Source organism: Streptomyces sp. NPDC048416 (assembly GCF_043200435.1).
In the GTDB taxonomy this organism is placed as follows: domain Bacteria; phylum Actinomycetota; class Actinomycetes; order Streptomycetales; family Streptomycetaceae; genus Streptomyces.
This window is the reverse complement of record NZ_JBICXU010000014.1, coordinates 54892-110545: the sequence shown is the minus strand read 5'-3', so window position 1 is coordinate 110545 and position 55654 is coordinate 54892. Positions and strand designations below refer to the sequence as shown.

Below are 55654 nucleotides of genomic sequence, written 5' to 3'. Positions count from 1 at the left end.
CCGCCGTGGCCACCAGGGCGCTCCATGTGGCCGCGTCGAAGAAGGGAGCGCCCTACCAGTACGGCGCGTCGGGCCCGCACCGCTTCGACTGCTCGGGGCTCACGCTGTACTCGTTCGAGCAGGCGGGCCGCAGGCTGCCTCGCTCGGCGCAGCAGCAGTACAACAGCTCCCGGCATGTGTCGGCCACCTCGCGCAGGGCCGGCGACCTGGTGTTCTTCCATTCCGGTGGCAGCGTGTACCACGTGGGGATCTACGCCGGTGGCGGCAGGATCTGGCACTCCCCCAAGACCGGCACGGTGGTACGCCTGGAGCGGATCTGGAGCCACAGCGTCTGGTACGGGCGGGTCGGCTGACGGGTGGGCAGGCTTACAGGTGGGTGAGCGACGGGTGGGTGGGCTGACGGGTTTCCGGGACGGCGCGTTTCCCGGACGGCGCGTTGCCGGCAGGGAGGACCGGGCGGTTAGGGGGTGTCTGGTGGATCAGGGTCGGTCAGGGTGCGGCGCCTGGTGCGGTGCATCGCAAGGCGCCGGAACGTCGTGATAGCGGAGCTATCGGGGCGTTTCGGCAACGCCGCGAGGTGCCGTGCCAGGCGCCGCACCCCCGGCCATGATCCACCAGACACCCCCTAACCGCTCTGGACCGCCGCCGTCCACGGCAGGGCGATCCAGACCGTCTTGCCGCCGTCGGCGGTGGGCGCGACCGACAGTTTGCCGCCGGATTCGGCCGCGAGCCAGCGGATGATGACCATGCCTCGTCCGTTGTCCTGCTGGACGGCCGCGGGCAATCGTTTCGGCCAGCGCGGATGACTGTCGGTCACCCCGATCCTCAGCACCTCCTCGCGCTCCAGGTGGAGGTCGACCGTGAAGGTGGGCGACTGGCCGAAGGTGTGCTGCACGGCATTGGTGGCGAGCTCGGAGACGATGAGCCGCACCGTGTCGACCGTGTCCGCGTCGGGCGGCAGTCCCCAGTCGGTGAGGATTCCCGCGACATAGCGCCGTGCGGTGGCGACCGAGGCGGGATCGCTCGGCAGAGTGACTGTTGCTTCGAGATGGTCTGCCATGGCGACGCTGTCCCTTTCCCACCCGGACCGGCTTGAGGACTCCTCGCGGATGAACGCTCGCAAAGACGCCGTCGGCCTCGGACTGTGCTTCGCGCCAGAGTGCCACTCATCGTGCCGGTCTCGGGTGCCATCCACCAAGATGTGCATATATCTGTCGCTCAAAGCGGTGAACTCTACGGCGGCGGATCGTATTTGGGCCCACACTTACCCATCGCCGGACGCTGGGGAGCGAAGGAGGCCGGCATGGGGCACGGATTGGCGGTGCGCAGACGCAAGCTCGGCGGGGAACTGCGCCGGCTGCGCGATCGAACGGGTCTCACCAGCGGGGAGGCGGCGGCTCTGGTGGGCTGGCACCAGTCGAAGGTGAGCCGGATCGAGACCGGGCGCAGCGGGGTGAAGCCGGCGGACGTGGCCCGGCTGCTCGATGCGTACGGAGTCCATGATCGCCAACTGCGGGCGGTGCTGGAGGCGTTGGCCGATTCGGCGGGTGGCGGCGGGGCGGACTGGGCGCGCGCGTACCGGGGTCTGCTGCCGCCGCAGTACCGCGACTTCATCAGTCTGGAGTCGCAGGCGCGTTCGGCCCGCACCCTGGAGACCTCGGTGGTTCCCGGTCTGTTGCAGACGCCCGCGTACGCGCGCGCGGTGACCCGGGCCGCGATCCAAGGCCTCGCCCCGGACGAGCTGGACTCGTTGGTGGAGGTGCGGATCGCCCGTCAGGAGGTGCTGCGGGCCGATCCGCCGCTGGCGCTCAGCGCGGTGCTCGACGAGGCGGTGTTGCGGCGCCGGGTGGGCGGTTCGGCCGCCATGCGGGAGCAGTTGCGGCATCTCCTGGCGATCGCCGCGCTGCCGCACGTCCGGCTCCAGATCATCCCTTTCCGATACGGCGGTTATGTCGGGCTCACCGGCCCTTTCACGCTGTTTTCGTTTCCGGCCATTTCGGATCTGGATGTGGTCGTTGTCGACCACTTGACGAGTAGCCTCTACCTCGAACGGAGAGAAGACCTTGAGGCGTACAGTGCCGCGTTCCAGACCGTCCAGGCACTCGCGCTTTCCTCCGAGGACTCGTTGGATCTCATCGCCCTGATGGCCCGGGAAGGCCCGGGTCACTTCATGGCGAGTGGGGAGGCTTGATGTCCGCACACCCCGCGCACGTTCCTTCCAGTACATCCCTCACCCATGCGGCGTGGCGACGATCCAGTCGCAGCGTCGGCATGAACAACTGCGTCGAAACGGCCCGGCTCAAGGGCGAGCTGCTGGCCGTGCGCGACTCCCAAAGGACCCGAGGACCCGCGCTGCTGTTCGGCGCCGCAGCCTGGCAGCGCTTCATCTGCCTGGTGTCAGAGGCGCATTGACGTCACGTCAGGCGGCGGGGGCGGTCCGCAGGATCGTGCCCACCGCCTGGTCGATCTGCTGTTCCGTCAGGTCCGCGCGTGCGGTGAGCCGGATCCGCGAAACGCCGTCCGGCACCGACGGCGGCCGGAAGCAGCCGACCACGAGCCCGGCCGCACGGCAGTTGGCCGCCCAGGCCAGCGCGGCCTCCGGCGACGGCGCCCGCACGGAGACCACGGCGGCGTCGGGGCGCACCGCGGCATGACCGGCGGCGGTGAGCCGGCCGTGCAGTTCGGCGGCGACGGAGCGGGCCCGGCCCGCGAGCCCGGGCTCCGCGCGCAGCAGCCGCAGCGCGGCGAGCGCGCCGCCGGCCGCCGCCGGGGCGAGCCCGGTGTCGAAGATGAAGGTGCGCGCCGCGTTCACCAGATGCCGGATGACCCGCGCCGGCCCGAGGACCGCGCCGCCCTGGCTGCCGAGCGACTTGGACAGGGTGACGGTGGCGACCACGTCGTCCGCGCCGGCGAGACCTGCGCCGTGCAGCGCCCCACGGCCGCCCTCGCCGAGCACCCCGAGCCCGTGCGCGTCGTCCACGACGAGGGCCGCCGTGAACTCCCGGCAGGTTTCGGCCAGTTGAGCGAGTGGCGCCGCGTCACCGTCCACCGAGAACACCGAGTCCGACACCACCAGCGCGGACCCGCCGTGGGCGTCGAGCGCCTTGCGGACCGCCTCGGGGTCGGTGTGCGGCACGACCTCGGTGCGCGCGCGGGCCAGCCGGCAGCCGTCGACGATGGAGGCGTGGTTGCCCGCGTCGGAGACGATCAGCGAGCCGTGCGGGCCGAGCGCGGTGAGCGCGGCCAGGTTCGCCGCGTACCCGGAGGAGAAGACGAGGGCGGCCTCGAAACCGCAGAACGCGGCCAGCTCGCGTTCCAGTTCGGCGTGCAGGGCGGTGGTGCCGGTGACCAGCCGTGAGCCGGTGGCGCCCGCGCCCCAGCGGTGGGCCGCCTCGGCCGCGGCAGCCGTGACCGCGGGGTGCCGGGTGAGCCCCAGGTAGTCGTTGCTCGCCAGGTCCAGGAGGTCCTGGTCGGCGTCGCGCGGCCGGAGCGTGCGGACCAGTCCGGCGCTCTCGCGGCGCTCGGCTTCCCTGTCGATCCAGTCGAATGGCGCTCGCAACATGGTGGCGTCCCTTTTTGTAGGCTGCCGACAGACCCTAGCCGGTGGCCCGGCGGGACACGGTGTGGCGATACACACACCTCAAACCACCTGTGTTGTGGGATACCTACCTTGGCCGCGGACGGTGCGGTACGCGAAGATCGGCGCCATGGACCTGCTGAACACGCTGGTGGACAAGGGGCTGCGGCGCGAACTGCCGACCCGCGAAGAGGCGCTCGCCGTACTGGCGACCTCCGACGACGAACTGCTCGATGTGGTGGCCGCGGCCGGCCGGGTGCGCCGCCAGTGGTTCGGACGCCGGGTGAAGCTGAACTATCTGGTCAACCTGAAGTCGGGCCTGTGCCCCGAGGACTGTTCGTACTGCTCCCAGCGGCTCGGCTCCAAGGCCGACATCCTGAAGTACACCTGGCTCAAGCCGGACGAGGCCTCCAAGGCCGCCGCCGCGGGTGTCGCGGGCGGCGCGAAGCGGGTCTGTCTGGTGGCCAGCGGCCGCGGCCCGACGGACCGCGACATCGCCCGGGTGTCCGAGACGATCGAGACGATCAAGGAGCAGAACGAGGGCGTCGAGGTCTGCGCCTGCCTCGGGCTGCTCTCCGACGGCCAGGCCGAGCGGCTGCGGGCGGCCGGCGCGGACGCGTACAACCACAACCTGAACACCTCCGAGGCGACGTACGGCGACATCACGTCCACGCACACCTACCAAGACCGTGTGGACACGGTGACCAAGGCGCACGACGCGGGTCTTTCGGCCTGCTCGGGGCTGATCGCCGGCATGGGCGAGTCCGACGAGGACCTGGTGGACGTGGTCTTTTCGCTGCGTGAGCTGGACCCGGACTCGGTGCCGGTGAACTTCCTCATCCCGTTCGAGGGCACCCCGCTCGGCAAGGAGTGGAACCTCACCCCGCAGCGCTGCCTGCGCATCCTCGCGATGACCCGGTTCGTGTGCCCGGACGTCGAGGTGCGGCTCGCCGGCGGCCGCGAGGTGCACCTGCGCACCATGCAGCCGCTCGCGCTGCACCTGGTCAACTCGATCTTCCTCGGCGACTACCTCACCAGTGAGGGTCAGGCCGGTCAGGCCGACCTCGACATGATCGCGGACGCCGGGTTCGAGGTGGAGGGCGCGGGCACCACGACCCTTCCCCGGCACCGCGCCGACGCGCTTGCCGCCGCGGGCTGCGGTACAGGTGCGGGTGCGTGCGGTGCGGACGAGGAGAGCGGCTGCGGCTCCCACGAGGGCGGCGGCTGCGGTCCCTGTGGTGGCCACGGCGCCCCCGAGGCCACCCCCGAGCAGGCGCCCGCGGACCAGGCGCGCACCGATCTGGTGGCCGTGCGGCGCCGGGGTGCGGGGACGGATCTCGCGCCCAATGCCTGAGCACTCCCCCGCGGACCTGCTCGGCCTGGACCGCCGGCACGTCTGGCACCCGTACGGCCCGATGCCGAACCGGCAGGAACAGCTCCTGGTCGAGTCGGCGTCGGGCGTACGGCTCCGGCTCGCCGAACCGGCGTACGGGCAGCGCGAGTTGATCGACGGCATGGCGTCCTGGTGGTCGGCCGTGCACGGCTACAACCACCCCGTGCTCAACGAGGCGGTGCGCGGCCAGCTGGACCGGATGAGCCATGTCATGTTCGGCGGGCTCACCCATGAGCCCGCCATCAGGCTGGCCGCGCGCCTGGTGGAGATCACGCCAGGACCGCTCCAGCACGTCTTCCTCAGCGACTCCGGTTCGGTCGCCGTCGAGGTCGCCGTGAAGATGTGCCTGCAGTACTGGCGCTCGGTCGGGCAGCCCCGCAAGCAGCGGCTGCTCACCTGGCGCGGAGGCTACCACGGCGACACCTGGCAGCCGATGTCGGTGTGCGACCCCGAGGGCGGGATGCACGAGCTGTGGCAGGGCACGCTGCCCCGCCAGGTGTTCGTGGGCGCCCCGCCCGCGGAGTTCGACGAGACGTACGCGCAGGAGCTGCGCGAGGCGATCGCGCGGCACGCCGACGAGCTGGCCGCGGTGATCGTGGAGCCGGTGGTGCAGGGCGCGGGCGGCATGCGCTTCCACGCACCCGCGTACCTGCGGGTGCTGCGCGAGGCCTGCGACGCATACGGTGTCCTGCTCGTCCTCGACGAGATCGCCAGCGGCTTCGGCCGCACCGGCGAGCTGTTCGCGGCCCAGCACGCCGCGATCTCGCCCGATGTGATGTGCCTCGGCAAGGCGCTGACCGGCGGCTACATGTCGATGGCGGCGACGCTCTGCACGAGTCGCGTCGCCGACGGCATCTCATCGGGCGACGTCCCGGTGCTCGCCCACGGCCCGACGTTCATGGGCAATCCGCTGGCCGCGTCGGTGGCGCTCGCCTCGATCGACCTGTTGCTCGGCCAGGACTGGCGGGGCGAGGTGAAGCGGATCGAGGCGGGGCTCCGTGACGGGCTCGGCGCGGCCCGTTCGATCGAGGGCGTACGGGACGTACGGGTGCTCGGCGCCATCGGCGTGGTCCAGCTGGATCACGACGTGAACATGGCGGCGGCGACCGCGGCCGCGGTGCGCGAGGGCGTGTGGCTGCGGCCGTTCCGGGACTTGATCTACACGATGCCGCCCTATGTGACGGGCGACGACGATCTGGCGCGCATCTGCCGTGCGGTGTGCGCGGCTGCGCGGGAGGGCTGAGATGGCGATTCTGGTCGTGAGCGGTACCGGCACCGAGATCGGCAAGACGATCACCACGGCGGCCGTCGCCGCGGTGGCGCTCGCCGCCGGCCGGTCGGTGGCCGTCCTGAAACCGGCCCAGACGGGGGTCGCGCCGGGCGAGCCCGGTGACGTGTCCGAGGTGCGCCGGCTCGCGGGAGACGCGGTGACCGGGGCCGAACTGGCCCGGTTCCCCGAGCCGTTGGCGCCGAACACCGCGGCCCGCCGGGCCGGCATGCGGCCCGTCGGACCCGAGGACGTGGCGGAGGCCGCCGCGAAGCTCGCCACCGAGCACGACCTGGTCCTCGTCGAGGGCGCGGGCGGGCTCCTGGTCCGCTTCGACGACCGGGGTGGCACCCTCGCGGACGCGGCCCGCCTCCTGGACGCCCCCGTCGTGGTGGTGACGCCCGCCGGACTGGGCACACTCAACTCGACGGCCCTGACCGGCGAGGCCCTGCGGGCCCGGGACCTCGACTTCGCCGGCGTCGTCGTGGGCAGCTGGCCCGCCGAGCCGGATCTGGCCTCGCGGTGCAATCTCGTGGACCTGCCGGAGTCGGCCGGTGCCCCCTTGCTCGGCACCGTGCCCGAGGGCGCCGGACGGCTGGCGCCCACCGACTTCCGTACCCGGGCTCCCGGCTGGCTCGCCCCGGCGCTCGGCGGCGTTTGGAGTATCTGATGGCTGTGTTACGGGCCCGCATCGGGCAGCTCGTCGTGGACTGCGCCGACCCGGGGCGGCTCGCCCGGTTCTGGGCGGCGCTGCTCGGCGGGCGCCCGGTGGTGCGGGACCCCTCATGGGCGTACGTCGAGCCTCCCGGGGCGCCGCGTCTGGCCTTCCAGCGCGTACCGGAGGCGAAGGCGGCCAAGAACCGGCTGCACCTGGACCTCACGGTCGAGGACGTACGCCGGGCCCGGGCGGCGGCCGTGCGGCGCGGGGCAAGCCCGGTGGGCGCGACGGTCACCGACGCGCGGGGCGACTTCCAGGTGATGCGGGACCCGGAGGGCAACGAGTTCTGCTTCGTTGAGCCGACGGGCGGGTGAGCGGGCCCGGTGGGGGGGTGAGCGGGCCCGGTGGGGGGACAATGCTGGGGGAACCCCCGGGGGAAGACGATCCGCCGGGTCGCCGGACGGCGAGTCCACCGCGCCGCGCCTCGACGGCGGCCGAGTCCGCCGGACGGCCCCGGCCGGCTGCCGCAGGCTCAGGAGGTCCGCCATGGCACAGCGCACCGAGTTCGCACCGGATGCCGTGCACCACCCCGTGTTCGCCCGCTTCTACGCGCGCTACAGCGAGGCGGTGGATCTGAGGGCCGGGATCGCCGGGCACCGCGCGGAACTCCTCCACGGCCTCTCCGGGCGCGTCATCGAGATCGGGGCCGGCAACGGGCTCAACTTCGGGCACTACCCTGCGACCGTTTCCGAGGTGGTCGCGCTCGAACCGGAGCGCACACTGCGGCAGTTGGCGGTGCGGGCGGCGCTCAAGGCCGATGTGCCGGTGGATGTCGTGCCGGGCGCGGCGGAGGCACTGCCCGTCAGGAGCGAGGCGTTCGACGCGGCGGTGGCCTCGCTCGTTCTGTGTTCGGTACGGGACCTGCCGCGGGCACTCGCCGAGATCCGGCGCGTGCTGCGACCGGGCGGTGAGCTGCGGTTCTTCGAGCACGGCAGGGCGCAGGGGCGGGTGTTGTCGGCCGTGCAGTTCGGCTTGGACCACACGGTGTGGCCGAAGCTGTTCGGCGGCTGCCACACGGCCCGCGATCCGCTGGGTGCGATCAGGGCCGCGGGCTTCGAGATCGTCCGCTGCCGCCGCCTGCGGGTGCCCGACAAGGGCTTCGTCGCGCCGTCCTCGCCGTGCGTGCTCGGGGTGGCGCGGCGCCCGCCGCTCGTCCCTGACGAATAAGTCCTTGCCCGGGCAGGGGATGCCGCCGGCTGTGCAGTGGCCCGGGCCCGGTCGGACCGGGGGCTCCATCGGACGCGGTCGGACCCTGCCGGCGCGCGGCGGGCCGGGGCGTCGCGTCCACATGCCAGAACGGGTCGCCGCGCAACGGGGCCCGATGGTGGGATGCCGCCATGAACGAGCTGCGTATACGGGCCGCCGGGCCCGAGGACCTGGACGCCGTGCCGGCCTTCTGGAAGACGGCCGCCGAGGGCACCAGCATCAGCGACGACCGCGCGGGCGTGGAGGCCCTGGTCGCCCGTGACCCCGAGGCGCTGATCCTCGCGGAGGACGGCGGCGCCCTGGTCGGCACGGTGATCGCGGGGTTCGACGGCTGGCGCTGTCACCTGTACCGTCTCGCCGTCCACCCGGACCGTCGCCGCAAGGGCATCGGCGGGGCGCTGCTGGCCGCGGCCGAGGACCGTTTCGTGGCGCTCGGCGGGCGCCGGGCGGACGCCATGGTGCTGACGCGCAACGCGCTTGCCCAGCATGCCTGGCAGGCCGCGGGGTACGGGCCACAGGAGCAGTGGCGGCGATGGGTGAAGCCATTGGGCTGAGCGGCCTCACCACGCTCGCTTTGCCAATGCTTTACCATGGGTGGACCTTCACCCACCGACTGAAAGGTGTGAGCGTCCGCCCATGGGCGAGCCTCCCAGTACCAGCACCGCCGCGGATCGCCGCGCGTCCCGCCTCCCCCTGGCCGATCATGGGACGGAGGTGACCCGATGACCGAAGTGCTCCTGCTCCTGGCGGCCGTCCTGCTCTCGCTGGTCTGCGCGGTCTTCGTGGCCGCCGAGTTCTCCTTGACCACGGCCGAGCGCAGCGACCTGGAGCGTGCCGTCGAGCGTGGCGAACGCGGCGCCGCCGGCGCCCTCAAGGCCGTACGGAGCCTCACGTTCCAGCTGTCCGGCGCCCAGCTCGGCATCACCGCCACCGGACTTGTCATCGGCATGATCGCCAAGCCGTCGATCGCGAAGCTCCTCACCGGCCCGCTGGAATCGCTCGGCCTGTCCGCCTCGGCCGCAAGCTCGGTCGCGCTCGTGCTCGGCATGGTGCTCTCCACCGTCTTCCTGATGGTCGTCGGCGAGCTGGTCCCCAAGAACTGGGCCATCTCCTCGCCACTGGCCGTCGCCAAGGTCGTGTCGACCCCGCAGCGCGCGTTCAGCGCCGCCTTCCGGCCACTGATCAGCCACCTCAACACCTCGGCCAACCATCTGGTGCGGCGCTTCGGTCTTGAGCCCGCCGAGGAGCTGGCCTCCGCCCGCAGCCCGCAGGAGCTGGTGGCCCTGGCCCGGCACTCGGCCAAGCAGGGTGCGCTCGAAGCGGACACCGCCGAGCTGTTCGTCCGCACGCTGGGCCTCGCAGGGCTCAACGCCGAGAACGTGATGACGCCCCGCGTGCAGGTGACCGCGCTCGACGTGCAGGCCACCGCCGAGGACGTGGCCAACGCGACCCGCGCCACCGGCCTGTCCCGCTTCCCCGTCTACCGGGGCAGCCTCGACTCGGTCGTCGGCATAGCGCACATCAAGGACGTCCTCGCCGTACCGGCCGAGCGCCGGCGCCTGCATCCGGTGACCGCGCTGCTGCGCGAGCCACTGCTCGTACCCGAGACGCTGACCGTGGACCGGCTCCTGGACCAGCTGTACGGGAAGCGGACCATGGCCGTCGTCATCGACGAGTACGGCGGCACCGCGGGCGTCGTCACGCTTGAGGACATCGTGGAGGAGGTCGTCGGCGAGGTGCGCGACGAGCACGATCCGCACGAGACCCCCGATCTCGCCGCCGCCGGCCAGGACGCCGACGGCCGCACGCTGTACTCCGCGGACGGCGCCGCCCGCGACGACCAGCTCGCCGCCATCGGACTGCGGGTACCCGACGGCCCCTACGAGACCCTGGCCGGCCTGGTGGCGACCGAGCTCGGGCGCATTCCGAGAACCGGTGACCGGGTGGACCTGTCCGGCTGGCGCATGGACGTGGTCGACGCGAGCGGACGGCGCGCGGCGCGCGTCCTGCTGCATGCCCCGCTGGACACCGCGGACGACAAGGAGGCCGGCCGGTGATCGCGATCCAGATTCTCATCGGCCTGGCCACCCTGGTCGTCAACGCGTTCTTCGTGGGCGCCGAATTCGCCCTGATCTCGGTGCGCCGCAGTCAGATCGAACCGCTCGCCGAGGACGGCAACCGCCGCGCCCGCAGCGTCATTTGGGGCCTGGAACACGTCTCCGCCCTCATGGCCGCGGCGCAGCTCGGCATCACGCTGTGCACCCTGGTGCTCGGTGTGGTCGCCGAACCGGCCATCGCCCACCTGGTGGCACCGGTCTTCGACGCGGTGGGCGTGCCGGACGGGCTCATCCACCCGGTCTCCTTCGTGCTGGCCCTCGCGGTCGCGACGTACCTGCACATGCTGCTCGGCGAGATGGTGCCGAAGAACGTCGCCCTCGCCGAGCCCGCGCGCACCGCGCTGCTGCTCGGCCCGCCGCTGGTGACGCTGGCCAGGGCGCTGCGCCCGGTCATCTTCGCGATCAACGCCTTCGCCAACACCATCCTGAAGCTCCTCAGGGTGGACGCCAAAAGCGAGGTCGCGGCGACCTTCTCCGACGACGAGCTGGCCCGCCTGGTGACCGACGCGGGTGCTGCCGGGCTCCTCGACGACCGCGCTGCCGAGCGTCTGCGCGACGCCCTGGAGCTGGGGCGCCGTCCGGTGCGGGACGTGGTGGTGCCGCTGGACAAGGTGGTGCGGGCCGCGGTCGGCACCACCCCGGAGGAGCTGGAGCGGCTGTCCGCGAGCTCCGGGTTCTCCCGCTTTCCCGTCGTCGACGACGACCGCCGCATCCTGGGCTATCTGCACGTCAAGGACGCCCTCGACGCGTCACCGCGCGACGTGGCCTTCCCGGTCGCCGCGCTGCGGCCGATCGCCCGGGTGCGCACCGCGACCCCGCTGGACGACGTGCTCACCGCGATGCGCCGCAGCCGTACGCATCTGGCGGCGGCGCTCGGCGAGGACGGCAAGCTGGCGGGCCTCGTCACGATGGAGGACGTACTCCGCGAACTCGTGGGCCCCCCGACGGCCGCGGCCTAGCGTCGGGCCGGGGCAGCCGGATCTCACCTTGGCTCTGCTGGACGCTTTCGCCCTGCTGGACGCCTTCGTCCTGCTGGTCGCCTTCGTCCTGCTGGACAGCTTCGCCGCCCGGGCGACCCGCGCGTAGGGCGGGCCCGGCCGATCACGCGTGGCCGGCCGGGCGGCCCGGGTTCGTGGTCTCGGTGAGGCCGGGGCCCGACGCGCCGAGCCCCGCCGACCCGACCGCCATCAGCACAGCGAGCACCGCGGCCATCCCCGCGGTCGCGAACGCGGCGGTCCAGTGGACGTCGAGCAGACTGGTCGCCCCGGCCGTCAGGACGGCGGCGAGTGCCTGGGCGAACGTGCGGATCGCACGCTCGGCGGTGGCCTTCCAGAAGGCCGTCGTGAACAACATGGCACGCTCGCTCTCTCGCGCGGCCGTCACGGCCGTCGCGGCCGGGATCCGAAGAGTCCGAAGAGGTGGCCCCCAAAAAGTTGAGGTGTACCCGGCATACCGCGGAACGGCCCCCACGGACAGGGGCCCGGAGCCGCACAGGATCTGGGCCGCCCCCGGACCTACCGCGCGGTACGATCGCAGCGCCATGGAGATGAATGCCTCATACACCAGCTTTGTCGCGCTCGGGGACTCCTTCACGGAGGGCATGTCCGACCGCCTCCCCGACGGGTCCTACCGGGGCTGGGCCGATCTGCTCGCCACCCGCCTCGCGGCCCGCACGCCCGGTTTTCGCTATGCCAACCTCGCGGTGCGCGGCAAGCTCATCGGGCAGATCGTCGAGGAGCAGGTCCCCGCTGCGGCGGCGCTGCGCCCGGACGTCATCACGCTGGTCGGCGGCCTGAACGACACCCTGCGCCCCAAGTGCGACATGGGCCGGGTACGCGCCCTGCTGACGGAGGCGGTCGAACAGCTCGCGCCCTCCTGCAAGCACCTGGTGCTGATGCGCAGCCCGGGACGCAACGGCCCCGTGATGGAACGCTTCCGGCCGCGCATGGAGGAATTGTTCTCCCACATCGACCAACTGGCCGACCAGCACGGCGCGTTGGTCGTCGACCTGTACGGCGCGCCGGTGCTCGGCGATCCCCGCCTGTGGGACGTGGACCGGCTGCACCTGACCGCCGCCGGGCACCGCAGGGTGGCCGAAGCGGTGTGGCAGACGCTGGGCCTGGATCCCGAGGACGACTGGCGCTCCCCCCTGCCGCCGGCGGTCCGGCCGCGTTGGGCCACGAGCCGCACCGCCGACCTGCGCTTCGCCCGGCAGCATCTGGTGCCGTGGATAGGGCGCCGGCTCACCGGGCGTTCCTCGGGCGACGGGCGCAGCGGTGCCCATTACAGTGCCGATCGGGGCCGGGCGTTCTGGGTCACGCCGCCGCAAGGAGCATCCCCGGGCGCCGTGTCGGACTGGGCCGAGGCCGAGAACGACCACTGAACCCGGCGGGGCCCCTTACGCGGCCCCGTGCTCCGGCACCCGTACGCCGACGAAGCGGGTCGTGCGACGGAGCCGGAAACCGAGCGATTCGTACAGGGCGATCGCGCCGGTGTTGGCGGCGGCGGTGTGCAGGAACGGTGTCTCGCCCCGTTCCTTGATCCCCGCGGCGACCGCCCGGATCAGCCGGGTGCCGAGGCCCTGGCCGCGGTGGGCGGCGTCGGTGCAGACCGCGCTGATCTCCGTCCAGCCCGGCGGGTGCAGGCGCTCGCCGGCCATCGCGATCAGTTCGCCTCCGCGGCGGATTCCCAGGTAGGTGCCGAGTTCGACGGTACGCGGCCGGAAGGGGCCGGGCCGGGTGCGCGAGACGAGGGCCAGCATGTCGGGCACGTCGTCCGCGCCGAGTAGTACCGCTTCCGCGTCGGGGCGTGCCTCAACGGCCTCGTCGACCAGCTGCACGCCCGCCACGTCGAACGTCACCTCCCAGCCGGCGGGCAGCGCGCACCGCACTCCGGGCAGTTCCACGTCCTGGCCCGGACCCGCGAGCGCGGCCAGATCGGACCAGTAGGCGGCGTCCGGGGCGTCGGGCACGGCGAGCCAGGGCGACACGTCGGGCTGGTAGCGCAGCACCTGGCCCCGCGCCTCGGCGAAGCGGGCGTGCGGCCCGGTCAGCGCGCTGTACGCGGGGTTGTCCAGCGGGTGCGCGGGCGTCCCGGTGCGGACGGACACGTGGGGCATGGTCTCCCTGTCTTCCTGGTTCGGCCGGGGGAACCGCGTCCTCGCCGGAACTGCTTCATCACGTCCCTGAGAACAAGGGCGCATGCGGGTCCCCGCATTCCCGGACCGATGCGGACCAGCCGCCCCTGGTGGCCGGACCCGCGGCCCCACCGCGTGATCGTTCTTGGCATGCTGTGCACATGGCATCCCTCCAGCTCATCGACCTCGTCGACCAACTCCTCTCCCACACCGGCCCGTTGCCGATCGTTTCGGCCGGCGACCCCGTACTGCGGCGGCCCGCCGAGCCGGTGGGCGACCGTCTCGACCGGCGAAGGCTCGGCCGGCTGATCGAGGCGATGCGCGCGACGATGCACGCCGCTCCCGGCGTCGGCCTGGCCGCGCCGCAGGTGGGACTGCCGCTGCGGCTCGCGGTCATCGAGGACACGGCGGACGTGTCCGAGGACATCAGGCGGGCGCGCGGCCGTGTCCCGCAGCCGTTCCGGGTCCTGGTCGATCCGTCGTACGACGCGGTCGGAGCCGGCCGGGCCGCGTTCTTCGAGGGCTGCCTGAGCGTGCCCGGCTGGGGAGCGGTGGTCGCCCGGCACGAGTCCGTACGGCTGCGCGCGCTGGACGAGCACGGCCGCCCGGTGGACGAGGTGTTCACCGGCTGGCCCGCCCGGATCGTCCAGCACGAGACCGACCACCTCGACGGCACGCTGTATCTGGACCGCGCGGAGCTGCGCTCGCTGTCCTCGCGGGAGGCGATGGCCGAGCGCTGGGCCCAGCCCACGCCGGCCGCGGCGGCCGAGGCCCTGGGCTTCGAGCTGAGCGACCCCACGGAGGCATGAGCAGGAGGCACCGCTGCCGCTCTGCACTGCCTCACTGGGGGTGAGGGACGTCTCGTAGCAAGCCACAAACCGGGGTGGGGCGCTGGCCTGCAGAAATCGCCAGTAGAATCTCGACACGTGACTGCTGTGTCTGCGAAGCCTCGCATCCCGAATGTTCTGGCCGGCCGCTACGCCTCCGCGGAGCTCGCCGTCCTCTGGTCCCCCGAGCAGAAGGTCAAGCTGGAGCGCCGGCTGTGGCTCGCCGTGCTGCGCGCCCAGAAGGACCTGGGGATCGAGGTGCCCGATGCAGCGCTCGCCGACTACGAGCGCGTCGTCGACCAGGTCGACCTCGCCTCCATCGCCGAGCGCGAGAAGGTCACCCGGCACGATGTGAAGGCCCGCATCGAGGAGTTCAACGCGCTCGCCGGGCACGAGCAGGTCCACAAGGGCATGACCTCGCGCGACCTGACCGAGAACGTCGAGCAGCTCCAGATCCGGCTGTCCCTCGAACTGATGCGGGACCGCACCGTCGCCGTCCTCGCCCGCCTGGGCAAGCTGTCCGGCGAGTACGCCGAGCTGGTCATGGCCGGGCGCTCGCACAACGTGGCCGCGCAGGCCACGACTCTGGGCAAGCGTTTCGCGACCGCCGCCGACGAACTGCTCGTGGCGTACGGCCGCCTGGAGGACCTGCTCGCCCGCTACCCGCTGCGCGGCATCAAGGGCCCGGTCGGCACGGCGCAGGACATGCTGGACCTGCTGGGCGGTGACGCCTCGAAGCTGGCCGACCTGGAGCAGCGCATCGCGGGCCACCTCGGTTTCGCGCACGCCTTCACCTCCGTCGGCCAGGTCTACCCGCGCTCCCTCGACTACGACGTGGTGACCGCGCTCGTCCAGCTGGCCGCCGCGCCGTCCTCGGTCGCCAAGACGATCCGGCTGATGGCCGGACACGAGCTGGTCACCGAGGGCTTCAAGCCCGGCCAGGTCGGCTCGTCCGCGATGCCGCACAAGATGAACACCCGCTCCTGCGAGCGCGTCAACGGCCTCATGGTCATCCTGCGCGGCTACGCCTCGATGACGGGCGAGCTGGCGGGCGACCAGTGGAACGAGGGCGACGTGTCCTGCTCGGTGGTCCGCCGGGTCGCGCTGCCCGACGCGTTCTTCGCCTTCGACGGGCTCCTCGAAACCTTCCTCACCGTCCTCGACGAGTTCGGCGCGTTCCCCGCCGTCGTCGCCCGTGAGCTGGACCGCTACCTGCCGTTCCTTGCCACGACGAAGGTCCTGATGGCCGCGGTCCGCGCCGGGGTCGGCCGGGAAGCCGCGCACGAGGTGATCAAGGAGCACGCGGTGGCCTCCGCCCTCGCGATGCGCGAGCAGGGTGCCGAGCGCAACGAACTCCTCGACAAGCTCGCCGCCGACGACCGCATGCCGCTCGACCGGGCTCAGCTCGACGCGCTGATGGCCGACAAGCTCTCCTTCACCGGCGCCGCGGGCGACCAGGTGGGCGCCGTCGTCTCACGCATCGAGGAGATCGTCAAGCAGCACCCCGCGGCCGCGGGTTACGCCCCGGGCTCGATCCTGTGATCCTGCTTCCGTGCTGACTCCCCAGGAACTCAAGGCCGCTCGCGACACCGTCATTCCGGACGTGATCGCGGGCGGTCTTTCCGTACTGTTCTGCGGCATCAACCCCGGTCTGATGTCGGGCGCGACGGGCCACCACTTCGCCCGTCCGGGCAACCGGTTCTGGCCGGTGCTGCATCTGTCCGGCTTCACCCCGAGGCAGTTGAAGCCCGCCGAGCAGGACGAACTCCTCTCCTACGGTCTGGGCATCACCAATGTGGTGGCCCGGGCCACGGCACGCGCGGACGAGATCGACGCCGAGGAGTTCCGTGAGGGCGGGCGCCTGTTGGCGGCCAAGGTGGAGCGGCTGCGGCCCAACTGGCTTGCTGTCGTGGGGGTGACCGCGTACCGCACGGCCTTCGGCGACCGCAAGGCCCGGATCGGCCCGCAGGAGCACGTGATCGGTTCGACCCGGGTGTGGGCGCTGCCCAACCCCAGTGGCCTCAACGCCCATTGGACGGCGCAGACGATGGCCGAGGAGTACGCCCGGCTGCGCGTCGCCGCGCAGACCCCGCCCGGTTAGAAGCTGCCCCGCCTGTCCTGTGCGGGCGCGCGGGGCGTCGCAGTGGCGTCATCCGGCTTGCTTGCGGGCCGCTCGGGCCCGGCGGTGCGGCGGCCGGCCCGGTACCGGCCGGGGGTCGTTCCGATGATCCTGGTGAACGCCGCGATGAAGCTGCTGGGGTTGGCCCATCCGCAGGCCGAGGCGGTGTGGGTGGTGTCGTGGCCTTCGGCGAGCAGGACGAGTGCGTGGCAGACGCGTAGCTGCGTGCGCCATTCGTAGAAGGTCATGCCGAGTTCGTCGCGGAACAGGCGGCTCAGGGTGCGGCTGCCGGCTCCGACGGTCTTCCCGAGGTCGGCCAGCGTCGCGTTGTGGCCCGGCGTCTCGTACAGCATCCGGGCAATGGCCTGGAGTCGGTCGTCCTGTGGCTCCGGCAGGTGCAGGGGCTGTTCTTGCGCTGCGCGGAGTTCGTCGACGAGGACGCGAAGCAGACGAGAGCGCGCGGAGGGGCTGTAGTCGGGCACGGCGTCGTCGTAGGCACGGGGGCCGGTCAGGGCGAGCAGAACCTCGCGGGCGAGATCGGAAGCGAGGAACACGGCGGGACCGTCCGGCACGAGCCGGGCGAGGGCCGGCGGGAGAAAGACGATCCGCATGTCGGTGTCGCCGTGTGCTCGGTGGCGGTGCGTGAACCCGGCGGGGGTCCAGGCGACCCGGTTGGCTGGCGCGACCGACGTCCCGCTGCGGGTGTGAACGGTCAGCACGCCACTGGCCGCGTACACCAGGTGTCCCCGGGGGTGCGACTGGGCTGCGCTTGTCTCGCCGGACGGCCACAGGTGACGTCCGCCGGACGGCCACATGAGCGAGGTGGCGTCGGCGCTCGGTGGAGGTTGGCGGCGAACGGGCATCGGTTGGCATGTTACCGGTAGCAAGCCACCCCCTGATCCCGTGAGACTGCCTGCATGCGGCGTGGTTCTCAGGTGCGTGGAGCGCCTGGCCGAACCACATGTCATCGGGGCAGCGGGCCCCGACAACCGCGCCAGAGAAGGAGATTGACATGGCGACGTTCGTCCTCGTGCCGGGCGCCTGGAAGGGCTCCTGGTCCTTCGAGTCGGTGGTTCCGCTGCTGGAGCGTGCCGGTCACACCGTCCACGCCCTGACCCTGACCGGTCTGCGTCCGGACGACGACGCCGCGACCCTCGCGAGTACCAACCTCGACTCGCACGCCGACGACGTGGTGCGCCACCTCGATCGCCACCACATCGCCGGCGCGACGCTGGTCGGGCACAGCTACGGCGGGATGGTGATATCGCGGCGGCCGCCGACCGCGCCGCCGGCCGGATCTCACGACTGGTGCATCTCGACGCCTACGTACCGCTCGACGGTGAGTCGTGCTGGTCGTCGACGAACGACCACTTCCGGGAGCTGCTGAGCACCGGGGCCGCGGCCACCGGCTACGCCGTCCGGCCGCCGGACGGCGGCGATCCCCGCCGCCGCCCCCACCCCCTCGCCTCGTTCCTTCAGACGATCCGGCTCACCGGCGCGTTCGCCGAGGTGCCGCGTCGGGAGTTCGTCTACTGCTCGGGGTGGGAGGACCGGACGCCGTTCGCCGCACAACGCACCCGGCTCCAGGCCGATCCCGCGTGGCAGGTCCACGATCTTCCGACCGGTCACGACGCCATGCACGAGGACCCGGAAGCCGTCGCCGCGCTCCTGCTCGGCGAAGGCGCCGCGGATGCGCCGACCGACACACGACAGATGTGCCGCCCATGAGGGCCGGCTCCTTTTCGGCCGGGCCACCGCGACACGGCCTCCTCGCCGACGGGGCCGTTACGCCCGCCCGTTGAGGCAACACCCAGCCATCGGGCGCCTCCGCCTCGGGGCTCGGGGCTCGGGGCTCGGGGCTCGGAACGTCATAGGCTTCCCAGCCCGGCCCGGGCGTCGGCGGCGGGCGGCGGCGCGCGACGGAGACCGTCAACTCGCCCGGCCCGCAACCGATGGCGGCCGATGTCGGCTTCGCGTGCTTCCTCGTGCTCCCTCGTGATTCTTCTTCGTGCTTCCGCGTGCTTCCGCGTACTTCCCCGTTCTCCCTAGGGAGGTGCTATCTCCGTCACCGTCACGCTCAGGTCCCACCCCGGGCCCTCCTCCTCCAGGTCGAGGCCCAGCGCTATCCACCTGCCGTCGACCCGCCACAGGTGCAGGAAGTCGAAGCCGACGGCGAACTCCGCCCAGGGCTCCGGTATGGATTCCCCCGCGACCAGCCGGGCCTGCGCGCTCCAGAGGCTGATCCACTGCGGTTCCTGCCAGCGACGGGTGAGCTCTGCGACCAGCGCGTCATGGTCGGCGACGCACTGCGCGCGCTGTTCGAGCCGCTCCGTCAGGTCCTCCCACTCCTCTTCGTCGGCGCTCAGACACACGCTGTGGTACCCCGGCCCGCTCACACCCGAGCCGTCGCGGCCGCGCTCCGCGGGGAACTCCCGGGAGCGCAGCCGGTCGATGTGCTGGAGATACAGGGCGGTGGTCATGTCGTCAGTAAACCGGCTGCCACTGACAATTGGCGGTGTGTCAGTGGTTGAACGGTCACCCCCGGGCGGTCACCCGGGCGGTCATCGCGGCATACGAGTCCGGATTCGTGGCCCAGGGCTGATGCGCCTCCGTTACGGGCCGCCGCTCGCCGTACACCTGACCAGCGAGTACGATCCGGCAGACACGCGCACGAGCTGGGAGGACACACGTTGGGGCGGCTGACCGGCGGGGACCCCTCTCTGCTGCGGAGGATCAACAGCGCGGTGGTGCTGCATGCCCTGAGGGGCGCGGAATCTCCCACACTGACCGATCTGACCCGGATCACCGGCCTGTCACGGCCGACGGTCGAGGGCGTGGTCGACGGCCTGATGGAGGCCGGGCTCGTCGTCGAGTCGGCGCCCGAGGAGGGCGAGGCCCGGCGTCAGGGCCGTCCCGCGCGGCGCTTCAGGTTCCGGGCCGAGGCGGGGCACCTGCTCGGCATAGAGATCGGCCCGCACCGGGTGGCCGCGCTGCTCTCCGGCCTCGACGGCCGGATCTTCGGCGCGGGTTCGCGCGAGGTGCCGGAGGCGGCCTCGGCCGACGAGCGTCTTGAACGGGTCCGGGTGACCGTCGCCGATGTGCTGCGCCGCGCCGGTGTGGCCCGCAGCTCGTTGCGCGCGGTCGGCGTCGGCAGCCCGGGCATCGTCGAGGCGGACGGCACGGTGCGGCTCGGCACCGCGCTGCCGGAGTGGACGGGCCTGCCGCTGGGCGAGCGGTTGCGGCGTTCCTTCCGCTGCCCCGTCCTGGTGGAGAACGATGCCAACGCGGCGGCCGTGGCCGAACACTGGAAGGGCGCCGCGGTCGACTCCGACGACATGGTTTTCGTCATGGCCGGCCTGAGCCCGGGCGCGGGTTCGCTGATCGGCGGCCGGCTGCACCGGGGCTTCGGCGGCGCGGCGGGTGAGATCGGCGCGCTCCACCTGCTCGGCCGCGACGTCACGCCCGAGAAGCTGCTCTCGACCACGGACGAGCCGCTGCACCCGCTGGACGAGCAGGCCGTCGCCGATGTGTTCACGCTGGCCCGGCAGGGTGACGCGCGAGCACAGGCCGCGGTGGAACGATTCCTTCAGCGGCTTGTGCACGATGTCGCGGCCCTTGTGCTGGCCCTCGATCCGGAACTGGTCGTCGTGGGCGGCTGGGCGGCCGGCATCGACGGCGTACTGGAGCCGCTGCGCAAGGAGCTGGCGCGCTACTGTCTGCGGCCGCCCCGCGTGGTGCTTTCGATGCTCGGCGAGGCGGCGGTGGCGACGGGCGCGCTGCGTCTCGCCCTCGATCACGTCGAGGAAGAGTTGTTCGCCGTCGAGGGCACGGTGACGGCGCGGCGCTGAACTGGGCTGAGCTCGGCTGGGCTGATCTGAGCTGGGCTGGGCTGAGCTCGGCTGAGTTGCCCAGGCATCACCAAGGCCCGCGGCTCAAGGAGCCGCGGGCCTCGTGGTGTGCGGGGCGCGGGTCAGGAGGCTCGGCGCTGCTGACCGGTGTGGCGGGCGGGACAACGGTCAGCAGGCTCGGCGCGGCTGGCCGGTGTGGCGTGGCGGGGCGCGGGTCAGGAGGCTCGGCGCTGCTGGCCGGTGTGGCTGATCTCCAGATCGCCCGAGTCGCCGAAGGTGAGGCGGCAGGTGTCCGCGCGGTAGGTGGCGACCGAGACGGCCAGGGTGCGGCCGCCGGCGAAGTACCGGGTCGTCACGACGAGGACGGGTGCGCCGGGCAGCCGGTCGAGTTCCTTGGCGTCGTCGGCGCGCGCCGAGCCCAGTTCCACGGCGCGGTCCTGGCCTTCGAGCTCCAGGCGCCGCAGTTCGCGCAGTACGGCGCGGCCGCGCGCGGGTCCCGACGGTACGTCGATGGCGGAGAGCTCGGGCACCGAGCCGACCGGGACGTACAGGAGCTCGGCGGCGACGGCCTGGCCGTGGGTCACCCGGATCCGGCGGACGGTGTGCACTTCTTCGCCGCCTGCCGCGCCGAAGAGGCGGGACACCGCCGGGGGCGCCACGGCGGTCATGGCGTCGGCCGTCTGCCAGTCGTCGCCGGGTGCGCCGGGCCAGTCGTGCTGGGCTGTGGCCACCGGAACGGCCGTGCGGGGCGGGGCGACGGTGGTGCCGACGCCACGGCGACGATGCAGTCTGCCTTCGAGTTCCAGCTGTTCCAGCGCCTGGCGCAACGTCGCGCGTGCGACGCCGAACCGGGCTGCGAGGTCACGCTCGTTGGGCAGGATCTCGCCCACCGCGAAGTCCGAGTCGAGCGCCTCGCTGAGTACCGTCTTGAGGTGCCAGTACTTCGGTTCCGGCACCGATTCCAGCTGCGTGGCCCCCACCCTGATCCTCCGCAATCGCCGTGTCCGCGGCGGCTTTCCGTGCCCTTGTTTATTAAAGGTTCCTGCACTAACTCTGCGACCATAGGGCGGCCCACCCCCTTGGTCAAGACCAATCCTCGGTCCGTTACGGAGCGCACACGACGGTTGCCACAGAGCGTTCACATGACGTTCGCGCCCCCGCCGTGCCCGTACGGAGACGGGGTCGATCCAGGCGCCCAGGCGGCCACCGCGGAGTGCGCGGAGGCCGGTCCGTTCATGGCGCGCCCGAAATGTCTATTGAACTCCCGGCTACCGGACGGTAGTTGTTGCTGACAAGTCGTCTAAGCGCGGATCCCAGGACAGGGAGCAGCACCATGACCTCAGAGGTCTCGTTCACGATCGACACCCCCCGAGGGAAGCGCTCCACCTCGGTCACCTACCGGCGCGAGGGCACGGGCGAACCGCTTCTGCTGCTGCACGGCATCGGCCACCACCTCCAGGCATGGGACCCGGTCTTCGACCTGCTGGCCGCCGACCGTGATGTGATCGCCGTCGACCTGCCGGGCTTCGGCGCCTCGCCGGGACTGCCGGACGGCGTCTCCTACGACCTCGCCACCGTCGTCCCGGTCCTCGGCTCCCTGTGCGCGGCCCTCGGCGTCGACCGCCCCCATGTCGCGGGGAACTCGCTGGGCGGGCTGCTCGCCCTTGAGCTCGGGCGCGCCGGGCTCGTACGTTCCGTGACGGTGCTCTCGCCGGCCGGCTTCTGGACGCCTTCGGAGCGGCAGTACGCGTTCACCGTGCTGCGCACCATGCGGCGGACGGCGAAGGCCCTGCCGCTCCCGCTGATCGAGCGGATGTCCCGCACGGCCGCCGGGCGCACGGCGCTGACCAGCACCATCTACGCCCGGCCCGGCAGGCGTTCACCGCAGGCCGTCGTCGCCGAGACGCTTGCGCTGCGCGACGCTCCGGGCTTCGGGCGGACCCTGGCCGCCGGGCGGGACGTCGTGGTCACCGACGACGTGCCGGGCGTGCCCGTGACCGTCGCCTGGGGCAGCAAGGACCGGTTGCTGCTGCGCCGCCAGGGCGTCCGCGCCAAGCTCGCCGTCCCAGGCGCCCGGCTCGTACGGCTGCCGGGGTGCGGCCATGTGCCCATGAACGACGACCCGGCCCTGGTCACCCGCGTCATCCTGGACGGAAGCCGCCCGGTCGACGGGCCCGCGCGGAGGGCTGCCCAGCACGCCTGAGCGGGCCGCCGGAACGCATCCTGCACCGGAGGCGAACACTCCAGGCCACAGACGGCGGAAAACGACCAAAAGAGCATCAGAAGCACACTTAACCCGTCAGTCACAAAGCGTTCGTGATCACGCAACACCGCTCCGTCACAGTGGTGCCATGACTGATACGCGCGCCTCTAACTCCGCCCCGAACTCCGCCTCGAACTCCGCCTCGTCCGCCACCCCGTCCCCCGCCCCGATGCCGACGGCACACGCCCGGTCCCGCCGTCACTCGTGGCGGCGGGACCTCGTCGAACTCGCCGCGCTGTTCACGGCCGTGGCCGTCGCCGACGGACTCGCGAACCTGGTCGCACACGGCCCCGACGGGACGCTCCTGCTGGTCGCGTCCGCGGCGGTGCTGGTCGCCACGGCGGCGTTCCACACCTGGTGGGCACGGCGCCACAGCCACGCCCCGCCGCCCCAGGGCGTCGGTGACGCCGGTGACACAAGTGACACCGCTGGCGGCGCGGCGGCCGACGGCGAATGCGGGGTGGAGGGCGCGTCCCGCGAGACGGCCCTGTGGCGGATGCGGACGACGGTGCGGGACGAGCCGGGGAGCCTCGCAGCGCTGTGCACCGTCCTGGCCGGGCACCGCGTGGACATCCTCACCCTCCAGACGCACCCGCTGGCCGACGGCACCGTCGACGAGTTCCTGCTGCGCACCCCGGCGGGCGTGTCGGCCGCCGAACTGACCCGGGCGGTGGCCGAGGCGGGCGGCCAGGACACCTGGACCGAGCGGGCCGACGCCCATGACCTCGTGGACGCGCCGACCCGGATCCTCGGCCTCGCGACCCGTACCGCACTCGACGCCGCGGAACTCCCCCTCGCACTGCGCCAGTTGCTGGGCCGCTGCACCATCCACTCGCTGCCCGCGGTCTCCCTCACCGGCCGCCCGCACGGCGAGATCGCCCCGGTCGAGGGCGTACTGGAGTCGACGACCATGCGGCTGCGCGACCCCAACGGCGGGGCCATCACCATCGAGCGGCCCCATCTGGCGTTCACCCCGACGGAGTTCGCCCGCGCCAGGGCTTTGGTCGAGCTGGATGCCCGGCTCGGCCCGCGTGTGCCGCGCGGCGAGGACGTGCTGACGCTGCCCGAGGGCAACGAGATCACCGTACGGCGCGCCGGTCCGGGTGATCTGGAGGCAGCCAAGGCCATGCACGAGCGCTGCTCCGAGCGCACGCTCGGCCTGCGCTACCACGGCCCCGTCGGCGACGCCGACCGCTACCTCGGGCACCTCCTCAGCCCCCGCTACGGCCGCACCCTCGCCGTGCAGACCGCCTCCGGACGCCTCGTCGCGCTCGGCCACCTGCTGTGGGACGGCGACGAGACCGAGGTCGCCCTGCTCGTCGAGGACTCCTGGCAGCGCCGCGGTATCGGCTCCCAACTGCTGCGCCGTCTCGTCGATCTCGCCGCAGAGGCCGGCTGCGACAGCGTCTACGCCGTCACCCAGGCATCCAACACCGCCATGGTCGCCGCCATGCGCGGGCTCGGACTCGCCCTCGATTACCAGATCGAGGAGGGCACCGTGGTGGTCACGGCCCGACTCGGCGCCACGGAGCCCCAGGGCGCGCCCGCACGCCCCCGGCCCGTCGATCGGCGGTAGCGGACGGCGTCCCGGGGACCCCCGACGGGTGCGTGCACCAGATCCGACGGGTGCGCGCACCGGATCCGTCAGGTGCTCGCGCCACAATCCGACAGGTGCTCGCGCCACAATGGGTGGTGACGCGGAGCCCTCGCTCGGAGAGGATGTCCGCATGTCAGTCACTTCCAGCAGCGCGCTGCCCCGCCAGGTCGCCGACGCCTATGTCGACGCACTCATCGAACTCGACCCGATCACCGGGAGCTATCTGGGCGTCAGGGCGAGCCACGCCCTCCTGCCCGACTTCTCCCCCGCAGGACAGTCGGCCCTGGCCGACCTGGCGCGCACGACGCTCGCCCGTCTCGACGAGGCCGAGCGGCAGCCCGGCGCCGACAGCGACGCCGAGCGGCGCTGCGGCCGGCTGCTGCGGGAGCGGCTGACCTCCGAACTCGGCGTGCACGAGACGGACGAGGGACTGCGCAAGATCAGCAACCTCAACTCACCGGTGCACGACGTGCGGATGGCGTTCACGATGACGCCGACGGAGACCGAGGAGGACTGGCGCGCCCTCGCCGCACGGCTGCGCGCCGTACCCGGTGCCGTCGGCGGTTACCGTGCCTCGCTCGAACTCGGCCTGGAGCGCAAGCTGTTCGGCGGCCCGCGCGCCACCGACACCGTCATCGGGCAGCTCGGCGAGTGGATCGGCACCGGCTTCTTCGAGGGGCTCGCGGCACCCGGCCCCGCGTCGCTGCGCACCGAACTCGACACGGCGGCCGCCGAGGCGTCCGCCGCGCTCGGCACCTTTCGCGACTGGCTGCGCGACGGGTACGCGCCGGCCATCGAGGGGGCGTCGGACACGGTGGGCCGCGAGCGCTACCAGCGCTGGTCGCAGTACTACAACGGCACCGCGCTCGACCTCGACGAGGCGTACGCGTACGGCTGGTCCGAGTACCACCGGCTGCTCGGCGAGATGAAGACCGAGGCCGCCAAGATCCTGCCCGGCGCCGGCCCCTGGGAGGCGCTGGCCCACCTCGACGAGCACGGCACGCACATCGAGGGCGTCGACGAGGTCCGCGCATGGCTCCAGTCCCTGATGGACGAGGCCATCGACGCGCTCGACGGCACCCACTTCGAACTCGCCGAGCGGGTACGGAAGGTGGAGTCCCGCATCGCGCCGCCCGGCGGCGCCGCGGCCCCGTACTACACCGGCCCCTCCGAGGACTTCTCGCGCCCGGGCCGCACCTGGCTGCCCACCATGGGCGGGACCCGCTTTCCGGTGTACGACCTGGTGTCGACCTGGTACCACGAGGGCGTGCCCGGCCACCACCTCCAGCTCGCCCAGTGGGTGCACGTGGCCGACCAGCTCTCGCGCTACCAGGCCACCGTCGGCATCGTCAGCGCCAACGCGGAGGGCTGGGCGCTGTACGCCGAGCGCCTGATGGACGAGCTGGGCTTCCTCACCGACCCCGAGCGCAGGCTGGGTTATCTGGACGCGCAGATGATGCGCGCCTGCCGGGTGATCATCGACATCGGGATGCACCTGGAGCTGGAGATCCCGGCGGACTCGCCGTTCCACCCGGGCGAGCACTGGACGCCCGAGCTGGCCCACGAGTTCTTCGCAGCGCACAGCAGCCGTCCGGCCGACTTCGTCCAGAGCGAGCTGATCCGCTACCTGTCGATGCCGGGGCAGGCCATCGGCTACAAGCTGGGCGAGCGCGCCTGGCTGCTGGGCCGCGAGAACGCCCGGGCCCGCCGCGGCGACGCCTTCGATCCGAAGGCCTGGCACATGGCGGCCCTCTCGCAGGGCTCGCTCGGCCTCGACGACCTGGTCGACGAGCTCTCCAAACTCTGAGCATCCCTGCGGGGGCGGTCCGCTCAACGGGCCGTCCCCGCTGGGGACGTCCGGGGTGGTCAGTCGGCGAGGTCGGCGGCTTGCATCCGCAGGACGTGTGCCAGCGCCCGTGTGGGCGCCTTCATGGGGCCCGGCCCGCGCACCAGGCTGATGCGTCGCACCTCGTCCGCGACGCCCTCGACGGGCACGAGGCATACGCCGGGCGGGACCACGGGCAGCAGCGCCGGTGTGGCCGTGGTGATGCCGGCGCCGGCCGCGACCAGGTGCAGTTTGGTCAGCCAGTCGCGGGCGGTGTGGCGGACCACCGGCCGTCCGGGCAGACCGGGCCAGACACCGAGCAGCGGCTCGTCCGCGGTGCCGGGACTGGCGATCCACGGTTCCCGCGCGATCTCCTCGACGCTGACGCTGCCCCGCTCGGCGAACGCGCCGCCCGCCGGCACCACCACGGCCAGCTGCACTTCCATCAGCGGCTCCGCGGTCAGGGGCGGATCGTCCGTGTCGGGCGAGCGGTGGGGCGGCCTGGAGGAGAGGAGCGCGAGATCCAGGGTGCCGGCGCGCAGCGCACGCGCCAGTGCGGGGGTGGTCGCCTCACGCGTCGTCACCTGGATGTGCGGGTGCTCCTGGCGCAGCATCGCCAGGGCACGGGGCACGATCACCGCTCCGGCGGTGGGGAAGAAGCCCAGCCGGACGCGGCCCCGCTCGACCTCCCGCGCTCCGCGCAACTCCCGGCCGGCGTCCTCCAGGGCGTCCAGGGCGACGACGGCATGCCGCAGGAGGGCACGGCCCGGGCCGGTCAGCCGGACACCCCCGGCGTGCCGGTCGAAGAGCCGGGCGCCGGTGGCCTGTTCCAGTGCGGCCATCTGCCGGGAGACGGCCGACTGCGTGTATCCGAGCGCGTCCGCCGCGGCGGTGAAGGTACCCCGCTCCGCCACCTCGCGCAGCACCCGCAGCGCGACCAGCGTCATCTCCATGAGGTCTCCATGAGGTCTTCTCCATCGAGTACATGAGTACATGAGTAATCGGCATGTCTGTTGTGCCGAACATTCGTTGGCGCAATGCTCGCCGCGTTCCTAGCGTGGAGGACATGAACGAGCAGGCCGCCCACGGGACTTCCGTACGCGGCGGCCGGGTGCTCCTCTTCCCGAGGAAGGCAATGAATCATGCCGATGATCAATATCTACCTGCGCCAGGGAACTCCCGCCGAGTACCGCCGCAATGTGTCCCTGGGCATCCACAGGGCGATGGTCGACGTGTTGAAGATCCCCCAGGACGACCAGTTCCACATCTTCCACGAGGTCTCGCCCGACAACTTCCACATGCAGCCGGTCGTGTTCGGTCTGCGCCGCAGCGAGCGCGCCATGTTCATCCAGGTGTCCATCAACCACCGTACGGCCGCGCAGAAGGCCGAACTGTTCCAGGCGATCGTCGACAGCCTGCGGCTGTTCGCCGACGTCCCCGAGGAGGACATCCTGATGACGATCCTCGAAACGGCCAGGGAGAACTGGTGGGTCGCCGGCCGGGTCGTCAACCCCGCCACCGGCTATGACGAGCGCATGAACGACGCCCTCACCGGAGCGGAGGCCATGAGCTGAGGGCGGCGGCGGCCTCCCCGCACGCATCGTGTCCGGGCGCGGTCACAGCGGGGCTTCCGACCGCAGCCGCACCGTCGAACCCGTGCGGTCCTTGACCACTTCCAATTGCGCCGGGATACGGCGGCGCAGGTCTCCGACGTGGCTCACGATGCCCACGCTGCGGTCGCGTTCGCGCAGCGAGTCCAGTACGTCAAGGACCTCGTCCAGGGTCTGGTCGTCGAGGCTGCCGAAGCCCTCGTCGATGAACAGGGTGTCCAGGCGCGCGCCGCCCGCCTCGTCCGTCACGACGTCCGCGAGGCCCAGGGCGAGCGCGAGGGAGGCGAAGAACGTCTCGCCGCCCGAGAGCGTGGCCGTGTCCCGTTCGCGGCCCGTCCAGGCGTCCACCACATGCAGGCCGAGACCGGAGCGCCCACGGCCGCCCCTGGCATCGGAGTGGATCAGCGTGTACCGGCCGCCCGACATGCGCTGGAGCCGGGCGGTGGCGGCGGCCGCGACCTGTTCGAGGCGGGCGGCGAGCACATAGGACTCAAGGCGCATCTTGCGCTCGTTGTCGGCGGAGGTGCCCGCGGTGAGCCCGGCCAGGCGGGCCACCCGCTCGTACTCCTCCCGCAGCGGACCGATCCTGCGAGTCTCCCCGGTGGCCCGGGCGCTCAGGTCGTGGAGTTCCGTGCAGCGGGCGCGGGCCGCCGAGAGCGCCGACGCGGCGTCCCGCAGGGCGCGTTCGGCCGCGGCGGCCCCGGCCTCTGCCTCCTCGGGGCGGGCCGGTGCGGCCCGGCCCGCCGCGGCGGTCTCCGGTTCCGCGAGGCGCGCGGTGACCGTGGCGTACTGGTGCTGCCATGCGTCGATCCGGTGCTGGATGTCACGCTGACCGGGCTCGTCGATCAGGGCCGCGGACGCCGCCTCCGGGGTGTCGAACCCGGCACGGAACGCCGCCTCCGAGAGCCGCCCGTCGGCTTCCTTGAGCCGTACGGCGCTGTCTTCGACGGCGCGGACCGCCGCAGCCGCCTCGGCCAGGATGGCCGCCCGGTGTTCGAGCAGCGCCGCTTGCTCCGCCACGCCGGCGGCGCCCGCCCGGGCCTGGCTCAACTCCTCTTCCAGGACGGCCTGTTCGCGGTCAAGGGCCTCGCGGCTTGCGGTGCGGGCGGCGACGTTCTGCTGTGCGGTGCGCTGGGCGGCCAGGCGCTGGGTGTACTCCCGCTCCGCCGCCGCGAGGGACACCTGGGCCTCGTGCAGCCCCGCGGCCTCGTCCCGCGCCGCAGCGTAGGAGTGCCGCAACTCCGCGGCCGTCGCCGCCAGTTCGGCGAGGCTCGTGTCGCCCGCGGCCGACCGGACGCCCGCAAGCTCCTCCCGTACGGAGGCGAGGGCTCCCTCCGCCGCGACGCGGGCCCCTTCGGCGTCCCGGTACGCCCGCTGCGCGGTGTCCTCGGCTGCGCGGTCGACCTGGCCGGCGCCGGGGCGGGCGGGCGCGGGGTGTTCGGCCGAGCCGCACACCGCGCAGGGCTCCCCCTCGCGCAGCCCCGCCGCGAGTTCGGCCGCGATGCCCCGCAGCCGCTCCTCGCGCAGTGCGAGCCAGCGTTCATGAGCGGTATTGGCTGCCTCCCGGGCCTCGGCGTGCCGCTGTTCGGCCGGGGCCAGGCGGGCCTCCAACGCGTCGCGCCGACGGGCGGCTTCGAGGCGCCGGTCGGCCGGTTCGAGGCGGCCTGCGAGGTGTTCCGCGCGGGCCGCGGCCTCATGGGCGGCCTCGATCCGGGCCTGGTGGCCGAGCCGGGCGGTCTCCCAGCCCGCGAGCCATCCCGCCGCGTCGGTGAGGACGTCCTCGTCGGCGCGGGCCCGCCGATCGAGCCGGGCACGCTCCTCGTCGATCTCCGTGCTGCGCCGCTCGGCCCGGCGGGCGGACTCCAGTGCGCCGAGGTCCTGACGCATCCTGCGTTCCAGGGCGGCGAGTTGAGCGGCGCCCGCGTCGGCGAGTTCCGGGTGCAGCCGGGAGCGGGAACGGTCGCGTTCCTCGGTGGCCGTGCGGTGATCGCGCCGGGCCTGCTCCCACCATTCGAGGGCGGGAGAGACGAGCTCCGCCTTGCGGGCCGTGTCCAGCCGGGCCCGCAGCGTCTCCTGTTCGGGACGACGGGCGGCCAACTCCTGCGCCTCGCACCGCGCTTGGGCATACCGCTCCTGGAGCGCGGCGAGCTGCCGAGCCTCTTCGGCGGCGCGCCGGGCGGCGGCCTGCCTGCTCTCGGCCGCGTCCACGGCGGCCGCCGCGATGTCGAGGCGTTCGCGCGCCTCGCCTCGCGCGACGGCGGCCCACTCCAGGACCGCCGTCGCGAGCCCCGGGTCGCCCGGCCGTGCCTCGGGCAGCGGCCACGCGCGCATGTCGGCGCTGTCGCCCGCAGCCTGCGCGATGCGCTGGGCGTACGCGAGCAACCGCTCGTCGCCGTCCTTGACCTGCCGTTCGGCGGACTTGCGCAGCTCGGCCAGGCGGTCCTCGACGGCGGCGAACCGGCGGGTGTCGAAGAGCCTGCCGAGCAGTTTGCCGCGTGTTTCCGCGTCCGACCTGAGGAACTTGGCGAACTCCCCCTGCGGCAACAGCACGACCTGGCAGAACTGCTCGCGGCTCATGCCGAGGAGCTGTCCCAGTTCCTCGCCGATCTCCTGGTGCGAGCGGCTCAGCGCCTGCCAGGCCCGGCTCGCCGGGTCGTACTCGCGCAGCCAGGTCTGCGCCTTCTCGGTGGTGAACCCGGTGCCCTTCTTCTTGGGGCGGTCCTGCTGCGGGCGGCGGGTGACCTCCAACCGGCGCCCGCCGACGGTCAGTTCGAGCAGGACCTCGGTGAAGACACCCGGCGCGGCATGGTCGCTGCGCAGCACGGTGCCGGGGCTCTGCCGGGCGCCGGGCACGGCCCCGTACAGGGCGAAGCAGACGGCGTCGAGCACCGAGGTCTTGCCGGCGCCGGTCGGCCCGTGCAGCAGGAAGAGCCCCGCCGATGACAGCGCGTCGAAGTCGATCTCCTGGCTTGTGGCGAAGGGGCCGAAGGCCGTGACCCGCATACGGTGCAGCCTCACCTGGCCACCTCGCGCACCCCGTCGTCCACGCGTACGGCGTCGAACGCGCCGTGCAGGACCGTCCGTTCGCGGTCGTCGGGGCCACTGCCGCCGCGTACGTGGGCCACGAAGTCCTCCGCGATCTGCTGGTCGCTGCGGTCCCTGAGCCGCTGCGCGTACGAGGCGCGCGGGTCGCCTTCGGCGCGCTCGGGGTCGAAGGCGAGGCTCAGGGTGCCCGGGAAGCGGGCGCTGATCCTGGCCATGGCGTCGGCCGGCCGCGCGGCGTCGGTCAACGTGGCCTCCACCCAGGCCTGTTCGTGCCGGGCGAGAGCCGGGTCTTCGAGCAGCGCGTCGAGATGGCCGCGGATCCGGGCGAGGGGGCGGGGCACCGGGCAGTCGACGCGTTCGGCCGTGACGGCTCCGTCGGCGGCGAGGTCCACGAGCCACATGGTCTTGCGGTGGGTGGTCTCCGAGAAGGAGTAGGCGAGCGGCGAGCCCGAGTAGCGGATCCGCTCGGTGATCACCTGGCTGCCGTGGAGGTGGCCGAGTGCCACGTAGTCCACGCCGTGGAAGACCCCGGCGGGCACGGCGGCAACCCCTCCCACGGTGATGTCGCGCTCGCTGTCGCTGGGCTCGCCCCCCGCCACGAACGCGTGCGCCAGGACGACGGAGCGGGTTCCCGCGGGACGGCCCGCGAGGTCGGCCCGCACCCGTTCCATGGCGGCGCCCAGCACGGCCTCGTGCCCGCCCCTCGGCGCGGCCAGTTCGTCGCGGACCAGGGCCGGCTCCAAGTACGGGAGCCCGTAGAAGGCCACGTCGTCGATCATGACCGGCGTTCCGCAGCCCGCCGGGTCGGTGCGCAGGTGGATCCCGGCGCGTTCGATCAGTCCTGCCCCCACCCCGAGCCGTCGCGCCGAGTCGTGGTTGCCGGAGATCATCACGGTCGGCACGCCCGCGTCGGCGAGGGTGTGCAGCGCCCGGTCGAAGAGGTCGACGGCGGCCAGCGGCGGCACCGCGCGGTCGTAGACGTCCCCCGCGACCAGGACCGCGTCCACACCCCGGTCGCGCACGGTCGCCACCAGGTGGTCGAGGAACGTGGCCTGGGCGCCCAGCAGGTCGACGCGGTGGAAGGACCGGCCCAGGTGCCAGTCCGAGGTGTGCAGAATCCTCACGAAACCGCTCCGACCTGCATGTTTCCCCTCATCCTCGCCCGCAACCAGCACCGGCCTTCGGCCCGGCCCGCAGCCCACGGGCCCCACCGGTGCCGCTGGGCACCCGGCCCCTCACGGCCCTCAGTCTGACACCGCCCCGGGGGGGCGCGTGGCCAGAGGCGTCAGCAGTGATCCGGATCATGGGGCGGCCGAGCCGATCGCGGGGCTCACGGGCGCCGGGCCAAGGGGCCGGGACGCGGGAGGCGGGAGGCGGGAGGCGGGAGGCGGGAGAGGGGAGCGTCGCCCACCGGTCTCTTGGCCTCGCCCGTCGCCCTACGCCGTCCCTCGGACGCCTGACCACGGAGCCGGTGCCGGCAAGCTCACTCCTGCGCTCCGGCACTCCGGCACTCCGGCACTCCGGCACTCGGCACTCAGCCGTCGCCGTACGCCTCGCCGCCCAGTTCGAGCGTCGCGGTGCCGGCGGTCGCGTCCGCCAGCCAGGAGCGGAAGCCGTCGATGTCCGCCTCGGGCAGTCCGATGCCGATGGTCACGGCCTCCGCATAGCGCACCTCGCGCACCGCGCGGCCGGTCGCCCGCAGGTCGTTCTCCAGTTTGCCCGCGCGCTGGTGGTCGACGGTGACGGTGGCGAGCCGGAAGCGGCGGCGCACGATCGTGCCGAGCGCGTCCAGGGCCTCGCCCACGACACCGCCGTACGCCCTGATCAGACCGCCCGCGCCGAGCTTGACCCCGCCGTAGTACCGGGTGACCACCGCCACGACGTACCGCACCTCGCGCCGGGTGAGCATCTGGAGCATGGGCACTCCCGCGGTGCCGCCGGGTTCGCCGTCGTCGCTCGCCTTCTGCACGGAGGCATCGGCGCCGATGACGTACGCGAAGCAGTTGTGGCTTGCGGTCGGGTGCTCCTTGCGGACGCGGGCGATGAACGCCTGCGCTTCCTGTTCGGTCGCGGCGGGCGCGAGCGCGCACAGGAAGCGTGACCTGTTGATCTCGCTCTCGTGCACGCCCTCTCGGGCGATGGTGCGGTACTGCTCCTGCATCCGCCCACCCTATGCGCCCGGTGTGCCCGCCCCGCCCGGGGCGACCATGGCCGGAACCGGCGCGAGCGGCGCGGGCCGGGTGGCGAAGGTGCCTCGGCCCTGGGTGCGGGCACCGCGTCCAGCAGGGGCTCCATGCCCCCGTTGCGGTAGGCGGATCCGCACAGCACCACGACGGCGTCCCCGGCGAGCGTTTCGGTCTCCCGGTTCTGCGTTCGTCAGGCGGCGCGGGGCGGGAGCACCGGGTTTTGGGGCCCGGGCGGGGGCGGGCGGCCGGGCGAGGAATGCGGGCCCCGGTGATACGTGTTCTCCCCCACGAACGTGGACCGGCGAACGTGGACCGGCCGAGGACTCCGGGAGAGCACCGTGCACGCCGATCAGGACACCATCCGCAAGATCCTCACCACCGGTGACACCTGGGCCGTCGTCGGCCTCTCGTCCAACCAGCAGCGCGCCGCGTACGGGGTCGCACGCGTCCTGCAGCGCTTCGGCAAGCGCGTCGTCCCGGTCCATCCCAGGGCCGAGACCGTCCACGGCGAGCAGGGCTATGCCTCGCTGGACGCGATCCCCTTCCCGGTCGACGTCGTGGACGTGTTCGTGAACAGCGGCCTCGCCGGTGACGTCGCCGACCGGGCCGTGGCCATCGGCGCCCGCGCCGTCTGGTTCCAGCTCGGGGTCGTCGACGAGGACGCCTGCGAGCGCACCCGTGCCGCCGGGCTCGACATGGTGATGGACCGCTGCCCCGCGATCGAGATCCCCCGCATCCGCTGAGCGGACCACGCTCGCGCACGCATTCGACGAGTGCGGGTATGTACCACTGAATCGCCCACGCTCATACTGGCGCCAACCAGACCTACGGGGAGGCACCAGTTGGGGGAGCTGATTCGTACCAGGGACGGGCGGGACCTGGCCGTCGAGAGTTACGGGAACCCGCAGGGCAGACCGGTGTTCCTGCTGCACGGCACTCCGGGCAGCCGGCTCGGCCCGGCGCCGCGCAGCGCGGTGCTCTACCGGCTCGGCGTCCGTCTCATCACCTTCGACCGGCCGGGGTACGGCGACTCCGCCCGGCTTCCCGGGCGCCGGGTGGCGGATGCGGCCGCCGATGTGGAGGCCATCGCCGACGCCCTGGACATCGACGAGTTCGCCGTGGTGGGACGCTCGGGCGGCGCCCCGCACGCACTGGCGTGCGCGGCGCTGCTCCCGGACCGCACCGCGCGCGCGGCGGCTCTGGTGGGGCTCGCGCCGCGTGATGCCCAGGGGCTCGACTGGTTCGAGGGGATGACCGAGTCCAATGTGCGGGAGTACGTCAACGCGGCCGCCGGGAAAGGCCAGTTGACCACCGCCCTGGAGATGCGCTCGATCACCATCCGCTCGGATCCCCGGCGTTCGGTGGCCGACATGCGCCACGGGCTGCCGAAACCGGACCGCGGCATCGTCGCCGATGCGGGCATCCGGGTCATGCTGGAGCGCAACTTCGAGGAGGCGCTGCGCAGTTCGGCCGACGGATGGGTTGACGACGTCATGGCGTTCAGTACGGACTGGGAGTTCCGCCTTGAGGACATCGACGCGCCGGTGCTGCTCTGGCACGGCGAACAGGACGTGTTCGCGCCCGTGCAGCACACCCGTTGGCTGGCCGAGCGCATCCCCGGCGCCCAGCTGATCGTGGAGCGGGGTGCGGCACACTTCGGGGCGCTTCGGGTACTCACCCGCGTGCTGGGCTGGGCCACCTGGTGAACCCGCGGGCGTGCCCGGCCGCGCAGGCCCGGGCACGCCCTGCCGCTCTCACATCTCACACCGGCTGCGGCTCCAGGTCCCGGTTGAGCCGGCGCCAGGCGCGCGCCGCCTCGGCGATCGGATGGTCCACGCCCAGCTGCTTCGCGGACGGTTCCAAAATGGAGGCCCGCAGCCGCTGGGCCTCCTCCTCGCGTCCGGCGGCCCGCAGGGTGATCGCCAGGTTGGACCGGCAGACGAGCACATCGGGGTGGGTGGGCCCGAACCGCTCCAACAGGCCCTTGAGCGCGGTGCGTTCCCAGCGTTCGGCGAGGTCGGGCCGGCCCAGGTCGCCGTACGCGTTGGCGAGGTTGATCGCGGCGCAGAGGGTGAACGGGTGGCGTGCGCCCAGGACTTCCTCCAGCGCCGCCCGCACGTCCTCGCCGCCCCGCGCGGCCTCCTCGGCGGCGCCGAGCCCGCGCTGGTAGATGTAGACGTTGTTGCGGCAGGCCAGGGTGAAGGGGTGCTCCTCGCCCAGGGTGCTCTGGTAGCCCTCGAACGCCTGGAGGGCCAGATCGAGGGCGGCCTGCTTGTCGCGGGTCGCCGAGAAGTCCGCGGCCAGGTTGAGGCAGCAGGCGAGCGCGTCGGGCGCCTTGGTTCCGTACCGGCCGCGGTAGCGGTTGTACGTCTCCTCGGTCAGCCGTTTCGCCTCGTGCGGGTGGCCCGCCTTGCGCAGGGACACCGCGAGGCTCTTGGCGGTGCGCAGCGCCTCCGGCACGTCGGCGTTCAGGACGCGCTCGAACGCCGCCACCACCTCGCGCAGCAGCTGCACCGAGGCCGCGTACTCGCCGCTCTCGCGCAGATCGCGCGCGAGGTGGCCCTTGGTGGTCAGGGTGAAGGGGTGCTCGTCGCCCAGGAGGGCGCTGCGGCGCTCCACGGTCTCCTCGTCGAGCCTGCGGGCCGCCTCACTGTCGCCGCTGAGCCGGTAGTCGATGGCGAGGTTGTTCGCGGCGATCAGGGTGCGCGGGTGGTTCTCGCCGAAGATCTGCCGCAGGCCGTGGTAGATCCGCAGGTCACGGGTGAGTGCTTCGTCGAACCTGCCGAGTGCGCGCAGGTCGGCGGCGAGGCTTCCGGTGGTGATGAGGATGCTGGGGTGGTCGTCGCCGGGGTGGTCCTTGTGCAGGACGCTGATCTGCCGGGCGAGGGTGTCCTCGTCCATCGCCCGGGCCTCCTGGTACTTGCCCTGGGCGCGCAGTGCGTTGGCCAGCTCGAAGCGGATGTTGAGGGTCTGGAGGTCGTTCTCGCCCAGCTCGCGGGTCCAGACCTTGTTGAGCTGGGTGCCGAGCACCCGGGCGCTCTCCAGTTCGCCGCGCTTGAGCAGATAGCGGATGCGGTCGACCATGAGCTGGCGGACCTTCTCCTCGTCGCAGTCGGCGATGCCGGAGGCGGTCAGGTGCGGCCAGATCAGTTCGAAACTGGGCCAGCTCTTGGGGTCGTTGACAGGGTTGTCACGGTCGACGCCCTCCAGGGGGCGGGCCTCGGCGAGGATGCGGTGCACCTCGTGCTTGGCGGTGTCGACCTCGTCGTCGCTCAGCCCCGCCCGCACCGCGGCCTGGACGAGCCGGTGCACCTGGATGCTGCTGTCCGCCGGGTCGACCTTCGCCAGCGCGAATCGGTTCAGGGTCTGGATGACCTTGCCCAGCATGTACCGTTCGCGCAGGTCGGGGTCGTAGGGCAGCAGCGACTCGAACATCGAGTCGCTGCCGATGAGCCGCATCGAGATGGGCTCGGCGGAGAAGAACGAACAGAGTTCCAACAGGCGTACCGCCGCCTTGGATTCGTCGCGCAGCCGGCTGATCGAGATGTTCCAGGTCGCGCCGATCTGCTCCGAGTAGTCCTCGGGCTTGCCGAGCGAGAGCACTTTGGTGCTCTGTTCCTTGAGCTGTTCCACATAGGCGTCGACCGGCGTCGCGGTCTCGGCGAGCCAGGCCGCGGCGACCTCCACGGCCAGCGGCAGGTCGCCGACCGCGTCGGCCACCCGGTCGGCGTCGGCGGCCGGCATCCTGGTGACCCGGCGGCACAGGTGCTCGACGCTTTCGGCACGGGTGAAGACCTCGACCTCGATGGCCTCCACCTGGGTCGAGGCCGGCTTGTTGCGACAGGTCGCCAGGATGTGGCCGTAGGTTTCGCCGGAGATCGGCTCGGTCTCGGGCGGAAGCAGTTTCAGGGCCCGGTCCAGGTCCTCGACGTTGTCGAAGATCAGCAGCCAGCGGGAGTAGGGCGCCCCGCGCCGCAGGGCTTGCAGGGCCGCCGTCGCCGCCTCGGCCACGACGTCACCGGCCCTGAGGTCCATCTCCGCGGCCAGCTCGGCCAGGGAGGACACGACCCGGTCGGGCTGCTCGGCCTCGATCCACCACACCAGGTCGTAGTCGGCGCGGAAGCGGTGCGCGTACTCACGGGCCACCTGGGTCTTGCCGACGCCGCCGAGGCCGTAGAGGACCTGCGGGAAGCGCTGGGCGGAACGGCTGTCGCCGCGCAGCTGGTCGCGCAGGCGCTCAAGGACGGGGGTGCGGCCGGTGAACCAGGCGTGCCGGGGCCGCACGTTCCAGACCTTGGGCACACTGCCGGGATAGCGCGGCCCGGCCGGCGCGGCCGCGAGCGCGGGGGCCGAGTCGGCCCGGTCGAGCGCCTGGAGCACGGCGGCCCCGGCGTCGTGCTCGTCCAGGCGTACGAGGTCGATGACGCCGCGGCTGCTGAGCGGTGGGCCGAGCCGTACGTCGCCGACGCGGACCGGCAGAATGTGGCGTCGCGCTCCCCCCGCGTCGAGGCCCGTGCCGGACTCCCAGAAGGTCCTGGCCCGCTCGGAGTTGAGGTAGGCCTGGGAGACGACGGGGATGACCCGGTATCCGACGCCCGCAGTGAACTCGGCCTCGACGGCGGCCGAATGGGGCAGGCGGACATCGATGGGCACGACGTGGAAGCCCGCCGTCGTCAGGACGTGGACCAGCCAGTCCACCCACATCTGGTCCTCGGCGACATGGGTCAGCACGATGTTGGAGGGCGGCATGGGCCTGCGCCGGGTGTAGGCGGCGACATGGGTCAGCCGGTCGGCCTCGTCCATCGGGGGCAGCGAGTTGACCAGGCCGCCGGTGAGCACGGAGGTGAGCCGTTCGCAGGCACTGAGCATGGAGCTGCTGACGTTGGGCGCGTCGCCGAAGGTCGCCAGGATCTCCTCGTAGGCGTAGAAGGGCCGGTAGGGGACCTCGACCGTGCCCCAGTAGTTGCCGAGTTCTTCGGTGCCGAGCCCGCTGGGGAAGCCGGGGAAGCTCTCGCGGGCCAGCGCCCGGCCGGCGTCCGCCTTCTCCTTCTCGCCGTCGTCGATGCGCATCGGGACGGGCAGGATGCGGATGCGCCGCTCGTGGTAGCGCTCCTCGATGTCGCGTGCGACCGCCGATGCTCCGTCGATGCTCTGGTCGCTCAACGTGAAGCAGACGACGAGGACTTCGGGCATCTGGACGGTGCAGATGTCGGCGATGTCGCTCAGGCCGGTCCGGCTGTCGATCAGGGTGTAGTCGTAGTGGCGCTGCATGTCGTCGCGCATCGCGTCGAAGAACTGGCCGCCGCCGAACCGCTCGTGGAAGTCGTCCCAGTCCATCTTTCCGACGATGGAGGGGTAGTCGCGGTTGCGCCGTCCCGCCGAGAGGAAGTCGAGGCTGCCGCCCTTGGGGAAGTTCCAGTTGAGGGAGGTCGCGTGCGGGCGTACCCGTGCGTAGTCGCGGTGCCAGTCGGGGTCGCGGTCGGCGGGGCGCCTGGCCTCGTCCTGGTAGTCGGTGATCAGGTTGATCAGGCCCGGGGTCGCCTCCAGGTCGGAGAGGTCGAGAAAGGGGTGGAAGAACCGGTGGAGTCCGGGCGCCTCCAGGTCCCAGTCGACCGCGAGCACCCGGTATCCGTTGGCCGCCAGGATCCACGCGCAGTTGGCGAGCGCCATGGTCCGTCCGGTGCCACCCTTGTACGAGTAGAACGTGACGACGGTCCCGTTGCGGTTCTCAGTCATCTGATGAGCCCTCCGCCTTATCACCGTAGTTCTTGTCCTGGTCCGTGCTGTGACCGCGGCCGCCGGAATCGCTGATGCCGTAGCCGATCCCGTTCGGGAGCACGCGGGGCATCGGCCCGCCGCTGCCGGGTGGTGGATAGGTCGGCGCATGGGCTTCGAAGTGCCGGACCGCCGCTTTCACGGCCCCGGGAATCGCCTTGCTGAAGGCTTCCAGGGTGGGCAGCCCCGCGCTCGGCGTGCGGTGTCCGTCGCTGTCGTCGATCCGGCCGGCGAGCACGACGTCGGTCTGCTGCGCCAACTCCTCGCCGCGCGAGCGGTTTTCGGGGTCTTCCACATTGCCGGGGACCATGACGCTGATCCAGGGTCTGCGGGTGGCGCACAGCTGGTCGACCAGGTCGCGGCGGCGCCTGGCGTCCAGGGCCCAGCGGTCGAGCAGCAACAGCCCGGGCCCGGGCGCTCCCGAGGCCAGCAGCCGCTGGGGTTCGGCCTCGAAGTCGCTGAGGTGCACGGCGTAGTTCAGGTTGCGTACGACGTCGACGGTGTGGTCGGCGAGGGGTCTGGAGGAGGCCGGATGGTAGGGATTCCAGTTGAGGGCTTCGCTTCCGTAGCAGTCCGGGCTGCGTCCGGTGGGGAGGGTGGAGCGCGAGCAGGCGAGGACGGAGACCTCCATGTCCCGGGCCGGGCCGCCGGTCGGACCGAAGGCGGGCGGCACCTTGGCGTAGTCCTGATGCGGGTCGCCGTGTTCCAGCTCGTTCTGCTGGGCCACGCTCACGATGCGTTTGGCCAGCCGGTAGACGGCGCGCTCGTACTGGTCCCGCAGATAGTTGAGTTTGATGAGGCCGTAGAAACCCTCGTCGGCGTACTCGTCGCCGAACGTGGCGTGGTTGAACTGAAGCCGCTCAGCGGCCTGCGGAAGCTGTCTCGGCGGCACGGGCACCCACAGGGCGGGCACCACTCCGGTGACGGGATTGCCGCTGTTGCCGTTGGTGCGGGTGTTCTGGACGGCGGCCCGGCTGGAGAACGCGAACCACTCACGGCCGCACTGTTCACTGAGGAAATAGCGCGGCGAATAGAGCGGCACGAACACCTTGCAGAAGGCCAGTGCCTCCGAGAGGCGTTCCTGCCACCCCTCACCGGGCTGCATCTGCTGGTCCATGAAGCCGGCGCTGCCGGCCGGGAGGGACGTCAGCTGCATCACATGGGCGCAGAGGTCACGGAAGAACCGCTGGACCCACAGATTGGGGTCCTTGTCCTTGGGGTCGCTCTTCGGCGTGTGCGCGTAGCTGAGGAAGAAGTACGGCTTCTGTTCGTCTTCACCGGCCCCCACTGATCCGTGCACCACTGTCTCCCCCGGTCCAAGTGGATGGGTCCTCAGTGTAGGAACGGAAGATTCTCCGGCGGAACAGAACGAACAAACCCAGTGATTGATCCACTCATGGAACGTCGATCAGATCATGACCGAAATCGTGCGGCCCCTGAGCGGTGGATCAATCGAATGGGGGGAGAATGCGCGCAATGCACAGCTCAATTCGTTCAGCTCGCTCCTTCGGCGCGGGCCTTCCACTCGGCGCGATGACGCCGGGCGGACCGGTCGGCCGCGGACAGCGCGGCCGGTGAGACGGGCTCATGCTGGCGACCGCCCACCGTTTCACCCATCCCCGTCACGAAGCTGCGCCCCAGGTCGGTCAGCGATCCGGAGCCGAGCAGTTCCTCGACGGCCTCCGCCGTCTGGCGCCGCCAGCGGGCGAACTGGGTCTCGGCGACGCCGCGTTCGACGGACCCGGCTGCCGTTTCACGCCGCACCCGCCAGAAGTCGGTCACCGCGATGTGGGCGTACGTTCCCTGGAGCAGGCCGCCGATGGGGCGCGGATCGGGCCGCCAGGGGGCGTAGTACAGGCCCCGGTCCGCCGTGTCGTAGAGGTCGACCGCGTCGAGGACGGCGGCGAGCTTCACGTGCTGGAACTCGTGGACGATGAGCAGGGCCAACTGGTCGGGAGAGGAGGGCCGGGCCGCCCCGATCGCGCCCCAGGCCTCCTTGCAGGCGGCGCTGACGTTGCTGCCGTGCGGTGCGTGCAGGGGGGTGATCAGACGCAGTCCCGCGGCCACGCCGTCGGCGTACGCGGGCAGTTCACGCCGGATGAGGGACCAGGCGCCGGTCAGGTCCTCGGCCCACAGCTTGATCTCGTCGTCCGCGATCCGCCGGCTGACGGGCCAGGCGTGGCGGTCCCTGAGCGGGTCGGTGTCCTCGATGGCCACGCTCCAGCCGTCGCCCTCGAAGAGGCGCACGGGCTGCCAGTGGGGGGCCGGTCCTTCCAGGCCCTCGTGCCAGCCGATGTCGAGCCGCCGGGCGCCGGCCCCCACCGTGAACCCCTCGGCGCCGCCGGTCACTTCGGCCTGGTCGCATCCCTCGGGAAGCAGGACGCCGCCGAGGCCGGGCAGCCGCAGCAGCCCGCCCTTCAGCGGAACGGTCAGGCTCAGGTCGAGCCTGGCCCGCAGCACCGTGGCCGCGGCGATCTCGGCCAGGCCGCCGGCGGGCGCTGCGCGGCCCTCCAGCACGCTCAGCGCCCACGGCCTGGTGTACGGGTGGGCGAGGACCGCGTCGAGTTCCGCGGGTGCTTCGGCGTCCAGGTGCGTCAGGAGTTCCCAGGCCGCCGCGCCCTCGCGGTCGGAGAGCGCGATGCAGCCGCTGACGGCGGCGAGCAGTTCCTGGTTGATGTCCAGCTGGGCCGCGGCCAGGCGCGTGATGGTGTCCGCTCCCCCGAAGCCGGCGGCCAGGGCATCGAAGTCGCCTTGTTCCAGGGGCAGTTCGGCGGCTCGCGGGGTTGGTGCGGGCACGGCCGCCTCCCGGTCTCTGATGGTGGTGACCAGCGCCAGCAGGTCGGGGCAGAACACGGAGGGATTGTCGAAGCCGCCGCCGGTGCGATAGCGGTGCGCGTAGAGACCTCCGCCGCAGGACCGCACGACCGGGCACGCGCGGCACTGCGGGCACAGCTGCTCGATGCCCTGCTGGCGGGCGAGCATGCCGGGGTGTTCGAGGACGTCGTCGAGGGAGTGCGTGAAGACGTCCATCCCGGTCGCGGCGGCCCGGTCGTAGGAGGTTTTCAGGCTGTCGGCCTGCTCGAAGGTGCCGTCCGTCTCGATCACGACGAGGTCGGCGGGGGCGAGCCCGAGCGATTCGGTGAGGCTGCTCTCGCCCCGAAGGGTGCGCAGCACGGAGTCGAAGATGCGGACGGGGACGGTGCGCCCCGCCGCGTCCCACCGTTGGTAGACGGCTTCGAGCCAGTCCGCGTACGGGGTGGCGGCGCCGCCGGGCCGTGGTGGTGGAGTGTCCCACGTGGCGTGCGGGAGCAGGAAGTCGATGCGGGGCGGCGCGAGTTCCACGAGTGCGTCGTAGACGGCGAGCGGGTCGTTCTCGACGTCGATGGTGCAGAGCAGGCCGGCGAACAGGGGGCGGTAGCGGGGGCGGTTCAGCAGCTCCACCGCGCGCATGACCTTGTCGTGGCTGCTGCGGCCGTCGGCGTAGCGCCGGTGGCGGTCGTTGGAAACTTTATCTCCGTCGAGCGACACACCGATCTTGACACCGAGTTCGAGGAAGAGTTCGCAGAACTTCTCGTCGAGCAGCACCCCGTTGGTGTGCATCCGCAGATCGAGGGCGCTCACTCCGCGCAGCGCCCTGCGCAGTTCCTCGGCGGCCCGTCGTAGGCGGACGGGTCCGGCCAGCAGGGGCTCGCCGCCGTGCAGAACGACGTGGACGGTGGGCAGTTGGTGGCGCCCGGCGTGCTCGGCGATGCGGTCCGCCACTTGGGCGAGGATCTGCTCGGAGACGACTTTCGGCCGCCCGCGCCAGCTGGTGTCCGCGTGTTCGTAGACGTAACAGTGATCGCACGCCAGGTCGCAGCGGCTGTGCACCTTCAGGACGAACTGCGACAGAGCAGGCTGAATCGGCCGGTCCATGGGGGGTGCCGTTCCGCCCGTCAGAGCGCCGACTGGAAGGCGGAGGTGCCGGGGACCCCGGGGCTCCCCGCCGCCATCACCCGGGTCAGGCTCGCCGGAGCCTTGCCGGCGCTCTGCGCCGCCGCCCGCTTCACCAGCGGCAGCCGTCGGCCCCCCGCCCTGCGGGGGGCGGGGCCGGGACGTTCGGCCGCCGAGACGAGAGCTTCCACGTGAGCGCCTTCCAGATCGGAGCACCGTTTCCGCAGCGGGGCACTTCTTGATCGCTGCGCACAACGCGGCTCGGAGAACATTGCATGGGCTTTTCGGTACGGGGTGCGAGACGGCCGCACGCGGTGGCCCTGTGCGCTCCCGTGCCACGAGCGACCGGGTCCGGCCACCGCCACCTCCCGGGACACCACAACTGCGCGGGCCCGTGCCCGGGTTCGGCATGGACGCCGAAACCACCCGCACGGGTGGTTTCGTTGGAATTGAACCCGCCCCGTGCGTCGCCCCGGACGCGAGAGTGACGACGATAACCAGCGCCTGCCCGTCGTGGGCCGGATCGCCGGATACAGACGCACATCATCCAGAACGTGATGCTGAACCGATCAGAATGCGCGCATCGACAGCATATACGCGCGCACGCCAACACGCCGCGCTTCGGGGGAGGTTGACCGTCTCAGCGTGCGAAGGGAACCGACACGGCCATCGTCATCTCCACCGGCTCGGCGCCCTCATTACCGTACGCGTGGGCGGTGTTGGCCTCGAAGGAGGCCGAATGGCCTGCCGGAACGGGGTAGTTGACGCCGTCCACGCGCAGGCTGAGCGTGCCCCGGGTGACATGGATCAGCTCGACCGTACCGGCGGGGTGCGGGTCGGAGGGGCTGGCGTCGCCGGGGGCGAGGCGCCAGTGCCACAATTCCAGCGGGCCCGGCGCCTCGGTGCCGGCGAGCAGCGTGCTGTGACTCCCGTGCTCGCTCGACCAGAGCCGGACGGCCTGCTCGGGGGGAACGACGCGGACCGCGGGACCGCTCTCGTAGTCGAGCAGGGTGGTGATGCTCACGCCGAGCGCGTCACCGATCTTCACGACGGTGCCCACGCTCGGATTGGTCCTCGCCTGCTCGATCTGGATGAGCATGCCGCGGCTGACTCCTGCGCGGGCGGCAAGACCCTCCAGGGTGAAGCCGCGCTCGGTGCGCCATCGCTTGACGTTGCGGGCCAGTGACTGGGTCAGCAGTTCGAGGTCCGACACATTCCGTCCATGAGGTGGGCCCCGGGGGGCCGTCCAATATTTTGATGACACCGTTCAATTTATTGCACTACCGTGAGGTGCAACCCACTGATCTTCCGTGTCACTCCACTGTACTGCGAGGGCTCCCGATGACCGCACTGTTCGCCCTGGCCACGAGCCTTCTGTGGGGGCTGGCCGACTTCGGCGGCGGGCTGCTCACCCGGCGCCTGCCCGCGCTGACCGTCGTGGTGGCCTCGCAGGCGGTCGCCGTGGTGGTCCTCGGCGCGGTCGTCCTCGCCACCGGCGCCGGGAGCGAGGCGGGCCCGCAGCTGTGGTTCGCGGTCGCGGCGGGCGTCGTGGGCCCGGTGGCCATGCTCAGTTTCTACCAGGCCCTCGCGCTCGGCCCCATGGGCGTCGTCTCACCGCTCGGCTCGCTCGGCGTCGTGGTGCCGGTGGGCGTCGGGCTCGTCCTCGGCGACCGGCCGGGGATCGCGCAGTTCGCCGGGATCGCGGTGGCCGTGGCCGGCGTGCTGCTGGCGGGCGGCCCGGAGTTCCGCGGCGCGGCGGTGCGGCGTCGGGCGGTCCTGCTCACCCTGCTCGCCGCCTTCGGCTTCGGCGCGGTGATGGCGTTGATCTCCGAGGCATCGACGACCGTGACGGGGCTGTTCCTCGCGCTGTTCGTGCAGCGCGTCACCAATGTCGCGGTGGGCGGCGCCGCCCTGTTCGTCTCGGTACGGCGCGGCGCCCGGGCCCTGCCCGAGGACGGCGGCCTGCGCGCCGTCCGCCTCGCGCTGCCCGCGCTTGCCTTCGTGGGCCTCGCCGACGTGGCCGCCAACGGCACGTATTCGATGGCCGCGCAGCGGGGCCCGGTCGTCGTCGCGGCGGTGCTCGCCTCGCTCTACCCGGTGGTCACCGCGCTCGCCGCGCGCGGCGTCCTCAAGGAGCGGCTGCGCGCGGTGCAGGCGGCGGGCGCCGGTCTCGCGCTGGTCGGCACCGTGTTGCTCGCGACCGGCTGATCAGGCCTCTTCGGGCGTCAACTCCGCGATGGCGAGGAGCTGTTCGGGCGTGACGCCCTCCGGGATGGGCACCGGCGCCGGCGTGCGAAGGGGCGGCTGCCAGCCGTTCCGCTCGTCCCAGGTGCGCACGATCCGCGCCGGCGCACCGGCCACCACCGCGTGGTCGGGCACCTCGCCGCGTACGACCGCGCCCGCCGCCACGACCACGTTGCGGCCGAGCCGGGCGCCGGGCAGCACCACGGCGCCCGTGCCGAGCCAGCAGCCGGGGCCGATCTCCACCGGCTCCATGCGGGGCCACTGCTTGCCCACGGGCTGGCGGGGGTCGTCGTAGCTGTGGTTGGTCGAGGTGATGTAGACGTAGGGGCCGCAGTACGTGTCCGAGCCGATGGTGACCGTCGTGTCGGCGATGACGTGGCTGCCCCGGCCGAGTACGACTCCGTCGCCCAGGGTCAGGATGGGCTCGGCGCCGAGGTCGAGGCCGGGCATCATCCCGGCCGTCAGGGTGACCTGTTCGCCGATGATGCAGTGGTCGCCCAGTTCGATCCAGGGCTCACCGAACACGGTGCCCTGCGGGAAGGCGAGGCGGGTCCCGTGTCCGATCCGGCGAAAGCGCAGCTTTCCCGGGCGCTCGGAGGTGACCGCGCCCGCCTCCTTGATCAAGGCCCAACCGCCGTGGACCGCGCGGGAGGCGATCCGGCGCCGCCAGGCGGTCAGCGATGAGAACGTGTTTCTGTTCTTGGGCACCCGCTCACGGTACTCACCGCCGCCCGGCCGATCACGGCCGACGCCTGTGATCTTCCGCTCAGCACGGGCTCAGCCGCCGTGGGCCGTGCGATGGTCCGCGGCCAGGCCGACGTACATCAGGGCGTTGACCTTGATGCCCTCGCGCTCCTCCTCGGTCAGTTCGCGCCGGACCTTCGCCGGTACGCCCGCGACCAGAGAGCCGGGCGGCACCCGCATGCCCTGCGGCACCAGGGCGTGCGCCGCGATGAGCGAACCGGCGCCGATCCGGGCGCCGTTCAGGACGGTGGCCCCCATGCCCACCAGGACGTCGTCCTCCACGGTGCAGCCGTGCAGCACCGCGTTGTGCCCCACGGTGACCCGCTCGCCGAGAGTGACGGGGAAGCCGGGGTCGACATGCACGGTGCAGTTGTCCTGGATGTTGCTCTCCGCGCCGATCACGATCGGTCCGCAGTCCGCCCGCAGCACCGCGTGGTACCAGACGCTCGCGCCCTCGGCCAGCGTGACCTCGCCGACCACCACCGAGGTGGGTGCGGTGAACGCGGTCGGGGCGATCTCGGGCGCCCTGCCGCCCACTGCCATGACCAACGCCTGCTCTGCCATGCGCCACTCCTTGTACGGATTCCATCGCGGTACGGATTCCATCGCGCCGGGTGTCACGCTAAGCGACGCCACGCGGGCCGGCGCGGGCGGGGGCCGCTTGTGCCCGACGGTGGGAGTGCCGTGCCGACGGCCTCCGGTGCGCGCGGACCGCTCCCGTTTACGATCACGCGATGGCACTCTTCCGGATCGAACGCCGCACCGACCTCTCCCCCGCCGAGGCCTGGCGGCGGCTCACGGACTGGGAACGGCACGGCGACGGCGTCCCGTTGACCCGGGTCACGGTGCGCACCGCGCCGCCGACGGGCGTCGGCACGGTGTTCGTGGCGCGCACCGGCCTCGGCCGCCTGCGCTTCGCCGACCCGATGGAGGTCACCCGCTGGCAGCCGCCCGCCGCGGACCGGCCGGGCCGTTGCCGGCTGGAGAAGCGGGGCCGCGCGATCACGGGGTGGGCCGAGATCGAGGTGGGTGAGTCGGGCGAAGGGGCGCGGCTGGTGTGGCGGGAGGAGCTGCGCGTACGGGGACTTCCGCGCGCGTTGGACCGGTTGACCGCGAGCGCCGGGCGCGTCGTGTTCGGCCGGGCCCTGAAAATCCTGCTGCGGGACGCCCCCTGACGGCCGCGTCGGGTGCGGTCGCCTCCTCGTGCGGGGCGCGCGGCCGTGGCGTCGTGCGGCGTGGCCGCGCGGGTCCGGCGGGCCGGCCCGGCCCGACCGCGGCCGAGCCGGGCCGGCCCGGTCGCGGGAGTCGGGCCGGCCCGGTCGCGGGAGTCGGGAGTTCAGTCCCCGGCCGGAACGTTCTCCGGCGTGGACCGCGCCGCCTCGGCCTCGGCCATGGACTTCTTCGCCCGGTTCTTGACCACCAGCATGGAGGCGACCCCGATCAGCAGGGCGGCCACGAGACCGAGGTAGGAGAAGTTCTTCAGCCAGGACTCGGCGACGATGCCGAGGTAGTAGATGACGGCCGTCGTGCCGCCCGCCCAGCAGATGCCGCCCAGCACATTGGCGATGAGGAACTTCCAGTACGGCATGTGCAGGACGCCCGCGAGCGGTCCCGCGAAGATCCGGAGCAGGGCGATGAAGCGGCCGAAGAACACGGCCCACATGCCCCACTTCTGGAAGGACCGTTCCGCCATGGCGACGTGACCCTCGCTGAAGTGCTTGGGGAACTTGCGGCCGAGCCAGGCGATGAGCGGCCTGCCGCCCTTGCGGCCGATGGCGTAGCCGATCGAGTCGCCGACCACCGCTCCGGCCGTGGCGCAGGCTCCGAGTACGACCGGATTGATGTGGCCCTGCTGCGAGGCCAGCAGCGCCGCACTGACCAGGACGATCTCGCCGGGCAGCGGGATGCCGAGGCTTTCGACCCCGATGACGAGCGCCACCAGGAGATAGACACTGACGGCGGGGATGTGCTCCAGCCACTCCTGGATGTGCAACGCGCTTCCTCCCGCTCGCACCGGGCCGGTGCCCGGCGTGCGCCCCCCTGGCGCACGCCGGGAAGCCTACCCGGTCAGGGCCGCGGGGCCGCTGGGCCCGATCGGACCTGGCCATGGCCGACCAGACGCTGCTCGCGTGCGCTGACGCCGACACTGACCTCGCGCGTCCCGGTGCCGAGCACCCAGCCGTGCCGCTCCGGGTCCCAGGAGGACAGGGAGCGGGCCGAGACGCGTACGGTCACGCGCTGCGCGGCGCCGGGGCCCAGTTCCAGGCGGCGGTAGCCGGCCAGGGCGCGGCGCGCCTGGGCCGGCCGGAGGTCGGGCGAGGGACCGAGGTAGACCTGGGCCACCGTGATGCCCGCACGGCTGCCGGTGTTGCGGACGGTGAAGTCGACGGCGAGCCCGTCGCCGTCGGGCCGCACGCCCAGCCCGGAGTACGCGAACGTCGTGTACGACAGCCCGTACCCGAAGGGGAAGAGCGGCGTCACGCCCTCGGCGTCGTACCAGCGGTAGCCGAGGTGGATGCCCTCGGAGTACTCCTGGGTGCCGTTCACGCCGGGGTAGCGCAGCGGGTCGCCGGCCACGGGGTGGCGGTCGTCGGAAGGGGGGAAGGTCTGGGTGAGCCGGCCTCCGGGGTCGCAGTCCCCGAACAGGACGGCCGCAGTTGCCTCGGCGCCCTCCTGGCCCGGGTAGTACATCTGCAGGACGGCGCCGGTGTGCTCCAGCCACGGCATGGTGGTGCTGGATGAGGTGTTGAGCACCACCGTGGTGCGCGCGTTGGCGGCGGCGACCGCCTCGATCAGCTCGTTCTGGTGGCCGGGCAGCGCGAGACCGGTGCGGTCGGCTCCCTCGGTGGCGTCCTCGTACGCGAACAGCACGACGCTACGGGCCGCCCGTGCGGCGCGCACGGCCTCGGCGACGTCGGCGGCGCGGGTGGCCCCCGTGGTGCGGCGCAACCGGAAGAGCTGGCCCTTGCCGCCGCCCTTCGCGGTGACGGCGAGCCGGTGCGTGCCCGCGGTGAGCCGCACGGTGCTGCGGCGGACCTGGAGGCCGTCGGGTGCGGCGCCGACGAGTCCGCCGCCGAAGAGTTCGAGGAGTCCGGGCGCGGGCGGGAAGAGGTCGGTGCCGTCGAGCAGCACCTTGGGGCGGTCGCCCGAGTAGTGGATGTGGAAGGTCCACTCGTCCGGTTCGGTGACGGTGAGCGTGCCGTCATAGGTCCAGCTCGCGCCGGCAGCGACGGGCTGCCCCTCGAAGTCGGCGCCGGCCGAGGTGCCGGGCAGCGGCTTCCCGTACAGGTCCTCGCCCAGCGCGTAGCCGATCTCGGCGTCGTCCCCGGCCCGGGCCCTGAGGGCGTCAAGGGGGCTCTGCGCGCGGTCGGGCACGACGTGCGCGCTGCCTCCGCCGCCGATGAAGGGCAGGGACCCGGTGGGTCCGATCACGGCGATGCTGCGGGCGGCGGCGCCGGTGAGGGGCAGGGTGGCGGACCGGTTGAGGAGCAGGGTGGCGCCCGCCTTGGCCACCTGGAGCGCCACGCGCGCCCCGGCCGCCGGGTCGCGGTCGGGCCGGGCCGGGCCGCCGCCGTCGAGCAGCGAGAAGCGCTCCATGACGCTCAGGACGCGCCGCACTGAGCGGTCGACGAGCGCCGCGGTGACACTGCCGTCGCCCACCGCCCGTTGCAGCGCGCCACCGAAGAAGGTGCCGCTCGGCATCTCCATGTCGAGCCCGGCGGTGAGGGAGGCGACGGTGCTGTGCGCGGCGAACCAGTCGGTCATCACCCAGCCGTCGAAGTGCCACTCGTCGCGCAGGATGTCGCTGAGGATTGTCTTGTTCTCGCAGGCGTAGGCCCCGTTGACCTTGTTGTACGCCCCCATCACGGCGCCCGTCCTCGCGGTGACGGCCGCCTCGAAGGCGCGGAGTTCCATTTCGTGGAGCGGCTGTTCGGCGATCTTTACGTCGATGGACGTGCGGTCCTGCTCCTGGTTGTTCAGGGCGAAGTGCTTGACGGTGGCGATGAGCCCCTGGCTCTGGATGCCGAGGATCTCCTCGGCGACCAGATCGGCGCTGAGCAGCGGGTCCTCGGAGAAGGTCTCGAAGTTCCGTCCGGCGTACGGCGTCCTGATCAGGTTGACCATCGGGGCGAGGACGACGTCCTGGCCGAGCGCGCGCCCTTCGCGGCCCAGGACCTCGCCGTACGCGCGGGCCAGTGCGGGGTCGAACGCGGCGGCGAGCATCACGGGGGCCGGCAGGGCGGTCGCGTGTTCCCTGACCCGCACGCCCGCGGGTCCGTCGGCGAGCCTGAGCGGGGGGATGCCGAGGCGGGGCACGCCGGGGAGGTAGCCGGCCTGGCCCAGGCCGTGCGGGTCGGCCGCGCCGTGCAGCAGGGAGATCTTCTCGTCCAGGGTGAGGCGGGAGATCAGCGTGTCGACCCGGGGGGAGGCCGGTGGCCCGGTCCGGGGCCGGGCGAGTGCGGCGGGAGCGGCCAGGGTGCCGGTCGCGGCCGCCGCGACCGTGACGGCGCCGCCGAGCAGACGCAGTGCTGACCTTCGGGAAACCGTGTCGGACATGGGCCGTCGCTCCTTTGTGTGCGGGCACGCCGTGGTGGACCGCGGCACGAGCGGCGGTCTGCGTTCCACGTGTGAACGCACTATGCGTCACGAGGGAGTTGACCGACCGTCAGGCACAACGGGCGCCGCGCAAGCTAGGACCGTCCGGCGCAAGACACACGTGGGCGGGGCCGCGAACGCGCGAGAAGCGGCCCGCGAGGACGCGGAGGAACGCGAAAGGCGTCCCGGCCTCGGCCGGGACGCCTGTGAGTTGGCGAAGCGCGCACTCAGTGACGCGGAGGTGCCGCGGTGATCAGGAGTGGGGTCGCAGCGTCCACACGACGGTCATTTCTCCGGTCACCGCGCCGTCCGCGCGCTGGATCTCGATGACGACGGGGAACTCGGGGCGCTGCCCCGCGTCCAGTTCGGCCACCACGTCGGCGATGGGGCGACCAAGCGTCGCGGTCGCGGTGACGACGCCCATGGCGAGCTTCTTGTAGCCGATTTCCGCCTTGACGGCGAGCGGCACGGCTCGGCTCATCTGGTCGCCGAAGGCGGCGATGACGATCGCGCCACTGGCGGACTCGGCGAGCGTGAACATCGCTCCGGCATGCGGTCCGCCCACGTGGTTGTGGTAGTCGGGCTGGTCCGGCAGCCGCACGACGGCCCGCTCGGGGGTGGTTTCGAGGAATTCCAGGTTGAGGGTCCTCGCCATGGGGACGGTGGCGGCGAGCATTTCGCCCACGGACATCTGATCAGCGCTCATGGGGCCCGATGTTACCCATGGGTAGCCACCGTTGGCCATCCCCCGGCGGGGGCCGTCGTAGCAGCGGGGTCGGGGCACCTCTATGGTTACTGGCCATGTGGCCAGGACAGCAGCCGCCCGGGGGCGAGCAGAACCCGCAGGATCCGAATCAGAACCCGTACCAGCAACCGGGGTACCAGCAGCCGAATCCCTATCAGCAGCCGGGACAGCAGCCCGCGCAGCCCGGCTACCCGCCGCAGGGGTACCAGACGCCCAATCCGTACCAGCAGCCGACGGCGCCCCAGTATCCGGTGGGCGGCCCGCCCGGGCCGTCGCAACCGCCGCCGGGCAACGGCAGGAAGAAGACCACCCTCGTCGCCATCATCGCGGCCGCCGCCGTGGTCGTGGCCGCCGTCGTGACCGGCGTGGTGGTCCTCAAGGACGACGGCAAGAGCACCCCGCAGGCGGACGGCAAGGGCACGAAGTCGCCTTCGGCCTCCGGCTCGGCGGCCCCGTCGTCCCCCGCTGCCAACCCTCGCGGCGCGGGCAACGACGTCAAGCCGGTGATCGCGGGCTGGAAGGTCGTCGTGAACCCCGCCCGTGGCGACGCCTTCGACGTGCCGCCGGACTGGGAGGTCGACAGCCCCACCATGAGCGTGGGCTGGTCCGACAAGGCCGATCCCAACGGGTTCGGCGGCATGATGATGTCCGGCCCCGCCCATTACAAGTCCAAGTGGTGCACCACCAAGGGCGACAGCGGCCGCGACGAGAGCTCCTCCCTTGCCGACGTCGGCACCAAGGGCGCGAGCGGCGCCAAGTCGACCGCCGAAGCGGCGGAGCAGGCCGACGACTGGCTGTACTTCGCCTACACCCAGCCGGACAAGGACCACATCACCGCGGAGAAGGCGGTCCCCTACACGACCAAGTCCGGTTTGCAGGGCAGCGTGGTGCGGGCCAAGACGACGGGCGTGAAGAAGACCAGCAAGTGCTCCACCGAGGGCCAGTCCGTGCTCTTCGGCTTCAAGACCGCCAACGGCGATCTCGCCGCCTGGAGCCTCCTCGCCAACACCGGCGTGCCCGACGCGGTCACCGAGGACACCATCCAGAAGATCCTCAGCACCATCCGTCTCGTGCCCGCCTCCGGCTCCGGTTCCTGAGGCGACCGGTCACAAACCGTTTGGCCACGAAGGGTGGCGGAGGCCATAGTCCCTGGGTGACCATCGCCTCCGCCACCCCTCCCCCTTCCCGGCGCCCCGCGTGGGCCGGCCGCAACTACACCCTGCTGACCGCCGCCGCCGTCGTCACGAACCTGGGCAGCCAGGGCGCGCTGATCGCGGCGGCGTTCGCCGTCCTCCAGGTTGGCGGCAGTGGCGGTGACGTGGGCCTGGTCGCGGCGGCCCGCACCGTGCCGCTCGTCCTGTTCCTGCTGGTCGGCGGCGCACTGGCGGACCGGCTGCCGCGGCACCGGGTGATGGTCGCCGCCAACGTCCTCAACTTCCTTTCGCAGGGCGCCTTCGCGCTCCTCGTCCTCAATGGCGATCCCCGGCTGTGGCAGATGATGGCGCTGTCCGCGCTCGGCGGCACGGGCCAGGCGTTCTTCGGCCCGGCGTCCGAGGGCATGCTGATGTCCACCGTGAGCGGTGAGCAGGCCGGACGGGCCTTCGCGTTCTACCGGATGGCGATGCACGGTGCGGGCATCGGCGGCGCCGCGCTCGGCGGCGCCCTCATCGCGGTCGTCGGCCCGGGCTGGGTGCTCGCGATCGACGCCGCCGCCTTCGCGGTGGCCGGCGCGCTGCGGGCCTTCCTCGACGTGAGCCACATACCGCCCCGCGAGGCGGGCGGCGGCATGCTCTCCGATCTCCGCGAGGGCTGGCGTGAGTTCGTGTCGCGGCCCTGGCTGTGGTCGGTCGTGGTGCAGTTCGCGGTCGTCAACGCCGTGGTGGCGGCCGCCGAGGCGGTGTACGGACCGCTGGTGGCGCGTGACGATCTGGGCGGGCCGGGCCCCTGGGGGTTCGCGCTCGCCGCGTTCGGCGCCGGCACGTTCTGCGGCGCGCTCCTGATGATGCGCTGGAAACCACGCCGCCTCCTGCTCGCGGGCAGCCTCAGCATCTTCCCGCTGGCCCTTCCCTCCGCCGCGCTCGCGGTGCCGCTGCCCGTGATGGCACTCGCGGCCGTCATGCTCCTGACGGGCGTCTCGATCGAGGTCTTCGGCGTCTCCTGGATGACCGCGCTCAGCCAGGAGATCCCGGAGGAGAAACTGTCCCGCGTCTCCGCCTACGACTGGCTCGGCTCGATCGCCATGGTGCCGCTGGCCACCGCGCTCGCCGGGCCCGTCCAGAGCGCGGTGGGCCGCACGTCCGCGTTGTGGGGCTGCTCGGCGCTGATCGTCCTGCTGACCGCGGCGGTCCTGTGCGTGCCCGACGTACGCCGCCTGACCCGGCGCACCGGACCGGTGGCTGCGTCCGCCCCCGCGGACTCAGCCGATACTGAAGGCGCCCTCGGGCGGCTCGGGTGAGGGCCGCGCGTCCGCGTCCGTGACGGGCTGGGCGTCCGCGACGAAGCGGCGCAGGGAGTCGCCGTGTTCGACCCGTGCCGGAAAGGCGTCGCTCGCCGTGCGCCGGGCCAGCGGGGCGACGTCCAGGGGGCGCGCCGAGGCCAGCAGCACCGCGTTGCCGAAGCGCCGCCCGCGCAGCACCGACGGCTCGGCGATCAGGGCGACGTCCGCGAACACCGCGCGGAACGTGGCGAGTTGGGAGCGGAGGAAGGCGAAGGGCGTACCGTCGGCGAGGTTGGCCGCGTAGATCCCGCCGGGCCTCAGAACGCGCTCGGCGACGCGTGCGTACGCGATCGAGGTGAGGTGGGCGGGCACCCGCGAGCCGCCGAAGACATCGGCGACCAGCAGGTCGGCCGATGCGGCGGGAGCCGCTTCGGCCCAGGCCCTGGCGTCCGCGGCGTGCAGGGTGATCCCGGCGTCCGGAGGCAGCGGCAGACGTTCGCGGACGAGCTGGACGAGCGCCCGGTCGGCGTCCACCACGTCCTGACGTGAGCCGGGCCTGGTCGCCGCGATGTAACGGGGCAGGGTGAGGGCGCCGCCGCCGAGGTGCAGCACGTCCAGCGGATCGCCCTCACCGGCCGCGCAGTCCACGACATGGGCGAGCCGGCGCAGGTATTCGAACTCGATGTACGTGGGGTCGTCGAGGTCCACGTACGACTGCGGTGCGCCGTCCACCGTCAGCAGCCAGGCCCGCGCGCGGTCGACGTCGGGGATCAGCTTGGCGGTGCCCCAGTCGACCTCCCTGATGACGGGTATCGGTTCGGCGTGCGGGTCGTCGTTCACCGTCCCATTGTGCGCCCGGCGCCCCGGCCCGCGCCGCCGGGCGTCCGGCGACGCGGTCACCCGGCCCGGCCGGCGGCCGGGGGCCCGCCTCCCCCGCCCCGGTTGGGGGAGGCGGGCCGCCGGGTCACAGGAGCGCGCCGACCGTTCCGGCGCCGACCGTGCGGCCACCCTCGCGGATGGCGAAGCCGAGCCCGGCCTCCAGGGGCGTGTCACGGCCGAGCTCGACGGTCATGGTGACCGTCTCGCCGGGCCGCGCGAGCGCCAGCCCGCCGAGGTCGACGTCGCCGACCACGTCCGCGGTGCGGATGTAGAACTGCGGCCGGTAGCCGGTGACGATCGGCGTGGAGCGGCCGCCCTCACGCGTCGACAGGACGTACACCTGGGCGGTGAACCTCCGGCTCGGTGTGACGCTGTGGGGCTCGGCGACCACGTGCCCGCGGCGCACCGCGTCACCTGGCACCCCGCGCAGCAGCAGCGCCACGTTGTCGCCCGCCTGCGCCGACTCCATCGGCTTGCCGAACGTCTCAAGGCCCGTGACCACGGACTCGACGTCCGCGCCCAGGACCTGCACCCGGTCACCGACGCGCACGGTGCCCCGCTCGACGGCTCCGGTCACCACGGTGCCGCGCCCCGTGATGGTGAGCACGTTCTCGACGGGCAGCAGGAACGGCGCGTCGACATAGCGCTCGGGCAACGGCACATAGGTGTCCACGGCGTCGAGGAGCGCGCCGATCGCCTCGGTCCAACGCGGCTCGCCCGCGAGGGCCTTGAGGCCCGAGACCCGCACGACGGGAACGGAGTCTCCCCCGTACCCGTGCGCGGAAAGCAGCTCGCGGACCTCCAGCTCGACCAGGTCGCTCAGCTCCTCGTCCCCGGCGTCCGCCTTGTTGAGTGCCACCACGATGTGGTCGACGCCCACCTGGCGGGCGAGCAGGACGTGTTCGGCGGTCTGCGGCATGATCCCGTCGAGCGCCGAGACCACGAGGATCGCCCCGTCCAGCTGGGCGGCGCCCGTGACCATGTTCTTGACGTAGTCGGCGTGGCCCGGCATGTCGACGTGCGCGTAGTGGCGGGTGTCGGTCTCGTACTCGACGTGCGCGATGTTGATGGTGATGCCGCGCGCGGCCTCCTCCGGGGCACGGTCGATCCGGTCGAACGAGACGTATTGGGTGGGGCCGCCGTCGCGCTCGGCGAGCACTTTGGTGATGGCGGCGGTCAGGGTGGTCTTGCCGTGGTCGACATGGCCCATGGTGCCGATGTTGAGGTGGGGCTTGGTGCGTACGTATGCCGTCTTGGGCATGGCTGAGTGTCCCTCGCGTGGTCGCGGAGCTGAGCTGGGACCCCTGGGTCCGGCCGACCCTCCCCGTGCGGGGTCCGCCGGAATCTCCGGGAAGGGTCAGCTTCGGGCGCCGCCGAGGGGCGCCGCGGTCACGATCACGTCGGCCGCTGTGACGACGGCAGCCTTCGGCGCGTCCGCTGCTGCGGACGGCGCTGCGAGGAAGGCGTACCTGGACATGCCGCCGATCATCCCTGGTGGGCGGTGGCGCGTCGAATGGTTTTCGGCGGGCCGGATTTGGGGCGGTGGAGCCCCGCTCAGAGGTTCTTC

52 protein-coding genes (2 of these 52 running past the window's edge) are annotated in these 55654 nt (G+C 72.3%); 28 read left to right on the top strand and 24 right to left on the bottom strand.

From position 1 onward, the window contains the following. A protein-coding gene (locus ACGFW5_RS19695) for a C40 family peptidase (protein ID WP_393835522.1) crosses the window boundary here: on the top strand, window positions 1-353 show its 3' portion. It extends 121 nt beyond the left edge of the window; the window shows 353 of its 474 coding nt (coding positions 122-474); its start codon lies off the left edge, out of view; the stop codon is at window positions 351-353. 272 nt (window positions 354-625) lie between these two features. Here ACGFW5_RS19695 and ACGFW5_RS19690 read toward each other — a convergent pair whose 3' ends face one another. Continuing rightward, window positions 626-1060 carry an ATP-binding protein gene (locus ACGFW5_RS19690; protein WP_393835521.1) on the bottom strand — a complete coding sequence of 145 codons (435 nt, stop codon included), beginning with the start codon at window positions 1058-1060 and terminating at the stop codon, window positions 626-628. A gap of 243 nt (window positions 1061-1303) precedes the next feature. Here ACGFW5_RS19690 and ACGFW5_RS19685 point away from each other — a divergent pair, with 243 nt between their 5' ends. Then, a complete protein-coding gene (locus ACGFW5_RS19685) occupies window positions 1304-2191 on the top strand; it encodes a helix-turn-helix domain-containing protein (RefSeq protein ID WP_393835520.1) in 888 nt (295 codons plus the stop codon). Continuing rightward, a complete protein-coding gene (locus tag ACGFW5_RS19680; protein WP_393835519.1) occupies window positions 2191-2412 on the top strand; it encodes a DUF397 domain-containing protein in 222 nt (73 codons plus the stop codon). The genes ACGFW5_RS19685 and ACGFW5_RS19680 overlap by 1 nt, the downstream gene beginning before the upstream one ends. A 7-nt stretch (window positions 2413-2419) precedes the next feature. On the opposite strand, the gene ACGFW5_RS19675 is transcribed toward ACGFW5_RS19680, so the two are convergent. Next, window positions 2420-3562: an 8-amino-7-oxononanoate synthase gene (locus ACGFW5_RS19675; RefSeq protein ID WP_393835518.1), complete on the bottom strand. Its 1143-nt coding sequence runs from the start codon at window positions 3560-3562 to the stop codon at window positions 2420-2422. Window positions 3563-3707: 145 nt separating this feature from the next. Here ACGFW5_RS19675 and bioB point away from each other — a divergent pair, with 145 nt between their 5' ends. The 8 genes from bioB to ACGFW5_RS19635 all read left to right on the top strand — a co-directional run bounded on the left by bioB (window position 3708) and on the right by ACGFW5_RS19635 (window position 11237). Continuing rightward, the gene (gene bioB / locus ACGFW5_RS19670; protein ID WP_393835517.1) at window positions 3708-4931 is read left to right on the top strand and encodes a biotin synthase BioB; all 1224 of its coding nucleotides are present in this window, start codon (window positions 3708-3710) and stop codon (window positions 4929-4931) included. After that, on the top strand, window positions 4924-6213 hold the full coding sequence (locus ACGFW5_RS19665; protein ID WP_393835516.1) for an adenosylmethionine--8-amino-7-oxononanoate transaminase: 1290 nt from the start codon (window positions 4924-4926) through the stop codon (window positions 6211-6213). Before bioB ends, ACGFW5_RS19665 begins: the two co-directional genes overlap by 8 nt. Before the next feature lies 1 nt (window position 6214). Further along, complete coding sequence (gene bioD, locus ACGFW5_RS19660) at window positions 6215-6907, top strand: dethiobiotin synthase (RefSeq protein ID WP_393835515.1); 693 nt, start codon at window positions 6215-6217, stop codon at window positions 6905-6907. Continuing rightward, a complete protein-coding gene (locus ACGFW5_RS19655; RefSeq protein ID WP_393835514.1) occupies window positions 6907-7269 on the top strand; it encodes a VOC family protein in 363 nt (120 codons plus the stop codon). The genes bioD and ACGFW5_RS19655 overlap by 1 nt, the downstream gene beginning before the upstream one ends. Window positions 7270-7441: 172 nt before the next feature. Continuing rightward, the gene (locus ACGFW5_RS19650) at window positions 7442-8122 is read left to right on the top strand and encodes a class I SAM-dependent methyltransferase (RefSeq protein WP_393835513.1); all 681 of its coding nucleotides are present in this window, start codon (window positions 7442-7444) and stop codon (window positions 8120-8122) included. A gap of 170 nt (window positions 8123-8292) precedes the next feature. Then, a complete protein-coding gene (locus tag ACGFW5_RS19645; protein ID WP_393835512.1) occupies window positions 8293-8715 on the top strand; it encodes a GNAT family N-acetyltransferase in 423 nt (140 codons plus the stop codon). Between the two features lie 168 nt (window positions 8716-8883). After that, the gene (locus tag ACGFW5_RS19640; RefSeq protein ID WP_393835511.1) at window positions 8884-10218 is read left to right on the top strand and encodes a hemolysin family protein; all 1335 of its coding nucleotides are present in this window, start codon (window positions 8884-8886) and stop codon (window positions 10216-10218) included. After that, complete coding sequence (locus ACGFW5_RS19635) at window positions 10215-11237, top strand: hemolysin family protein (RefSeq protein ID WP_393835510.1); 1023 nt, start codon at window positions 10215-10217, stop codon at window positions 11235-11237. Before ACGFW5_RS19640 ends, ACGFW5_RS19635 begins: the two co-directional genes overlap by 4 nt. A gap of 142 nt (window positions 11238-11379) precedes the next feature. Here ACGFW5_RS19635 and ACGFW5_RS19630 read toward each other — a convergent pair whose 3' ends face one another. Next, window positions 11380-11631 carry a holin gene (locus tag ACGFW5_RS19630; RefSeq protein ID WP_393835509.1) on the bottom strand — a complete coding sequence of 84 codons (252 nt, stop codon included), beginning with the start codon at window positions 11629-11631 and terminating at the stop codon, window positions 11380-11382. Window positions 11632-11818: 187 nt separating this feature from the next. On the opposite strand from ACGFW5_RS19630, the gene ACGFW5_RS19625 reads away from it, so the two are divergent. Next, window positions 11819-12661, top strand: coding sequence for an SGNH/GDSL hydrolase family protein (locus ACGFW5_RS19625; protein WP_393835508.1), 843 nt, complete (start codon window positions 11819-11821; stop codon window positions 12659-12661). Window positions 12662-12676: 15 nt separating this feature from the next. On the opposite strand, the gene ACGFW5_RS19620 is transcribed toward ACGFW5_RS19625, so the two are convergent. Further along, a complete protein-coding gene (locus ACGFW5_RS19620) occupies window positions 12677-13396 on the bottom strand; it encodes a GNAT family N-acetyltransferase (RefSeq protein WP_393835507.1) in 720 nt (239 codons plus the stop codon). A gap of 179 nt (window positions 13397-13575) precedes the next feature. On the opposite strand from ACGFW5_RS19620, the gene ACGFW5_RS19615 reads away from it, so the two are divergent. The 3 genes from ACGFW5_RS19615 to mug all read left to right on the top strand — a co-directional run bounded on the left by ACGFW5_RS19615 (window position 13576) and on the right by mug (window position 16342). Further along, a complete protein-coding gene (locus tag ACGFW5_RS19615) occupies window positions 13576-14223 on the top strand; it encodes a peptide deformylase (RefSeq protein WP_393835506.1) in 648 nt (215 codons plus the stop codon). Between the two features lie 117 nt (window positions 14224-14340). After that, window positions 14341-15783, top strand: coding sequence for an adenylosuccinate lyase (gene purB, locus ACGFW5_RS19610; RefSeq protein ID WP_393835505.1), 1443 nt, complete (start codon window positions 14341-14343; stop codon window positions 15781-15783). Window positions 15784-15796: 13 nt separating this feature from the next. Continuing rightward, complete coding sequence (mug, locus tag ACGFW5_RS19605; RefSeq protein WP_393835579.1) at window positions 15797-16342, top strand: G/U mismatch-specific DNA glycosylase; 546 nt, start codon at window positions 15797-15799, stop codon at window positions 16340-16342. Here the strand turns inward: mug and ACGFW5_RS19600 are convergent. Next, window positions 16339-17175, bottom strand: a complete 837-nt coding sequence (locus ACGFW5_RS19600; RefSeq protein ID WP_393835578.1) for an AraC family transcriptional regulator — start codon at window positions 17173-17175, stop codon at window positions 16339-16341. The genes mug and ACGFW5_RS19600 overlap by 4 nt on opposite strands. A gap of 197 nt (window positions 17176-17372) precedes the next feature. Between ACGFW5_RS19600 and ACGFW5_RS19595 the strand changes: the two genes are divergently transcribed. Both ACGFW5_RS19595 and ACGFW5_RS19590 read left to right on the top strand, forming a co-directional pair. After that, a complete protein-coding gene (locus tag ACGFW5_RS19595) occupies window positions 17373-17747 on the top strand; it encodes an alpha/beta fold hydrolase (protein ID WP_393835504.1) in 375 nt (124 codons plus the stop codon). Continuing rightward, window positions 17669-18088, top strand: a complete 420-nt coding sequence (locus ACGFW5_RS19590; protein ID WP_393835503.1) for a hypothetical protein — start codon at window positions 17669-17671, stop codon at window positions 18086-18088. Before ACGFW5_RS19595 ends, ACGFW5_RS19590 begins: the two co-directional genes overlap by 79 nt. 317 nt (window positions 18089-18405) lie before the next feature. Here the strand turns inward: ACGFW5_RS19590 and ACGFW5_RS19585 are convergent, their stop codons facing one another. After that, the gene (locus tag ACGFW5_RS19585; protein WP_393835502.1) at window positions 18406-18840 is read right to left on the bottom strand and encodes a hypothetical protein; all 435 of its coding nucleotides are present in this window, start codon (window positions 18838-18840) and stop codon (window positions 18406-18408) included. Window positions 18841-19050: 210 nt separating this feature from the next. Between ACGFW5_RS19585 and ACGFW5_RS19580 the strand changes: the two genes are divergently transcribed. Further along, on the top strand, window positions 19051-20208 hold the full coding sequence (locus tag ACGFW5_RS19580) for an ROK family transcriptional regulator (RefSeq protein ID WP_393835501.1): 1158 nt from the start codon (window positions 19051-19053) through the stop codon (window positions 20206-20208). A 215-nt stretch (window positions 20209-20423) separates the two neighbouring features. Here the strand turns inward: ACGFW5_RS19580 and ACGFW5_RS19575 are convergent, their stop codons facing one another. Further along, window positions 20424-21188: a GntR family transcriptional regulator gene (locus ACGFW5_RS19575; protein WP_393835500.1), complete on the bottom strand. Its 765-nt coding sequence runs from the start codon at window positions 21186-21188 to the stop codon at window positions 20424-20426. Between the two features lie 353 nt (window positions 21189-21541). On the opposite strand from ACGFW5_RS19575, the gene ACGFW5_RS19570 reads away from it, so the two are divergent. The 3 genes from ACGFW5_RS19570 (at window position 21542) to ACGFW5_RS19560 (ending at window position 25875) form a co-directional block, all read left to right on the top strand. Beyond that, entirely contained in the window at window positions 21542-22411 is an 870-nt protein-coding gene (locus tag ACGFW5_RS19570; protein WP_393835499.1) for an alpha/beta fold hydrolase, read from the top strand. A 229-nt stretch (window positions 22412-22640) separates the two neighbouring features. Continuing rightward, window positions 22641-24047, top strand: a complete 1407-nt coding sequence (locus tag ACGFW5_RS19565; RefSeq protein ID WP_393835577.1) for a GNAT family N-acetyltransferase — start codon at window positions 22641-22643, stop codon at window positions 24045-24047. A gap of 151 nt (window positions 24048-24198) precedes the next feature. After that, window positions 24199-25875 (top strand): DUF885 domain-containing protein, encoded by a 1677-nt coding sequence (locus tag ACGFW5_RS19560; protein ID WP_393835498.1) that lies wholly within the window; start codon window positions 24199-24201, stop codon window positions 25873-25875. Between the two features lie 59 nt (window positions 25876-25934). On the opposite strand, the gene ACGFW5_RS19555 is transcribed toward ACGFW5_RS19560, so the two are convergent. After that, a complete protein-coding gene (locus tag ACGFW5_RS19555) occupies window positions 25935-26846 on the bottom strand; it encodes a LysR family transcriptional regulator (RefSeq protein ID WP_393835497.1) in 912 nt (303 codons plus the stop codon). A 189-nt stretch (window positions 26847-27035) separates the two neighbouring features. On the opposite strand from ACGFW5_RS19555, the gene ACGFW5_RS19550 reads away from it, so the two are divergent. Further along, on the top strand, window positions 27036-27467 hold the full coding sequence (locus ACGFW5_RS19550) for a tautomerase family protein (protein WP_393835496.1): 432 nt from the start codon (window positions 27036-27038) through the stop codon (window positions 27465-27467). Between the two features lie 42 nt (window positions 27468-27509). Here the strand turns inward: ACGFW5_RS19550 and ACGFW5_RS19545 are convergent, their stop codons facing one another. The 3 genes from ACGFW5_RS19545 to ACGFW5_RS19535 form a co-directional block, all read right to left on the bottom strand. Further along, the gene (locus ACGFW5_RS19545) at window positions 27510-30521 is read right to left on the bottom strand and encodes an AAA family ATPase (RefSeq protein WP_393835495.1); all 3012 of its coding nucleotides are present in this window, start codon (window positions 30519-30521) and stop codon (window positions 27510-27512) included. After that, on the bottom strand, window positions 30518-31672 hold the full coding sequence (locus ACGFW5_RS19540; protein WP_393835494.1) for an exonuclease SbcCD subunit D: 1155 nt from the start codon (window positions 31670-31672) through the stop codon (window positions 30518-30520). Before ACGFW5_RS19540 ends, ACGFW5_RS19545 begins: the two co-directional genes overlap by 4 nt. A 410-nt stretch (window positions 31673-32082) precedes the next feature. Beyond that, window positions 32083-32709, bottom strand: a complete 627-nt coding sequence (locus ACGFW5_RS19535) for a YigZ family protein (protein ID WP_393835493.1) — start codon at window positions 32707-32709, stop codon at window positions 32083-32085. Between the two features lie 363 nt (window positions 32710-33072). On the opposite strand from ACGFW5_RS19535, the gene ACGFW5_RS19530 reads away from it, so the two are divergent. Both ACGFW5_RS19530 and ACGFW5_RS19525 read left to right on the top strand, forming a co-directional pair. After that, window positions 33073-33477 (top strand): CoA-binding protein, encoded by a 405-nt coding sequence (locus ACGFW5_RS19530; protein ID WP_393835492.1) that lies wholly within the window; start codon window positions 33073-33075, stop codon window positions 33475-33477. A gap of 99 nt (window positions 33478-33576) precedes the next feature. Further along, entirely contained in the window at window positions 33577-34440 is an 864-nt protein-coding gene (locus tag ACGFW5_RS19525) for an alpha/beta fold hydrolase (protein ID WP_393835491.1), read from the top strand. Window positions 34441-34495: 55 nt separating this feature from the next. Here ACGFW5_RS19525 and fxsT read toward each other — a convergent pair whose 3' ends face one another. The 5 genes from fxsT to ACGFW5_RS19500 all read right to left on the bottom strand — a co-directional run bounded on the left by fxsT (window position 34496) and on the right by ACGFW5_RS19500 (window position 43655). Continuing rightward, window positions 34496-38470: an FxSxx-COOH system tetratricopeptide repeat protein gene (fxsT, locus tag ACGFW5_RS19520; protein ID WP_393835490.1), complete on the bottom strand. Its 3975-nt coding sequence runs from the start codon at window positions 38468-38470 to the stop codon at window positions 34496-34498. After that, window positions 38463-39809: a TIR-like protein FxsC gene (locus ACGFW5_RS19515; protein ID WP_393835489.1), complete on the bottom strand. Its 1347-nt coding sequence runs from the start codon at window positions 39807-39809 to the stop codon at window positions 38463-38465. The genes fxsT and ACGFW5_RS19515 overlap by 8 nt, the downstream gene beginning before the upstream one ends. 194 nt (window positions 39810-40003) lie before the next feature. Continuing rightward, window positions 40004-42424 carry an FxsB family cyclophane-forming radical SAM/SPASM peptide maturase gene (locus ACGFW5_RS19510; protein WP_393835488.1) on the bottom strand — a complete coding sequence of 807 codons (2421 nt, stop codon included), beginning with the start codon at window positions 42422-42424 and terminating at the stop codon, window positions 40004-40006. Between the two features lie 20 nt (window positions 42425-42444). Next, a complete protein-coding gene (locus ACGFW5_RS19505) occupies window positions 42445-42633 on the bottom strand; it encodes a hypothetical protein (protein ID WP_393835487.1) in 189 nt (62 codons plus the stop codon). 449 nt (window positions 42634-43082) lie between these two features. Beyond that, complete coding sequence (locus ACGFW5_RS19500) at window positions 43083-43655, bottom strand: helix-turn-helix domain-containing protein (protein ID WP_393835486.1); 573 nt, start codon at window positions 43653-43655, stop codon at window positions 43083-43085. Window positions 43656-43783: 128 nt separating this feature from the next. Here ACGFW5_RS19500 and ACGFW5_RS19495 point away from each other — a divergent pair, with 128 nt between their 5' ends. Beyond that, window positions 43784-44650 carry an EamA family transporter gene (locus ACGFW5_RS19495; protein WP_393835485.1) on the top strand — a complete coding sequence of 289 codons (867 nt, stop codon included), beginning with the start codon at window positions 43784-43786 and terminating at the stop codon, window positions 44648-44650. Here the strand turns inward: ACGFW5_RS19495 and ACGFW5_RS19490 are convergent, their stop codons facing one another. Together ACGFW5_RS19490 and ACGFW5_RS19485 are read right to left on the bottom strand one after the other, a co-directional pair. After that, window positions 44651-45394, bottom strand: a complete 744-nt coding sequence (locus ACGFW5_RS19490; protein ID WP_393835484.1) for an acyltransferase — start codon at window positions 45392-45394, stop codon at window positions 44651-44653. It lies immediately after the preceding gene. 69 nt (window positions 45395-45463) lie between these two features. Continuing rightward, window positions 45464-45994 carry a gamma carbonic anhydrase family protein gene (locus ACGFW5_RS19485; protein WP_393835483.1) on the bottom strand — a complete coding sequence of 177 codons (531 nt, stop codon included), beginning with the start codon at window positions 45992-45994 and terminating at the stop codon, window positions 45464-45466. 170 nt (window positions 45995-46164) lie between these two features. Here ACGFW5_RS19485 and ACGFW5_RS19480 point away from each other — a divergent pair, with 170 nt between their 5' ends. Next, a complete protein-coding gene (locus ACGFW5_RS19480; RefSeq protein ID WP_393835482.1) occupies window positions 46165-46605 on the top strand; it encodes an SRPBCC family protein in 441 nt (146 codons plus the stop codon). A 161-nt stretch (window positions 46606-46766) separates the two neighbouring features. Here ACGFW5_RS19480 and ACGFW5_RS19475 read toward each other — a convergent pair whose 3' ends face one another. From ACGFW5_RS19475 to ACGFW5_RS19465, 3 genes are all read right to left on the bottom strand, one after another. After that, window positions 46767-47423, bottom strand: a complete 657-nt coding sequence (locus tag ACGFW5_RS19475; protein WP_393835481.1) for a DedA family protein — start codon at window positions 47421-47423, stop codon at window positions 46767-46769. A gap of 74 nt (window positions 47424-47497) precedes the next feature. Further along, window positions 47498-49987, bottom strand: a complete 2490-nt coding sequence (locus ACGFW5_RS19470) for a beta-glucosidase (RefSeq protein ID WP_393835480.1) — start codon at window positions 49985-49987, stop codon at window positions 47498-47500. 292 nt (window positions 49988-50279) lie between these two features. Then, entirely contained in the window at window positions 50280-50717 is a 438-nt protein-coding gene (locus ACGFW5_RS19465; RefSeq protein WP_393835576.1) for a DUF4442 domain-containing protein, read from the bottom strand. 110 nt (window positions 50718-50827) lie between these two features. On the opposite strand from ACGFW5_RS19465, the gene ACGFW5_RS19460 reads away from it, so the two are divergent. Both ACGFW5_RS19460 and ACGFW5_RS19455 read left to right on the top strand, forming a co-directional pair. Beyond that, the gene (locus ACGFW5_RS19460) at window positions 50828-51868 is read left to right on the top strand and encodes a hypothetical protein (protein WP_393835479.1); all 1041 of its coding nucleotides are present in this window, start codon (window positions 50828-50830) and stop codon (window positions 51866-51868) included. A 56-nt stretch (window positions 51869-51924) separates the two neighbouring features. Beyond that, on the top strand, window positions 51925-53226 hold the full coding sequence (locus ACGFW5_RS19455; protein ID WP_393835478.1) for an MFS transporter: 1302 nt from the start codon (window positions 51925-51927) through the stop codon (window positions 53224-53226). On the opposite strand, the gene ACGFW5_RS19450 is transcribed toward ACGFW5_RS19455, so the two are convergent. The 3 genes from ACGFW5_RS19450 to ACGFW5_RS19440 all read right to left on the bottom strand — a co-directional run. Further along, on the bottom strand, window positions 53188-54048 hold the full coding sequence (locus ACGFW5_RS19450) for a spermidine synthase (protein WP_393835477.1): 861 nt from the start codon (window positions 54046-54048) through the stop codon (window positions 53188-53190). The genes ACGFW5_RS19455 and ACGFW5_RS19450 overlap by 39 nt on opposite strands. A 124-nt stretch (window positions 54049-54172) precedes the next feature. Then, complete coding sequence (gene tuf, locus ACGFW5_RS19445) at window positions 54173-55348, bottom strand: elongation factor Tu (RefSeq protein ID WP_393835476.1); 1176 nt, start codon at window positions 55346-55348, stop codon at window positions 54173-54175. Window positions 55349-55641: 293 nt separating this feature from the next. Then, window positions 55642-55654: the end of a DNA alkylation repair protein gene (locus ACGFW5_RS19440; RefSeq protein ID WP_393835475.1), read on the bottom strand. Its footprint extends 686 nt past the window's final position; only the last 13 of its 699 coding nucleotides appear in the window; its start codon lies beyond the right edge, outside the window — the gene reads right to left on this strand; its stop codon occupies window positions 55642-55644.

Excerpts from the sequence above, each read along its gene's own strand:
- ACGFW5_RS19690 (WP_393835521.1), bottom strand. The coding sequence starts at position 1,060 with ATGGCAGACCATCTCGAAGCAACAGTCACTCTGCCGAGCGATCCCGCC.
- ACGFW5_RS19685 (WP_393835520.1), top strand. The coding sequence starts at position 1,304 with ATGGGGCACGGATTGGCGGTGCGCAGACGCAAGCTCGGCGGGGAACTG.
- ACGFW5_RS19680 (WP_393835519.1), top strand. The coding sequence starts at position 2,191 with ATGTCCGCACACCCCGCGCACGTTCCTTCCAGTACATCCCTCACCCAT.
- ACGFW5_RS19675 (WP_393835518.1), bottom strand. The coding sequence starts at position 3,562 with ATGTTGCGAGCGCCATTCGACTGGATCGACAGGGAAGCCGAGCGCCGC.
- bioB (WP_393835517.1), top strand. The coding sequence starts at position 3,708 with ATGGACCTGCTGAACACGCTGGTGGACAAGGGGCTGCGGCGCGAACTG.
- ACGFW5_RS19665 (WP_393835516.1), top strand. The coding sequence starts at position 4,924 with ATGCCTGAGCACTCCCCCGCGGACCTGCTCGGCCTGGACCGCCGGCAC.
- bioD (WP_393835515.1), top strand. The coding sequence starts at position 6,215 with ATGGCGATTCTGGTCGTGAGCGGTACCGGCACCGAGATCGGCAAGACG.
- ACGFW5_RS19655 (WP_393835514.1), top strand. The coding sequence starts at position 6,907 with ATGGCTGTGTTACGGGCCCGCATCGGGCAGCTCGTCGTGGACTGCGCC.
- ACGFW5_RS19650 (WP_393835513.1), top strand. The coding sequence starts at position 7,442 with ATGGCACAGCGCACCGAGTTCGCACCGGATGCCGTGCACCACCCCGTG.
- ACGFW5_RS19645 (WP_393835512.1), top strand. The coding sequence starts at position 8,293 with ATGAACGAGCTGCGTATACGGGCCGCCGGGCCCGAGGACCTGGACGCC.
- ACGFW5_RS19640 (WP_393835511.1), top strand. The coding sequence starts at position 8,884 with ATGACCGAAGTGCTCCTGCTCCTGGCGGCCGTCCTGCTCTCGCTGGTC.
- ACGFW5_RS19630 (WP_393835509.1), bottom strand. The coding sequence starts at position 11,631 with ATGTTGTTCACGACGGCCTTCTGGAAGGCCACCGCCGAGCGTGCGATC.
- ACGFW5_RS19625 (WP_393835508.1), top strand. The coding sequence starts at position 11,819 with ATGGAGATGAATGCCTCATACACCAGCTTTGTCGCGCTCGGGGACTCC.
- ACGFW5_RS19620 (WP_393835507.1), bottom strand. The coding sequence starts at position 13,396 with ATGCCCCACGTGTCCGTCCGCACCGGGACGCCCGCGCACCCGCTGGAC.
- ACGFW5_RS19615 (WP_393835506.1), top strand. The coding sequence starts at position 13,576 with ATGGCATCCCTCCAGCTCATCGACCTCGTCGACCAACTCCTCTCCCAC.
- ACGFW5_RS19600 (WP_393835578.1), bottom strand. The coding sequence starts at position 17,175 with ATGTGGCCGTCCGGCGGACGTCACCTGTGGCCGTCCGGCGAGACAAGC.
- ACGFW5_RS19595 (WP_393835504.1), top strand. The coding sequence starts at position 17,373 with ATGGCGACGTTCGTCCTCGTGCCGGGCGCCTGGAAGGGCTCCTGGTCC.
- ACGFW5_RS19585 (WP_393835502.1), bottom strand. The coding sequence starts at position 18,840 with ATGACCACCGCCCTGTATCTCCAGCACATCGACCGGCTGCGCTCCCGG.
- ACGFW5_RS19570 (WP_393835499.1), top strand. The coding sequence starts at position 21,542 with ATGACCTCAGAGGTCTCGTTCACGATCGACACCCCCCGAGGGAAGCGC.
- ACGFW5_RS19565 (WP_393835577.1), top strand. The coding sequence starts at position 22,641 with ATGCCGACGGCACACGCCCGGTCCCGCCGTCACTCGTGGCGGCGGGAC.
- ACGFW5_RS19560 (WP_393835498.1), top strand. The coding sequence starts at position 24,199 with ATGTCAGTCACTTCCAGCAGCGCGCTGCCCCGCCAGGTCGCCGACGCC.
- ACGFW5_RS19555 (WP_393835497.1), bottom strand. The coding sequence starts at position 26,846 with ATGGAGATGACGCTGGTCGCGCTGCGGGTGCTGCGCGAGGTGGCGGAG.
- ACGFW5_RS19550 (WP_393835496.1), top strand. The coding sequence starts at position 27,036 with ATGCCGATGATCAATATCTACCTGCGCCAGGGAACTCCCGCCGAGTAC.
- ACGFW5_RS19535 (WP_393835493.1), bottom strand. The coding sequence starts at position 32,709 with ATGCAGGAGCAGTACCGCACCATCGCCCGAGAGGGCGTGCACGAGAGC.
- fxsT (WP_393835490.1), bottom strand. The coding sequence starts at position 38,470 with ATGACTGAGAACCGCAACGGGACCGTCGTCACGTTCTACTCGTACAAG.
- ACGFW5_RS19510 (WP_393835488.1), bottom strand. The coding sequence starts at position 42,424 with ATGGACCGGCCGATTCAGCCTGCTCTGTCGCAGTTCGTCCTGAAGGTG.
- ACGFW5_RS19495 (WP_393835485.1), top strand. The coding sequence starts at position 43,784 with ATGACCGCACTGTTCGCCCTGGCCACGAGCCTTCTGTGGGGGCTGGCC.
- ACGFW5_RS19485 (WP_393835483.1), bottom strand. The coding sequence starts at position 45,994 with ATGGCAGAGCAGGCGTTGGTCATGGCAGTGGGCGGCAGGGCGCCCGAG.
- ACGFW5_RS19480 (WP_393835482.1), top strand. The coding sequence starts at position 46,165 with ATGGCACTCTTCCGGATCGAACGCCGCACCGACCTCTCCCCCGCCGAG.
- ACGFW5_RS19470 (WP_393835480.1), bottom strand. The coding sequence starts at position 49,987 with ATGTCCGACACGGTTTCCCGAAGGTCAGCACTGCGTCTGCTCGGCGGC.
- ACGFW5_RS19465 (WP_393835576.1), bottom strand. The coding sequence starts at position 50,717 with ATGTCCGTGGGCGAAATGCTCGCCGCCACCGTCCCCATGGCGAGGACC.
- ACGFW5_RS19460 (WP_393835479.1), top strand. The coding sequence starts at position 50,828 with ATGTGGCCAGGACAGCAGCCGCCCGGGGGCGAGCAGAACCCGCAGGAT.
- tuf (WP_393835476.1), bottom strand. The coding sequence starts at position 55,348 with ATGCCCAAGACGGCATACGTACGCACCAAGCCCCACCTCAACATCGGC.